The sequence below is a fragment of the Flavobacterium flabelliforme genome (assembly GCF_017948675.1).
In the GTDB taxonomy this organism is placed as follows: Bacteria; Bacteroidota; Bacteroidia; order Flavobacteriales; family Flavobacteriaceae; genus Flavobacterium; species Flavobacterium pygoscelis.
The window spans coordinates 83,298-140,968 of sequence record NZ_JAGFBU010000003.1; the positions used below are offsets into that span (position 1 = coordinate 83,298).

A 57,671-nucleotide genomic window follows, 5' to 3' on the forward strand; every position below is an offset into this window, starting at 1 on the left:
AAAACAAAACTCAGGTACATTTTTATAGGTATCCAAATCAGTTTGCCAATTGTGATAAGTCTCCGTTATTTCTGTAATGTTTTCTTCAGAAAATTGAGTAAATTTCTTTTCAAACGGAATTCCTTTTTCACGTAAGTCAAGAAATAAGATTTCGTTTTGACGGTCTCTGTAATTTTTTGAAGCATCAGGAAGCTGTACCGTTCTCGCTTTTTTATTTTTATTCAAAATCCAAAGCGTTACAGAAATATCGGTGGTATAAAACATAGATCTTGGTAAAATAACGATACTTTCCACCACATCATTTTCAATTAGTTTTCTGCGTATTTTATATTCTTCTCCACCACCTGAAAGTGCACCATTAGCCAAGATAAATCCAGCAACTCCATTTTCAGAAAGTTTGCTTACCATATTTAAAATCCAAGCATAGTTTGCGTTGCTTGTTGGCGGAACATCATAACCTCTCCAACGAGGATCATCCACTAATTCATCGCTTGCTCTCCAATCTTTTTGGTTAAAGGGAGGATTCGCCATAATAAAATCAGCTTTTAAGTCCGGATGTTGGTCACGCCCAAAAGTATCAGCAGGAACATCGCCTAAATTGGCTGAAATACCACGAATGGCCAAGTTCATTTTGGCAAGTTTATAAGTTGTAGCCGTATATTCCTGTCCGTAAATCGAAATTTCTTTTTTGTTTCCGTGGTGGTTTTCAATAAACTTTATGGATTGCACAAACATTCCACCAGAACCACAAGCAGGATCATAGATAACACCTTTGTAAGGTTCAATCATTTCGGCAATTAGGTTTACAATGCTTTTTGGTGTGTAGAATTCTCCTTTCCCTTTTCCCTCGGCAAGTGCAAACTTACTTAGGAAATATTCATACACACGACCAACAATGTCTTGTTGCTTGTCTTTTATAGTATCAATGTTGTTGATGGTATCTAATAAGGCGGCGAGTTTACTCACATCCATATTCAATCGAGAAAAATAATTGTCGGGTAATGCACCTTTTAGAGCAGGATTATTTTTCTCTACGGTATGTAAAGCGGTATCAATCTTTAAGGCAATATCGTTTTGTTTGGAATTTTGTATAATGAATGACCATCGCGATTCTTCAGGAAGAAAAAAGATGTTTTTCATGTTGTAAAACTCTTTCATTTCAAGGTATTTCTCTTTTCCTTCAGCAATTAATTCGCTTCGTCGTTCTTCAAATTTATCGCTTGCAAATTTTAGAAAGATTAAACCTAATACAACATGTTTGTATTCTGATGATTCTACCGTTCCACGAAGTTTATTTGCTGAATCCCAAAGGGTTTCTTCTATTGATTTTTCTTTTTTTGCTTTTACTTGTTTCGCCATTATGATATAAAATGCTTTCTACTTTTATTTTAATTTGTTTTACTGGTAAAAATAGGATTTTAAATACAATAAGATGTTTAAATACTGAACAGCTTTCTAATGTATTTATATAAAGCTCATGCAGAGATTAATAATCGGTTCATTATTGTAAAAAACAAAACTAAGCTGATAAATTTGTTTTTACTTACGGTTTTCCATAATATGAGCTAACAACAGTGTTTTTCTAATTTCTTTTGGTTTTTATAAGAGTATTTTGATTGCTCAATTGTAAATTAACAACCCTTTTATTGATTTAGCATTACGCACTTTTAGTGCTATTTTCTAGTGTTTAGATTAGATACCTACTTTTTTTTTAGCATTCCAATTAATTTTACAATTTTATTTTTGATTCTTTGATTACTGAAATTACCAAACTTACACTGATGATTACATCCACTATATTCCATAAGGATCTTCCTAATGCTATTTTGAAAAAGGGTTGAAATAGAAGCGCTAAGGCTATGTAGATAAATAGTTGGTTTTTCTTATTTTGCTCATTTGCTGAATACGCCAAATAGGCGAATCCTACCATTGCTGTAAAGCGTACGAATTGGTAAAAACCGTAGGGCATATTGATTAGGCAGAGAAGGAGTAGGTTAGCTAAGGCTAATTTAATAATTGAGTTATTCATTTTCTGATTATTTACATTTATATGTTCAAATTGAGGTGATAAAATGAATTTTAAATAATTATTTACTAATTCATCAATTTTACTTACCGTATCAATATCCTCCTTTTCTAAATACAATTCTAAAAATATCCTTGTTTTATATAACAGTATTTTTTAAATTTTCAATAAAACGTATTTCGGCTGGCTCAAATTCACCGTCTACCATAGCCATTTCATTTAGTCTTCCAATAATTTGATTTTCAATTTTATTACTTGAAAATTTCAAGTCCTTAGCTGTTAACTCTGGCAGAACTTTTGTGTCCATTAACTTAAATAATTCTTTCTTTTCAGTATTGGTAAAATCATCTAAATTTTTAATTATTTCCGATAAATAAATTTTTTCGGAATCTTCAATTTTCCCATCTGCTTTTGCTAAATAAATCATTAACTTGATTTCAATGAGTCTATCTGTTTTAAGTTTGAACTTTTTAGTTTTAAAAATTTTGGTTAAAAAACTTGTAGTTGTTTTTGCAGCATTTTTTAAATCCATTTTTAATTCTTCGGGATCAGAGTAAAGCTTGATTCGGGGTGCGGAATTATAGTCAATTATAACGCCACTGTGTATTTCATTAGATAAGATGTGTTTGTAATTAAACTCAATGCACGTAATGTGTTTGTAGGCTAGTTTTTCTGTCAAAACCTTAGGAAATGAGTTTTTATCTAAATTTAATTCTTGTTCTAAGATCTCACAATGTTTCTTTTCAAAATCAGAATAGTCATTTTTAACGACCATATTGTGCTGATAAAATAATTCTTTTTTGTCATTTAGCTGTGTAAAGTAATCTTCTATCGTACCAAGATCCAATTGTAATACTGGACCTTTAATTATAATTTTCTGGTGTTTTTTGTTCTCTATTTTTGATACAACAAAGTCTAATTCTCCAAACTCTCCTTTCCCATCGCAATTACGGCAATCTGTTAACCCATATCTTTTTCTGTCTTCATAACAATAATTGCAGGTAATGGTTCTTTTTCCCGAACATTTAGAGCAGGTAACTTTGCCTGTAACATTACAAGTCATGCATTTTACCTTTCCTTTTCCTGAGCAGGAAGAACAATTGACTAATTTTTCGGATGTTTTTCCACTAGCCAGACGTACTGTTTTTTTTACTTTTCCCGATCCTCCACATCCCATGAATAAGCCTCCACATCGATTCCAGCCTTCTCCACTACATTTAAGGCAGGAAACTTTTCCTTCTCCAATACATTCATCGCATTCCCAAGTATGATTCCCATTGCAATCAGAGGCATAACAGCTTACTAAGCCATCTCCGGAACATTCTTTGCAACTACAGGTCTTTACAGAATCTTGCAAGTAAAATCGTTGCTGTTTCTCCAAAAATCTATCGTTGTCGGTTTCAATTGGAAATTCCAAACGGATATCTTTTGGAGTACACTGTACTTTTTCACTTTTTATAGAATCACATTTATCCCTAATCAAGCTGTCTTTTAAAAAAGCCTTATTTCTAATTAAAGGGGTGTTGTTTTGTAATGAAATAAATGTTTTTTTTAAATTATCGCCAATAGGGAATTCAATATTGTGAATAACTCGGTCTATTGTTTTATATTCAAAATTGAGTAATAGATACTCACATTGTTTTAAATCATCCAATAGAATTATTTTATTGTAGAAATCGTTTTCAAGACTCTTTACTATATTTTTTACTTTTGTTAAATCCATTGTTGCATTTTTAATTTATTGTTCCTATTTGTCTTTTTTAAATAAGATGCTATTTGGTTTTTCTAGCTGGTTTATAGTATTCTATTGGTTCAGCCGTCCTTTTAATTCAACAAAATTTCTGCCCAGATTGGAATATGATCAGAAATGGTTCGTGCTTCTTTTAAAGAATTGAATTTTTGATAAAACGGAACTACTCCATAAATTTTAACTGTTACTCTTGCGGAATTATAATACATATTGTCATATTCTGAAGCTAGGCATTCATCCATTATGCAGTCCCTTTTCAATGAAGTTTTTTGATTAATTAATACTGGTTTGTAACCCATTTTTTTCAACGGATTGAACACCGTATGTGATTGAGGAGCATTGAAATCGCTAGCAAATATTAAGTTAATGTGGGGATAGTCATTGGTCAAAAACTTGAAGTATTTTATTTCTGTTTCAGGTTGTCTTTTTTTGGTGATAGCATGATAGTTAACCACAGTAAATTGTTTGTTGTTGTACTGAAACGTACAAAAGTAGGGTTCACGATCAATTTCTAAATGATATTTTTTTTCTAACCAAGGCCGTCCTATCTTCTTCACTTTACTTGTTTTCCATAGGAAAGCATAGCGTTCAGTTTTATGAGCACTACTGATGTAGGGTTGCTAATTACATAGCCCCATTTAGCCTCTTTTCGGTTTAATTCATCAGCTAGTCTTGCCACGGCTTGTGCGCCTCCATAACCCGCTACAACTTCCTGGATTGCAATTATATCGTAATCTCTTATTGTATTGGCAATGAAGGCTACTTCTTGATCCGATTTTGATTTGCCAATGTTTTCTATATTACAAGATAGGAGTTTAACTTGGGCTGATAAAACAGTAGAAAATAATGTTAAACAAATTAAAAGAAATAAAACCCTGCGGTCGTAATTATTCAAAAGTGATTTCATTTCTTTTATAATCAATTGATATTTTGCCAAATTCAGCCAATGCTGATTGACCAAATAATAAAGGAGCTTCGCTGTTATGGACTACAGAAGCTTCCACATTCTCTAGGGTTTTATTTCCAATCTTTACACTTTTTAGTCTAATTACTGTTCCTTCAGATATAGCTCCTGTAGCGTCTTGAAAATTTACATTGCCAATGAAATCCTCTTCTTTTAACGTACCTTGTTTGTATAAAAACATAGCTTCTGTGGCAGACATCGAGATGATACTGGCACCCGTATCAAAAATAAAATTCATATTACTCCCGTTTATCTCAACTGGTATTTTATAAATTCCATTTTCTTCTGACATTTTTACCATTGTTTTCCCGTGTCTACTTGATCCAGAAACCGAGTTGTATCTGGGCTTTGAATCTCTTGTACTGTTTCTTCCAGATCTTGAGCAATTTGTACAATCTACGAATAGCATTGACAAAGTAATTATTGCTATACCGTACGCTATTTTAATTGTCTTGATTTTCAATTTTACCTATTTTTGGAATAATTTGTATTAAAAATTGTTGATTCTTTGTTTCATCCTTTCCACTATAACGACCTACACCTCTTGTGCCACTACCAGCGACTTGAAGTTCGCAAAAATTGGGGTCAAAATGGATATTATTACTATCCCATAGCTTTAAAAGGGATAGTGCGCGTAAATAACTTAATTCATCATTATATTTATATTGATCTCTTGAAGCCATCCCTTCAATAATGATCATATATTTAATATCATTGTTTTTATATTCATTTTGTAATCTAACAATTAAACTTTCAATGTTTTTCCCTACATCTAACAGATAATCCTTATACTCTTCTTTAATCTCACTATTGGCCGGTTCAAACTGAATTTGTTTTTTTAGCGTGAATCTTTTGTATTCTTCTTGATAAGAAAAATATCTTGTATCCAATTCTTTTACTGAGTTTTGAATTTCTACTATTTTTTTCAATTGTTCAACAGTTGCTTTGGATTGTCTTTTCATCATAACAACAGTTAGTACAAATAATACTAACATTATAAAAAAGAGACTGGTCATCAAATCAGCATAACTGGCCCAGAAAAAATTTGTTTTTTTTGACATAATTACTTAAAAATAAATTCAAATATTTTCCACCCGCTAAAGACAACGCCAATGATAGCTCCTGAATAGACAAAAACATATCCTGCATACTTGATTGGTTTTGGGATTTCTATGCCTGTTTGTTGCTTTTGATTTAAAATAGCTTCAGATAATTTATCTATGGAATTATTTAGCGAGTCTAATTTTTTGTTTTGGGACTTGGCTTCCTGTTCCATATTGGACATACTGGTTTTTAATTCTCCTAATTTTTTTAATTCATTTAAATTACCTCTGTCTTCTTTCAATAGTTTTTCTAATAGATCTTCTTCTTTGATGGTTATATCTGTTATTGCTTTTATTTGAGTATCAATATGAATTTTTAACTGTTCTAAACTCTTACTTAAAACATTATCAACATCAATAACTGCATCTGAAACCATTTGCTTTCTGCTGCTTACTTCTCTTAATTCAGATTGCAGAATATCGATTATTTCTTTATTCATATCAATATTTGTACCTATAGAATCAGCAATTTTTTCCATAGAGTGGGTACGTTCTAATTGATTGTTAATACTGAAATTTAGCTTTTGAGCATTGTCAACAAAAGAGTTAACCTGGTGTAGGTAGGTATTGAATTTTTCAAATTCTTTCGTGCTCGTTCTAAGTTCTTGTAGCACATTTACATTTAATTTTGCTAATTGAGCAACGTCAACCTCTTTAAGATCATTCATCAACGTTGTTTGACCTTCAAAAGAATCTAATATGCGGTTCATTAGACCATTAAAATTATGAATGTTAGTTTCAAAAGTATCATTGAATTTAAGCAGATTAGCTTGCAGTGAGTAGATACTTGAGGAAATGTTTTGTGATAAAACTGGCAAAAGATGTGTTTGTATCCAGGTAAAGAAATCATTTTTAAACCCTTCAGCCTTAGTTTTTGCTCCTTTATACCTCCATCCAGAAAGCAAAACGGTTAATAATAGTCCCGTAAAACTTGCAATCATGGCTATTTTTACCCCGCCAATCAGGATATCAATAGCCTTTTCAAAATTGGCATCACTGATACTAGGCATTGCGAAAAGGCCAATAACGATTCCTAACATAGTTCCCATTAATCCTAAATATAAGGGTATAGGTAATAATGTATTTATCTCCTCATCAATTGCATCTGTATTTCGTTCAACTACATCTTTAATTAAATTAAAATCGCTAACGGCTCCTTTATTTCGTAGTAAATAAGTGTTTACTGAACTTAGTACTTTATCGAATACTACATTCGACTTGCCATTTGATTTTATTAATGTAATTTCAATATATTTTGATTCCATAGTGTTTTATTATTTTTAAACTTTAAGACTCGTAATTTTACTCATAGAGTAAAGACCATCCCATGTCTTGATAATGGTACAAACTACTTCTAGGGATTTTTTCCTCCAAAGTCCCGTTCATTACCCAAACTAAATCAGTATTGTCATGATTGGTTTCATCATCATCATCATCACCATCGTAAAAAGCAGTTGACTCAATTTCTCCATTTACATATTCGGGAATATTGATTAAGATCTTCTCACAAGTGCCTTCTTTTGGTAGGTTATCTGCTGAAGTTGAATTACTGTAAATAGAAAGATTATTTAAAATGTATTCCACAGTCACCGTTTTTATTTGATCTTCAGGAATAAAAACTTTTACTGATTCAAAACTATTAGCCTCCGGTACTATAGTTTTAAAAAGCGATATTTTTTTTGAAGTGGAAATTGCCACTAAGATTTGTGCCATTACAATAATTGCAATTAGACCTCCTATTAGTATATCATGCATATCTATTCGTATTTAATTTTTGCTTTAGTTATCACTACCCATCTATCATTTCTTTTTTCTGCGATTCCGGGTTTTGTGGTTGTAATTTTTTTCGCGTTTTGATTGTGTGCGTTTTGAGATTCACATACAGAATCTAGATATCTATGAGGAGCATTTACAGCTTCACTTATCCCTATTTCATCTGAATCAAAAACAAAAGTAGCTTTTGATTTATCCATATTATCAGCAGTGAATTTATATAAAGTTTGAGTTGGTCTAGGAATGCTAGATATACTGCGCATATCAAAAAACATATCATCAGGCGTGGCCATGTAAAAAACCTCTTGTAGTTTTTTTGGAGTAACTTCTAATTCAATATGATTTTTTATTTCAGGAATATCACTCTTCACAGAATTGTTATTATAATCTTGAACTGGACTCAAATCTCTTATTTGACTTTTAAGTTTTCTTATCTCGTCATCTAGTTTATTATAATTTATGTTAAAATCAATTTGATTTGTATTCGATTTTGATTCCTTACTTACTTTTTTTAAATGGTTTAAAGAGTCTTCAATTTTAAAGATTTTCTTAGTAAGAAAAAACAGAGCTATCATTATTATTAATATAAATACGCCTATCAGAATAACCCAAAATTTTAAATTGAAAAAAGATGAATTTTTACTTCTTCTGTTTTGGGACCCAAAATCATTGGTGTCATCACTTGCTGTTTCAGTACCTTTTACAATGTTTTCCGAGGTCATTGAATCACTACCTACTGTATCTGAAGTTATGACTTCTTGATCACTAACATTTTCTTTCCCCTCAATATAATTTAATATTTCAGTTTTTAATCGTACTATTTCTTCTCCTTTTCTCTTATCAGCAAAAGCATAAATTTTACCGAACCTTTTTTGGTCAGAGAAAATTTCCTCAGAAAAAAAATGAGAATAATCTTTAATATTAGGTTGTTTTTTTAATTTCTGGAATTCATTAAATAAATCAATGGTACTTGTATATGATTGTGGAATATCATTTATAGTTATTTGCTTATTTTCGTTAGTAACTTTTTCATTTTTAGAAAGTGTCGAATTAATACACACATAAGTGACGTAATCTACAGTTTCGTTTAAGTCATGACCTATGTTGCTTTGTGCTTTAAGCCCTGTGTTGGATATTATTAATAATATAATCAAAAAGATATTTTTCATGCTTCGTGGATTTTAAGTTCAGTATGGATGTTAAACGCTAGATGATTTATTCCCCCAATTAATGGGTAGAAAAATAATGTTTCATCTATATTTTCGTCTAGATCTCCTTTTAAGTCATTTTTTTTCTCTTGTAATCCTATTTTTAAATTATCTAAAGCATTTTCTTTTAGATAATCTTTATAGGCATTTAAATGCGCTTGATTGATTCCGAAATTATTATTAAAACTAATTTGCTTATTCAATGAAAAGAACCAATCAATAAAACCATTGTATTCAGTAACAACTTCATTTTCTATAGTTGAATTAATATCATTATATGATTTAGTTGTATTCGGAATTAAAATATCTTCTTTAGTTCCCAATAGGACAGTTTTCAGAACATCAATATCTACGTTTTGTGAGTTGCTAATCATTAAAGCTCCTTTACAGCTAATCTCTTTAGGGTTTTCATCTTGCTTTAGATCTATCTTAGGAATTGAATCAGCGTTAAAGATATTTTGAAAAATAATTTGTGTTAATTCTGATAGGCCTTTTAGTTTGTCACTTCCATCGGCGAGATTAATAATTTTAGATCCTGTACCACTAAAAGTAATGTAACGAGGTACATTCAGTGATTGTGCCTTCATCAATTTTGCAATATGATAGATAATTGAAGTGTAAAACATAAGGAAGACAATCTTAAAATCATCATTTTGCTGTAATTTTTTACTGAATGATATTGGTATATTATTGTCTTTAATTTTCTTGTTTTTTTCGATCGAAAAGAAAAAAGCAACTATATCTTCGGATTTTCCTTCAGTTATTACCTCTTCTAATACTTTTAGCAGATCATATTGCTTATTTAACTCTAGTAGAAATTTAATACGATCCAAGTATTTTAGGATAAATCCATTTATTTTAGAAGAACGACCAAATGCATCACCGAAAACGTTATTAGCTGCAAAACGGAAAGAAGTTAATAATTCTGAATTATTATTGGTATAGACCACAACATCTGTTGTACCACCTCCGATATCAATTGATACCACAGGATTTGCTAAAGCATTAACTCCTAACTGTGTATTGTAATAATAGAATGGAGCTATGGACTCCGAAATTTTCTCTGGAGCTATGGATTTATTTATATATTTTTTAAATAACTCATTCCATTTACTCTCCAGTTGGTTAATTCTATAAGTCGACATACTAGAAGGGTAAAGCCAAATTAATTTAGTTTTATTTAAATCACCTCCATTTAACAACACTTTGTTTCTGATTAAAAATAAAAGATTTTCAAAATAGGCATCTATTACTTTTGATTCATTTGGGTTATTGGTGTAATTGGACCATTTTAAATTTGTACGGATAAAAGAGTTTTTATGAATTGGATATTTCTCATAATCGAAAGGAATATTAAAATCAGACAAGGCATAGGTATCTCTATTTAAATCTAAATTCTTTTTTGAGTTTATAATTGTTCTCTGTGGAAAATGAAATTCAGAGTTCTTATTTAATTCTTCAGGGATTAATTCTTGAACTACTATATCAAATAAACGCGTTGCACTTACGGCATTGATTGACTTAATTGTTTCTGGGTTTTTAAGATTATACAAAGTAGCTGTTTGCATGTCATTTTGTACGATTTCAAATGGTTTTGGCTCTCCATTATCTTTACGATACTCGATATGCGTATTAGTGGTACCAAAGTCAACAGCAAAGGTAAAATTAGCAGCACCTTGAGTAAGCGTCTTAAACAGTGGCATAACAACTCCATTTGCCCAATTATTTTTCACAACAATATAGTCGAAGCCTTCTTCTAATACATAATATTCTGAAGAGATAAAATCGATTGACTTCTCACTTCTTTGTTTTACTGCTTTTTCAATAACCTTCTTATTCTCTTTATTCTTAAAAAAATCAAGACTGTATTTATTATTTTTATTGTGTTCTAGGATATCTCTATCCATAAAAGCAATCCTATAAAAATTTTGTGTATCCTCCTCTAATTTCAAAAATGGAAAAAGCGTTAATCCAAATTGGTTTTCAATAATAGATCCTCGATTTCTATTTAAATCAGGTTCTGTAATCTGGTAATCATTCATAGGTGGATAATACGTTCTTTCGTAGGTTACGTATTTTCTGTTTTTGATAGGAATACGAAGTATCACATTTACGCCACCAGTTGAAGATTGTTTGATTTCAATTGTTTTTTTTCCGTCAGAAGTAACTCCTTGTAAGTCTTCCACATTGAAATAATCAAAATATTCTTTTTTTACAGGTAATAAAAAGCCTTTAGAAATTTCTCCTGAGTTTACTGAAAAATTACCGTTGAAGAATTTTTCATTATCAATAGGATATATAGTTCTAATTATATAAGGTTCTAAGAAATCACTAATGGTTAGATAGGGGTATATTGAGTCATCATAGGGTAACGTTCTTTCTTTTAAAGGTCTGTCATCTGATATGTTTGCTCTATTGTTTTTATCCCAAATCGCAGTCGTGTAGACTATTTTATCTGAATAATCGTCAATAGGTAATACCAATGGTTTAATAGCCTCTTTACATTTATCAGAATGTATGACAAATCCACTATTGTCTTGGATTGCACTTGTGCTTTCAGTTTTTTTACGAAGTGGAAAGTCTAATATTTCAACAATACCATCACTACCTATCGTAAGTTTTTCAAATTCGGTATTAAAGTTATCTTCAGTATAATTATTTAAAATGGTTCTTTGCTCATGAGAAAGCATTTTATAATTCATTTCTAAATAATCATCTACTCCTTTAAAAAGAGGATTGAAATTAGGCATGAATTTACGTATCCCAAAAATAAATTTTTGGAAATTAAAATCCCTTTTATATAGTGGCTGATAATGATCATCAAAAACAATGTCAGTACCAAATTGAATATCAATATCCAGTTTATTGGCAGAGGTGAAAAATAATGTTGCTGGAGAAGTCCCTCCAATTATGTTTAATTCATTGTTTCCTTTCTTGTAATTAAGAAGATATAGTCTTTGAATTTTGTCAAAATTATAGGCTTTGGCATCTTGCTCTAAATACAATTTTAAAGTTTCTCCTAATAGTTTGTGTTTAGGATTAGAAGAGTGTAGTAATTTGTTTAAATCATTGGCTTTGTCCCAAATGATAATATTTATTTTTTCCTTTAATTTATCGCTATTAAAAAATATTTCTCCAACATCTAAACAGTCTGAAACCATTTTATGAAAAATAGTTTTACCATCCACCTGATTTAAATTTACCAAGCTTTCAAATGCTGTTTTTACTAGATCCATTCTCGCAAATGGACTTGGTATGGAGGTTATTTCTTTATTAGCAGATGAGCCATTAGGATCTTTTATTGCTTCAATGGCATTTTTACCATAAGCCGTTGATGTTTGCCAATCTTCTATATTATTACTACCATCATGGAAACGAAATACTTTTGCCATTTTCTTAGAATTTATATTTTTCTTTTACTAAAGATTCAGTTGTGCTATAAAACAAGTCCATAAATTGTTGCTCTGGTGAACCCGTCTTTATTATTTCTTTGTCGTGTTTAGAGAGTAAAAAATCATATCGACCATAATTTTTACCACCAGATTCCATCCAACCGATATGTGGTCTTACACCTTTAACCATTTCAAATAAATTAGTGTCGTTAACATTCAAATTTAGAGGGGAAAAACTTCGTTGATTGTACGCCATCTCATTTAGCCATTCTAAATAGTTCTGATTGAATTTTTTCAAATAATTACTATAAAATGGTTGTGTTAAGAGATTAGAAATATTCATGTTTTTTGCCCAATTTTGATCTGTGCTTGCTACAATCTTGTCTCTTAAATACACTAAAAATTTAGTGTACTGAGTTAATGGTTTTTTTAACTGTAATTGCGTACAATCTCCAAGGTTCTCAAATATTAAAGAATTGGAATTTGATTTAATACCAAATTCTTGATAGATAGGGTTTTCAGCTGTACCATCTATATTGACTAATTCGGTAGCATCTTTTTTTGCAAAATCTATTATTGAAAGTGCGGCTGCCATTTCAAGGAAATGCGCATCATTTTTTTGATTTGCTGCTCCTTCCACATTTGGATAGTCTTTTGTTATGTCATCACCCAGATAATAAAGCGCGTTTACAGAATTGTTGCCACTAATATTTTTTTCATAATAGGATAATGCTGCTTTTGTTTTTGAGATAAAAGTAGACTTGTCAATTTTACTTTCATCATCAGGGGCAACACCAAAATAGGGTAGCATAGTCACGGCTCCAATAGGAGCATCTTGAAGGTATTTCCAGGTTGATAAATTGTGATCCGCATTACGAATGTTTTTTACTAATAGTGGAAAGCCAGCAGCTCCAGTTCCTCCAAAAATGGAACTAATAATAAAAATGCGGTCTTCTTGACTAAAAGTAGATGCGAAATTTTTAAAATCATCGGATTGTTTGAATTGATTTAAAACGACACTTCCAATATTAGGGTTTCCTTTAAAACCTACTTCCATATCTGCATTTAAATTGTCTTCTGAAAACAATAAATTGATTAAGGCTTTGTTGTTTTCATCCAAACCACTATATTGGATGTAATCTTTAAATCGGTCGTTTTTGATATCATTTAAAACCAATCTGAAATTTTGATTCACATTAGATATTTTTGTTTTAAAAAACTGATTTTGATCAGCATTAGTAAAACTTAGTTTACCATGGATCTGCTGATAATTTTTTAGGATTTCAATAGTACGTGTAACATCTCCATTAGCCTCGTCAGGATCAATTATAATAGGAACAACTTCATGTTTATTGATGTCTATGCCTGATGCTAAAAGCATTGCTAGCGATTTTATTACTCTTGAACCGGTACCACCAATTCCAAATACATATAGTTTAGCCATGATTTTATTTTTTAGAAAGGTGTTTTACTTGCTCTAACGCTTTTATATTTTAATACTAGTGAAAATAGAAGAGAAAAAATTATTGCCCATAACACATTTACCATTGAAAAAGTAAAATGTTCCGTAAACGAATAGGGGCTTCCTGCAGTTGACGTATAATAAAAGCTTTGCATTGAGATTTCACTTATATAATAGCCTGAAAAAAAGTTGATGGTTCCAATTATTAACAACCAGATGAACCAATAAATTTTTTTATAAAAAACACCATAATTTGAAATGAAGTAGTAATAAACTAATATTAGAATAAGCGAAGTGATTAGCATTATGAGGCCAATATCCATATATGCGTTAGCTTCATACATATCATTTGAAAATCCATTTATATATATGATCTGCTCATATAGTGTTGCAAAAAAATCATTCATATAGTTATTTTTTAATATTTACTGTTAATTCTAAATAGTCATTGTTTTTGGATTCAGTTTCATAAGCTTCATTGATTCCTTCAATGAGATATTTTATTCCAAATGTCTTATTACTGTTTTGACTTAGGTTACTATCATCATTGCTGTTTGTTTCATAGACCCATGAAGGAATCTGTTTTTTTAATGTAAAATTCAGATTAGTAAAGTTTGGCGTTGTAGATTCAAAAACAATGTAATGCGTTGGTTTTGCATTTGCCTTTGCCAACATATTAACTGAATTTGGTTTTATGCCTTTTTCAGTAAAAGGATAAATTCCTTTAATTTTATAATTAGCATTTTTAATAGAGTAATTATCTTTATCACGTATATAACTCTCTTCAACTGGAATAGAGCTCATGTCTACAGCTACACTGAAAATTAAGTTAGAGGAATTTCGATCAGTAATCGATACATCTTCAATTCCCTTTATAGCACCATTATCTGAAAAATCTCTATCCGGTTTGAATCTACCTGAATCTTTGCTTGTATTGATAACAGAAAAATAAACTCCCTGTGAATAATTATTTAAAGTTAAATTGTATTTATTTTCAAATCCCTCCACTTTTCCTTTAACCAATTTAATGTTTTCATTAAAATTAGTCATTGCTTTATCAGTGGCTATTATGATTATATAATAAGGTCTTAGTTGACCAGATAGTTGCGTTTTTCTATTGTCTTTATCATAATAAGTCCCGTTAAACTCGGAGGTCAGTTTGATAATAGAAGTTGCTAGCCTTTCCTTGCTTTTGAATTTTGTTAAAAAAGCATCTTTGGTGAGGCTTTTTTGGTCACTTAATAAATCTTCTGTCTTACTTCCTTGGATCGAGTAAATACAATCAGATAAAAGAATTGACACGGTATCTTTAGCTGTTTTATTCAATATCTGATTGAAGATATTATTGAGATTACTTTCAACTGTATTTCCAATTTTGAATGTCTTTGTGTTTAAGGTATTTGAAAATGTAACGATATCTCCATGTAATTGGGTAGGATAAATATCAGAATTGATAAAATTGATATTTATATTTTTTTCACCGTAATAATATTTTAACATCACTAATAAATCTCGAATAGCTCCTTTGAATTGGGTATTTCCATTCACATAGCCATTCATACTACCCGAATTTTCGATATAGATATTAACAAAATAATTTTTTGGTGGCACAGATGGACTTTGATCATCTACTTTATAGCCTTTTTTTTCTAAAAATGTGATTAGTTTGGTTTTATCAAAACTAGCATTAGTAAAAAACTTTTTGAATTTTCTATCCGTTGCAAATAGTTTAATTTCTGCAATTAAATTATTAATTTCTAAGGACGTTATTTTGGAATCACTTTTGGAATATTCTTGAGCATTATCTTCAAAAGTACTATAATCACTTCCGCAACTTGTAAACAGCAGACAAAAGAGTAGGGTTAAGGGAAAGAGAACTTTATGCATGGCAGTTATTTAATTTTAATAATTATATTACCTTGAGTAACTTCGAGTACATTGATTCCATCAGCTATTTTTATAAATTCATCCACAAGATACTGGCTAGTATTATCATGCTTCACAGTTATACTCGCTGTTGATGTAATAATTTCATAACTTAAACTTTTTACGAAATTTAAACTTCGTAATTGTCGTAATACTTCCTGTAAATTGGAGTAGTTGACATTTCTAACTTCTAAATTAGTAGTGTTATCAACTAAAGGGAAGTTATCATGTACTACTCTTCTAGTTACTGTTTCTGTTACTTCAGCATTAGCTGTAGTATATTGTAATTTGGTTTGTGCTTTTGGATTTACACCATAGTCATTTGAATAATTTTGTCCCTCATCAAAAAGCATCCATAAACCATAAAATGGAATTATTTGCCACCAACCATTATTTCCCACGTCATGACATCTTTTTGCACCTTGCGCCCACAAAAACCATAATAAAGGAATAAAGGCAAGGCGTAAGACGGGAAAATTTCTAGATGAAGACATTGTAACAAAGTATAGCAAATAAAAAATAATTACACTGATTCCATATTCTAATCTTCTAATTCTGCCGTCAAATGAAAAAATATTATTAAACATATCTAAGGTTTATTGGTTAAATTGTTTTTGGTATAAATTATGGTGGTTTGTTAAATAAAATTAAAAAAGCATCGATTATTCATGATGAAATTTTGTTTTCTAGTTTAAACAGGAACTTTTTTGTAAACATACTTGTATAAATAATTTTTACTTTACGGTTTTCCTCATTTGATTAAAATAAATATTTGATGTGGAGGTTTTTTTAATTTGTTTTGCATCAACTTGTAATTTTTTTGTTGATTGATGGTAAATAAACAGCGCTTATGATGAAATTCAATGCCCACTTTTAATACTTTTTTTATTTTTAAAGAGCCTCTAAATACCATTGTAATTCATACAACTGAACTAAATCCTCTTCCTTATTTGTCGTTTGTGCTAACTGGACTAAAGTAATTTTTTGACTTAGTACTTTTTCACACAGTAACTCTTGTAAAATAACATAGATAGCTTGTTCCAATGTTTTAGTATCACAAAATAGGTTGTAGTTTTTGAGAAAGATCATAATATCCAATTTCACAATGTTTTCATTGTACAGAATTGGTTTGAATTTTAGTTCACTAATTTTTAAAGTAATGTCTTGTAAAATGTAATGCTCGCCTAAGCCTTTCATCAATTTATCTATTTCATTTGTTGGTTGAATAAAGGCTGTGAAGTTCCAGGTTCTCAGTCGTGGGGCATTGTCGATTAAAAGAGTAACTTGTTGGAAATAGTTAGAACTTCCATTTGCTGTAACAATGAATTCTGCTTTGCTATTTTCTTTTTTTGGAAAGACAATTATAAAGTCGATTTCTCTGCAGTAGTAGCTTAAGTTTTTGTTAATCCAAAATGCGATATGTTTTTGGTTTTCAGGGGTTTCGTTGATGAGGTTTTTGATGGTTTGGTTGTTGTCTTGGAACCAGTTCCAGAAGGTGTTAATTTTTTTCATAATGGTTTTTATTTAACCGCAAAGAGCGGAAAGGAGGCGTAAGGTTCGCAAAGTTTATTTATGTGTTAGGGGTGTTAATGATGCTGATTTTTTTAACCGCAAAGGAGGCGCAATGTTCACAAAGTTTTTTTATTTTTTTATTTGTTGATTATCTTTTGTCTTTAGCGGTTTTTTCAAAAGCGATAAGGTTCAGCATTTGCCTCATTCGAGAGCGAACCCGGTTGCCATACGTTTGTTCAATTTCGGAGGCCGATAGGTTGGTGGTGATGTGGGTTTGTAGTTTTTTGGAAGTGAATAAATCGTAGCGCGATAATAGGATTTCCGCCATGACGTTGCATTCGTTGCCAAAGTATTTAAGATTATTTTCTATGCCTAGGTCATCGAAACAATACCTGACAGCCACTGGCTGTCCACCTCTTAATCTCAAATCTTTACTGTATTTATGGATAATCTCATAGCCATCCTGGATGAATTCGAAGCTGATGTCTCGGCAGGGTTTCACTGAAAATTTGTGTTCGATAGGAGTGAGGTGTTTCATGATATTCATCAAAGAAGTTTTACCACAACCCACTGGGCCACTTAGCATAATTCCCTTGTTGAGGTTTATGTTTAATTGGAAACAAGTTTGCTCGTCCTTAAGGAAATAGGCAATGAGTTTGTAAATTATGGGATGGTCGGTTTCTAAGATTTTGAAATGATTTCCGTATAATTCAACGCCCTTTTTTTCTAGCCAAAGGATTATTTCTGAATAGTTGTAATGGGTTTTTATTTCTGTTTCCATAGTGTTTTTTTAACCGTAAAGAGCGCAAAGGTTTACGCAAGGTTCGCTAGAGTTACTTAAATGAGTTTAGAACCTGTCCCTCGACTGCGCTCGGGATGACAATTCAAAGAACCTGAAACAAGTTCAGGTTAAAGTGGTTCTGAATAGTCTTTGTCTGTTCCGGTGTTGAGTTGCCTTGATCGGTTTAATGGTGCTGTTTCAGTATTGTGTTTGAAATTAGGCGCGTTTAATATCCAGTTTTGTGCTGCAGCTTGCCAATCAATCATGGGTGTTTTTCCACCAACGAGCCAACCGTTGCTTGAGAAATAATTAAAAAACTTATTGGCTTCGATTTCCTGAAAATTGTTTTCGACGAAATAGGTTTTGACATCTTCGATTTTTGGCATCTCGTCCCTCGACTGCGCTCGGGATGACACGTTCGAAGTGACAAGATCCATTTTCTTTTTTTCGCGCAACTTTTTTTCTTCTTCTATTTTTTCTTTTGTGAATAAATTGTCAATTTGAAAATTTTGTGCTTGCTCGTCCAAGTTTACACTCTTTAAATCGTTTGAAATGTTTGGTATGTTTGTATTGTTTATATAAGATACCAGTGCTTGTTCAGTGGCAGTCCCACTACTAGTACAGGACTTGTTCACAGCTTGTTCATCGACTAGTTCAAAAATGGGTTCATTTTTTGGTACTGTTATTTTTTCGCTTTTTGGGATTGGTTTTAAATCGTCTGAGAAATTGAAGAGGTAGACGTGGCTTCCTTTGAATGGATTGTATGATGGTTCATAGTTTATATAGCCCAATGAATGTAAATTTTTAAGGCATTTATGGTAGGTCGCTTTTGAACTGATTTTGCTAATTCTCATTAATTCATCGCGAGAAATGCTGATTGGATTTTTGAATCGGTTGCAATTCCAGAATTGAAATAACGACATGTACAAACTTACGTGTGTTGGATTGAGTGCTTTATCTACAGCTACTTTTTCAAAAAATCCTGTTAGGTGTTTTATGTAGTTCATATTGAGGTATTAAGATTGGAGCATTAAGTATTAAGACTTTTACTTATATCATGAGATTTCCTTGTTCTTTGCGCTACCACTATTTGAAGAGCTTGGGTAGCGCATTTACTTTATTGCCGTTTAGTACTTTTTCAATGTCAGAATGATCGTAGTACACAATCCCACCAATTTTGGTGTATGTTAAGGTTCCATTGATACGGAGGTTTTGTAGCGTACCTGGAGAGATGTTAAGAAGCTTTCTGACTTCTGTAGATTTTAGCCACTTTTTGGCCTGCTGGTTCTTGCCTTTGAGTATTTCTTTAATATCTTCTAAAAGAGATTTGTGAAATTGATTTAGGTCTTCTTTTGTAAGGATTTCGATTGCCATAACTTGTGTTTTAAGTTGTTATAGTGCAAAAGTGTAGGTTTTGATTGTTTTTATTTCACAAGGGTTCACAAGTTGTGAAGGAAAAAATGAGTTTATATTTTGAATTGTCTGTGGTTATTGACTTTTTTTAATAAAATAACTATTTGGGTTTTATTAAATTTTTTCTTTTGCCTTGATGCATCCTTCGACTGCGCTCAGGAGGACGGAAACAAAAAATATTCATGAGTTAATATTGTTTTTTGGTATTCATGAATCTTCGATTTCAATCCTGAATATTTTTATACCAAAAAGCATCGGACAAATTTTCCCTATCGCGACCTCAGCCGCTCGTGTTTCACACTCGACTCCGGGATCACTCTCTACGGCCAACGCTTAAATTCTTACTGTGATTTTTTAGTCTAAAAATATAAGGGCGTTTTTACGAGTAGTAAGTAGTCAGTTTGAGTGATTTTTTTGGTGGAAAATTTTTTCGGGACCAAGATAATTTTGAATTAAAAACGGTTCTCGATACATTTTTGGCTACGTTTTACTTCACAAAAAAAACTACCAATCACGTTTTTTAAAGATAAGATATTTTGGTTTCCAGTAATTATAATTTTCTTTTTTGCTTGATCAAAAAAGAAACAAAAAAATATTCATGGTTTATTATTGTTTTTTGGTATTCATGAATCTTCGATTTCAAGTCTGCACACCCTCGTCGGTCAAATTAGTTTTCGAGTGCTAAAAGAGGCAGCACTCTCCGCCGCGGTGGATCAAACAGCTTTTCTTTTTACGCATTCTTCAAACATTTGACACTCGACTGCGGATGTTAATGACGTTTGGTTCTGGTAAATATTAGCGATTTTGCTAAACAGATTCAAAATCTTAAATGTTATTTTATATTGCTTTTTTTGGAATAGAATTGATACCTCGAACTGACGTTTTGAATAATAATACCCAACAGGTTATATGAGATAGCAGAGCTGATTTTTTCTAGTGTTTTTTGAGTGTATAAGAATCACAACAACAAAAATATTTTTAAGTGTTTACTGCTACTGATTTGTTTAATTCCGTACAGAAATAGCTAGGGGATATGCCTGTACGGGTTTTAAATGCTCTTGTGAAGTTTTGAGTAGAACCAAAGCCAGCTTCGTCTGCTAGAGATTTGTTTTTGTAAATGCGGTATTTATTGTCACTTTTAAGGAGTTCTATGATATGATCAATTTTAAGATCAGTGATATATTCAATGATTCCTTTGTTACGGTATTTTGTAATTATTTTTGAAGCATATTTGGTATTTGTATTTAATAAAGAAGCCATTTTTGCTAAAGTCATGTCTTTTTCGAGGTATTTTTTATTTCGCTCAAATTTTTCCAGATTTTTTAGAATTGCAGTAATTACTTCCGGGTTTATATCAAGTTCGGTTTCTTTACTGGTATTGTTTGAAGCCATTGATTGGATCGTTTCGGGTTTTCGATTCATCAGCTCTTGGAATAATTTTTTAGATCTAAAATGTCTGTAAACAAGGAATGAAATTATTGACATCAAGACTGCTGTGGTACTAATGCCAATAATAGTTATGGAATTATTGGAGTTTTCTAAGTTACGTTGCGTTTGCAGTAGTTTTTCCGTATCGTATACTTTAGTTATTTTTCCTGAAAGGTATTTGTAATTGTATTCTAATAATTGGTCGATTTTTAAGAGTTGATCTACGTAAAGTAAATGTGCTTTTTTATCATTTTTAATTAGAGAATAATCAATTAGCAATTCATATGCCTCCCTTAATTCTGGACTTATATAGTTTTGTTGTTGGAAAATTAGATCTACTTTTTTGAAATAGACTACCGCTTTTTCTTTTTGATTTTGAGACCAATAATTTTTACCAATATAAAAATAAGCAAGAGTTTCATTGGCAAAATCTTTATTACTCTTAAGATCTGGTAATGCCAATGATAATTTTTTTATAGCGTCGACATAGTTGTGTTTAAAAGATTGGTTTACACCTTCAGAAAATAGAAAGTATGATTTCATTCTGAAAATTTCAAATTGAATTGCCGCTTTTATTCCTATTTGATTTATTTGACTGCTTAATTGGTATTTATTAACTCTGCTATAGCATTGACCTAATGAATATAATGAATTGACAAAGGCGTGATCATTTTGCTCTTTAAAATAAGTAACGCACTCTTTGAATAAAGCTATTGCTTCGTGATAAAATCCAAGATAATATTTAGTCAGTGCTTTGCAGTATTTTAATTTATAAATAAGATAATCGTCGTTTGTTTTGGAAATATAATCCTCGGCGATGAGGTAATTATCCAGTGCTTTCATCATCTCTTTACGATCATAAAACACTATTCCTTTTGTCATGTACGCGGATCCAATCAATTCAGCACTGTTTGTTCTTTTAGCAGCAGTAACCGAACTGTCAGCATATAAGTGTCGGAGTTTTTTATCGAATTTATAGATTAAGGATTTATAGGCAAGAGCCATTTGCGTATCGTTTCTTTCGGATTTAGCTTTAGCTAACCAGGATTGTGCATATAAGCGTTCTTTTAAACTATCACTTTCCTTATAATTTATTTTTTCATTGAAGTAGTTACAATCTTTATTTGAGAGACTATCTGGAATTATAAATTTTTTTTGAGCTTTTAAGCTGATAAAAGAACAAAGTAATAGTAGGATTAAGTAGTTTTTTTTCATGTTCTGAAATGGGGATTATAGCGTTTTAAAAACAAAATAAAGCAATTAGGTCTGTATTTATCAGGAATAAATGTAGCTATAAAACTTCAATAATTAAGATAATTGCCCTGAGAGACCCTAAATGTATTTTTTGAAAGTTAAGTTGTTGTTTATGTATGAATTGTTTGTGAATTGACTGTTGTCAATTCGGGAATTACACCTATTAAATTCCCGAATTGAACAGTAGTTGCGTTGTGTGTTACGGACTACACATTTAGTTTTGTCCTGAATTCAATTGGTTTTGTTATGAGCAAAATCGCCACTGTTCCCATTACCCGGGTGAAAAGAACTGATGAAAAAAGTAATCAGTAACATTTAAAACATTTATAACAATGAAAAAAATATTTTTATTCCTAGTCCTTTTAATGTGTTATTCCATTTCGCTTATCCTGCAGTCTTGTAGTACAGATACCGAATTAAGTATTGAGAAGATACCCACTAGTTTTGAAAAGGCGAAACTTAATGCTACTAATAATTCTAAAAGTAGAGTAGAAATCCCAGCCAACAGCGCTAATCCCTTTGATGATGCAGGACAAGTACTTTATAACCAAAAGTCTTATAATATTATTCAAAGTCTAAAAAAAGGTAGCGTAATTAGGAGCGTGAAGAGTAGTGATACCAATTCTTTATCATCAGGCAAAGTATCGCCTATTCTTTCGGATAGTCTGTCTGAAATAATTGCTAATTGGGATGCAACAGTAGAAGCAAAATTAAGTTTTAGTCGGTTTCTTAATTCCTTGCTGTTTCTTTCAAAAACGGAAGAACACTATGAAGTTCTATATGATTTTATAGTCGCTTATGAAGCGAGTATTTTGATAAATAAGACATTTACGGAAAATGATAAAGAGGTTATTCTAACGAATTCATCTGTTGTTCGCTATGAAACTTATGAGGAGTCTATAACACCTCCAAAGAATAAAGATCCTGATTGGACTATACTTTTTAGAGAAGTAAGTTCATCAAAAAAGTATTAGCTGTTGATTTGTAATAGAAAATTTATTTTTAGATAAGTAGGTTTATAGGGCTGTCCAGATTGGGCAGCTTTTTTTGCATTTGACTCTTTTAATTTAAGTGCGGGTTTAAGGGTACTGAATGGCGAGTGGTTTCTTGAAGTTATTCTTTTCTTTTTTGCTTGATCAAAAAAGAAACAAAAAATTATTCATGGGTTAATATTTTTTTTGTATTCATGAATCTTCGATTTCACTGCCTGAAAATTCAAAACTTAAAAACTACCTCAAAACTTTGTTCCGCAGCCCGAGCCGTTCGCCTTTCAGGCTCAACTCGTGGACTGCTGCCACTCCGTTTTTTCATTTTTTTTTTACGTTTTTAATTTAAGGGCGGATCTAAACTGGTGATTTTAGAGATAAAAATAGTAGGGCGGGTGTAAAAACTTAGAAGAAGCTTTGATTTTAATTTTCATCTGCTTCGTCCATGCGGGTGATGAGTTTGTTTTTGAGGGTGTTCAGGAATTTAGTTCTTTCCGTTTTTCTGTTTCGGATTTCGAGAAAGACGCGGTGGAATTGCCCTAAATCAATATCCAAAGCGGATTCGAAGAAGCTTGTGATTTCTTTGAGTCCTGATGTCCCATTATTGAGAACTCCTTCTGTATGAAGTGCATAAATTAATTCAATAAGCTCCACTTTTGAGCCGGTCCATTTTTGGTTTTTTGATGAAAGGGGAGAGGGATGCACTTTCTCTGCATTATTTTCTAATTTTACAATTTCTGCTTCCAAGTAGGTTTTAATTAAATCGTTGGCCAGAATTTTTGCCAATTTGTAGTCATGTGAAGTAGAAAAACGAGGATCTGCCTGAAAGTAAAAACTATCCAGTGTGAGTTTAATGTCATATTTACCTCTTACAAAATACTTTTTGTCAAGGCATCGATTATTTGTACGGTGGTAGCGGTAAAATTCCTGATTTTCTTCGAAGAATGTTTTTAATTTTAATATTTCAGTGTTGTAGTATTTACGAAGTGTTTTTTTAGAACCGTAGGGTTTGTTGGTTTCAATAGTATAGATTTCATTGTAATAAATGAGCTTCGCCGCAAACGTAGGTTTGATATTCCGGAAAAATTCAATTTCCTCAGTTTTATCTTGGAATTTGTATTTTAGGCAATATGTTTTTAGTTTTTCTAAACCCGCAATCATGATTTTTATGGCCTCTTCGTAATAATGAACTGTATGTGTACATTCTACAGGTATCAATTCTAATTGGCGGTCTAATTCCGACTGGAGGGATTGAGAAAATAATTTCATTGCAGGTTTTTTAGATTTAGTATTCTTGATTGAATCAGAAACAAATCTATTGGGTGATTGTATTCGGTGCAAATTATGTAGTGTTTGATTCCCGAATTGAATAGTGAAATTCCCGAATTGCATAGTGATAATTTAACTAAAACAGTAGTCTAGGATGAGATACGATGCCTATACAGCTTATTGAAAAGTATAGTCGCTTTTGATGGCAATACTTAATCCGTAGCAATACCTAAACTGAAGTAAATAAGCCTCGCTGTAAACACCTTATATGCTTTTCAAAGTAGGTAGATACTCGTTGTAAACGAGCCAGAAGGAATAATTTTAAGCAAAAGACACCCTTTAAAACAGCTATGAAAGAAGACAAATACTTCTTAGGTATTGTTTTAACTCATTTTGATTAATTAAGTTGAAAATTCTCTTGAGATTATAGGCTGTAAAAATGAGTCCTAAAGCTGCTGAGGTGTGTTTTATATTTTTCTTTGTCATGAAATAATAAAAGTCCCATTGTGGTTTATTAATTTCTGGGAGCCATCAGGTTGATGTATTATAGTTTTCCAACCCATTTACTAATTTCAGCCAGCATTTCGTCAAAATTTGGTTGGCCATTATAATAAAGAGCCGCTGTTTTTTCATATCGCGACCTAAATCTATTTCTAAGTTCCTCATCAGTTAATAAGAATGCCTCATTTTCTACAATAGGTAAGTTATAGTCTACTTTTGGAAATCGTTCAATTTTGTGTGCTTTGTATTCATCTGTTCCGATAAATCCCTGTACTTTTTCGTTTTTCAAAAGACTAAATACATCATAATACTGACGCATTAAGTTTTGACGTTCTTCTCCCGATTGCTGCTCCTGTCTGAATTTTGTAGCAATCGTTTGTAATTTTTCTACAAAAGTATAACCAGGATGGTAACAAATAATTTCTATTGCCCGATTGTCGATGACATCAACTTTTTGTTGAACAGCCTTGTCGTATGCCCATGAAGAAATGTTGATTGTATTGTTTGGCGTTACTTTATCAAAACCAGCTTCTAGAAGAATGCCTTCTTTTATTCCCTTCATTGGTTCAGTGTAGCTGTTGTAATATAGCCTAATACCTCCACTTCGGTATGCTTCGGTATCATCAAAATCTGTATCTCTTTCTGTTGAACTTATCCCATTCATTTTTATAGTATCAGCAAGCCAATTATAAAATTTTTTTCTTGCTTCAATATTTCTTGGTTTGTTGTTTTTTGGATTTTCATTTATCCCCATTTCTGCTGGAGGGGTGATGTGGATGTCAATGTCTTCAGAAAATCGCTTAATTATTTTGTAGCCTTTAGAAAGTGATGTTCCTCCTTTGAGTTCAAAATTGAACCCCAGTTGTTTAAGGCCATATAAAACATGCATTATCCAGTAATCTTTTTCGACTAGGATTGGTTCAATATTCATTTCCTGTCCTACAATACGTAAGAGTGCTGAGAAGTCTTTATGGTTATGAAGGTAATCGGACATATTACGCCAGTAAGATTGATTCTAACCGTTTTTTAGCTCTGGTGCTCCCATATTCTCTGAGCGAATATTTTAGTTTTTTTGTATTCATGGCAGCAACCTTTAATCGTACTTTTTCGAGGACTTCTTTAGGGTCTTCTGCAAGCTGGTCAAGATTGTTAAGCAGGTCTACCAGTAAAAAATCGGTTGTGGCTTTAAGTGGGAAATGTGGTTTTACCCTGAAAGAATATGTTTTTCCCCCAAGGTTGAAATCGCCGTGTCGCTTGTGGTTGTATACTATTTTACGGTTGTAAAGTTGAGTGGTTCCTACGCCCAATGCATTATAAGCGTTAAATGAAGTTACTAAAAAACGTTTGTCTTTAAGAAACGTGCGCACTAAAACTTCCTCTTCCGGAGGTGCTGCTCCAAAAGCGGTTAATTCAGGATAGGAGTAAAGCCCTTGTGAGAGCTTCTGTAAAGTACCTTCCTTTACAAGCTCGTCAAGGTGGCGGTCTACCGATTTGGACCATTTGGACAAATCAGCTCTACGGTATACTTTTCCTCGTTTTAAATGTTTTTTTAGTTCCTGTAGCTTATTCATAACGCAAAGTTACTAAATAATATTTATTTGTGACTATTTTTATTGAAAATTCATGCAAAATAAATCTTTTGAATCAATACTATTCGGCCTATTATTAGAAAATAGTAAGTTGTTTTTCAGTGTCTTGTAAATAAAAATTCTCATAGACATTAATCAAATACTTTAGGGATTAAGAATGATTTGTTTGATAAGTAATCGTTTAAAGTTCAATGTTGAAAGAGCTTGAATTTTGTATAAGATAGGCCTAAAAAGCTATTAAACTGTTTGTATTGTTTAAAAAGGAGGATTAGTTTTTATTATGCGAAGTCAGGAGGTACATAAGCCGCGTTGCAAACGCTTTATATCGTTTTCAAAAGTAAGTTGGTACTCGCTGTAAACGGGTACCAGAGGAGTATTACCGCATAATTGTGGCGATTATTTTACTCATTGCCTCATCATTTTGTGTTTGCGGTAATAAAAGCTAATTGATTTTCTGATTGGGATATTAGATATTGTAAATACAAGTAATGTAATATTATTTGATATTAAAATTAGTCTAACGTGTTGTATGTAAATTAGCCTACTGTGCGAATATACTAAAAATTAAATGATAACTGATTAAATAGCTATTGCTTACTATAGTATTTCGTTAATGGTTTAAGGGATCTTAACTTAATTTTTTTTATAAAAAAAGTCTGAATTTAGGTAAAGAACGCAATTCCGTTCCATGTGCGCCTGCATTTATTGATAAAAATGTCAATTTTAATTGAGAAATATTTTATTTTCGCAATACTATACATAATGGCTAATAGCAGTTGCGAGCTTCGGAACCGTTTATTTTTTGTTAAATTAAAAATTTATTGCGAAACGCAAACATGAATTTACCACAAAATTCGCAATCTAGCCAAGCCTGTTAACTGCCGTTTCTTTAATTTTTTTATTAATGCTATTTATCGGGATTTTAGGCTTTTTATCGAAGAAATAATTTTAAAATATTAAATATTAGTAGTTTGGATAAAATTATTAAATAATTAGAAGATTATGAAAAATACAAAATCGATTTTAGCATTTTTATTTAGTATTATGTTATTGATTTCATCTTTAGATTTATCCGCTCAAAGAAAAAAATATTCGGGAAGTAAACATTCTTCAAGTCATGGCGGACATTACTCAAGAGGAAAAGGGAGTTCACATAAAGGCGGTAGTTATAAAAATAGTAGCACTAAAAATCATTATGGTAAGCACAGAAAATAGAAGTTAATTTGATTTTTGAGCTTCTATGGCAGTTAATGTCCCGGCGCTCAGCGAGGTTGCGAGCTTCGGAACCGTTTATTTTCTGTTAAATTAAAAATTTATTACGAAACGAAAACGTGAATTTACTACAAAATTCGCAATCTCGCCAAGCTATTGGCAGCAGGTAAATCAGAATCTAAAAACACATTTACCCTGTGCTCATCTATATCACATTTTGCAAGTATTTTTCCAATTAGTTGGTTCACTAATGGCAATCCCGAATGGTAGGATATTCCTGCCCCACAAAAAATTGCAGTTTCGCACTTATGTAAATCAGCTATTTCTTGATTTCTCGTCAAACTCAGCAAAAACATAATCAAGGAATTCCTTAACGTCTATGTTCCCACTCCGCAAAGTCCCTGCAGTTTTTTTAAAAGTTCTTAAAACTCGTTAGCATAACAAAAGGCTCCCGTCTTTTTGAGTAAACATCATTCTCGTTATAAGCATCCCAGTATTGTGGCGCAAAGTTGTGAGATATTTGAAGTATCCATACTATTTAAGGAACACTTAGGAGAACGGTACTTACGAAGTCGACATAAAAGGATTGACTTAGTGAATCTTTGATTTTAAGAATAAATTAAAAAGCGCAAAAGTTATGAGATATTTGCTGAGCATGGGCACATTTAAAGAAACTCTTCGGCGAGTGAGGAACAAATTCACTTTGATAGTTTTGACTTGTTTTCAATATTATAAAAACAATCAAAATTGTTTACAAAATAATTATATGTTAAGGATTATCTTTTTCTAAATAAACACATTTTATTTAAATTTGTATCTATACGATCAAGATGACTGAAATCAATTGGAATAATTTTCGCGCAAAATTTAATGGGAAAGAAACTGTAGAATTTGAAAACTTAGCATACCAACTTTTCTGCAATGAATTCAGCAGGCCATTTGGAATTTTTAGATTTAAAAACCAGACCGGCATTGAAACAGAACCAATAATACAGGATAAAAAGTGTACTGGATTTCAGGCAAAATATTACGAAACTAAAATTTCTGAAAATAAACAGGATATAATTGATTCAGTAAAAAAAGCTAAGGCAAAAAATCCCGAATTAGAGGTTGTATACCTTTACACGAATAAAGAGTTATCGGAAAGCAGTAAAAAAGCCGATAAGAATCCTCAATACAAAATTGATATTGAAAAAGAAACTCTTGAAATGGGGATCACTATCCAATGGCGAGTTCCAAGCCATTTTGAGATACAATTAGCGCAACCGCAAAACCAATACCTTGCACAATACTTCTTCAATCTTGGCAAAGATACAATTGATTTTATAAACTCCATTACTGAACATACTGCTAATTTGTTATTCCCAATTCAGGATTGTATTGCGTTTGTAGACAAAAACATCAAAGTTAATAGAACCGCATTTTTGGACAATATTCAGTCTTCAGCTAAATCAAAAATCATGATCATTAGTGGAGAAGGTGGTTGTGGTAAAACTGGTATGATAAAGAACTATTTCCAGCGTGTAAAGAACCTGATCCCTTTTTATACGTTCAAAGCAACAGAGTTCAATGTTACCGACATAAATCATTTTTTTAAAAGGTATGGTAATTATAATTTAAAAGATTTTCTTGAAATTCACAAAGACGAAAAAGAAAAAATTATCGTAATTGATTCAGCAGAAAATTTAGCAGAACTGCAAAATCAGGAGCCTTTTAAGGAACTGGTGTCCGCATTATTGCAGAATTCATGGAAAATAATATTTACCACTCGCCCAATTTATCTCGACGACTTAAAATTTCAGTTTATTGAGATTTATCGCCTGGGGTATGAACATTTAGCGATCACGAAATTGACTCTTCCCGAATTAAAAGCCTTAGCAGAAGAACACAATTTTGAACTTCCAACAGACGAATCGTTATTAACACTACTTACGAATCTATTTTATTTAGATGAATATCTACAGAATTATACGGATCGAAAAGAGGTTGTAAACTCAGGCCAATTTACAAAAAAACTTTGGCAGAGAAAAATCCAGAACTCCTCTTATACTATTAATAACCTTTACTTAGAGCGAGAAAATTGCTTTTTAGAAATTGCAAAATTAAGGTCAAGTTCAGGTAATTTTTTCGTTATACCAAAAAATCACTGTTCGCCAGAAGCTCTTAGATTACTTGAAAAAGATGAAATTATTAGTTTAGATACCGCATCGGGAGGTTACTTCATAACCCATGATATTTATGAAGAGTGGGCATTGGATATTTATATCGAAAGAACCTTTTTAAATTCCGCAGACTATGTTAATTTTTTCATAGAGATTGGGACCTCGTTACCAATAAGACGTGCCTTCCGAAAATGGCTTTCTATGAAACTTCGAACCAATTTGACAGATATTAAGCCACTTTTCAATCATGTTTTCTTTTCAAAAACAAACGAAGCATTTTGGAACGATGAAGTAATAATCTCCATTTTGTTGTCGGACTATTCTTCAGAATTTTTCCAGGAATATGAAAGTTTCATTCTGGATAATTACAAGTTGATTCTAAAGAAAATAAGTTTTCTGTTGCGCATAGCCTGTAAAGAGGTTGATGATATGATATACAAACTGCTTGGCGAAAAGAACCAAATCGATTTGGGATTTATTTTTACCAAACCTAAAGGTAACGGATGGAAAAATACGATTGATTTGATGTATGGTAAGATTGGCTCTTTTTCACATGATGACCTACCAATTTTTATTCCGTTATATCAGGATTGGACTGAGAAAAACAAACGAGGTGAAACTACACGAACAATTGGACTTATTGCACTACACTTTTATAAGGAAATGCAGTTTAACAAGGAAATTAGATCTAGTAATAAAAGCGAAGAAAGACTTATAAAAATTATTCTTAATGCCGCTCTCGAGCTAAAGGACGAACTCCAGTTAATATTTAATGAAGTTATAAAAAATAAGTGGACTAAGAACAACGATGCATATCACGACCTTTGTCTGTCAATCCTAAAGTCCCCGACAGAAAACCTTTCGGTTATAGTTGCTTTGCCGGAGGTAGTAATAAAAATAGCTGACCTTTTTTGGTTTAAAGGTAAAAAAAGATCAGACCCGTATCGTTCAGATTTTGGTACTGAGCAACACTACGGCCTAAGTAGTTCAGTAAAACATAATTTCGCGCCGGCAAGCGCACTGCAGACACCAACTTTTCTCTTGCTCCGATCTTCTTTTAGCGAAGCGATAGATTTTATATTGGAGTTTACCAATAAGTGTGTTAGCATATACGCAGATGCTGATTTTGATCTTGACTCAATTAATGAGATCGAATTGTATATTACACCAGAACTCACAAAAAAACAATTTGCCAGCCATGCGCTATATCAAATGTTTCGTGGTGTTAGCTCACCGGTTACACCTTATATTTTACAGTCGATGCACATGGCTTTGGAAAAAGATTTACTTGAACGAGCAAAAAATACTGATCCAGTAATAATGGAGTCATGGTTATTATACTTGCTTAAAAAATCTGATTCGATCTCAATAACAGCGGTTGTAGCCAGTATAGTACTTGCAAATCCTGATAAGTTTTTCAAGATAGCATCGATTTTATTTAAAACTTTAGATTTATATCATTACGACAATTATAGGTTACACAGTGAGCACCAATGTAAAGGATTATATTCGATAGGTTATGGCATGAACTACGAATCAAAAATTTTCGAAGATGAAAGAATTCAAACCTGCGAAGACAAACATAGACAGCTTTCACTCGAAAATTTAGTAGTTAATTATCAATTTTTTAAAAATAGTGACGTAACTGATGATGAGGTTGAAACAAGGCAACAACAAATATATAATACAATTGATGATGCAAAACTGAAATTAGAATCTGTAGATCAAAAGAAGGAAAAGTACAAGGTATTTAAGCTTTTTTTGGCCCGTATAGATCGTAGAAATATGAATCCAATTGTTACTCAGAAGGAAGATAAAATTTTGATTGATTTTAATCCTACAATCGAACCTGAATTAGAAGAGCACAGACAGGAAAAATTAAGCGAGAATTTTAATATGACTCGTTTCAGTGCGCTTAAATTTTGGTCAGAGAACAAGTTCAATCATGAGCGTAAATATGGTGATTATCCACAATACGAAAATAACCCACAGTTGATTTTTGACGAAACTAAAGAAGTCATAAAAATGCTTAATAATCCAAATGAAGACAGTTATCCTTCTTTTAACAGTGCTATCCCTTCATATACTTGTGCGGCATTAATACGTTTTTATTTTTCTGAGTTAAATGACGAACAAAAATCTTTCTGTAAGGAATACGTCCTTGGATATGCTACTCTTCCACTTCAAGAGAACTATGGATATCAAATCTCAGACGGTGTGGAAGTTGCCGTTAACGCCCTCCCTTACCTTATGGAAAAATTTCCCGAAGAGATTCCTCAAATAAAATTAATTCTATTATTTATCTTATTTGACAACTATCCACTTGGGGAATATAAACGTGTTTGTGATTATGCAATTGAAGCAATGTATCGAAAGCTTTGGTCGTTTTCTCTGGAGTTATCAAATGATATTTTAATTGGTTATTTAAAATTTGCACCGTTATATGAAAAAGTGAAGCAAGATTACAGGAAGAAAAACAGAAGTTTATACGATCAAAATTCAGGCGATGCTGTGAGAGAACAGTTTGCAAATAAATACAAAAAGGAATTGGAGAAATACCTTAGTAAAAGCTCCGATTTTGGTTCAATAGATTTAAAAAATATTTCAGCTACAATCCTGGAAACTGCTTTTAAAATAATACCATTCGACACAAAAAGCGTACAACATTTATCGTTAGTAAAATCAGTTCTTCCGATTCTTTTTGCGGAGTTTTTGCCTGAGCAAAGAAACAGGGATGCGGACTACAGACAAAACAGAAGATTTTATAAACGATATGCTAAATTCATATTACATCGAGAATTATCAGAAATCGATACATACCTGCAGCCTTTAATCGAAAACTTCACTAATTCAAGAGAAGTCAATTCACTATTGGTAGAGATTATTTCGGCTGAAGACCAATTAGCAAAGTATGATCAATTTTGGGTAATTTGGAATAACCTATTCCCTTCTTTTTCAAAACTATTTGATTCGGACAAACACTTTCACTATGAAAACGAAATTGTGCATTCTTATTTGTTAGCATGGCCGTACTGGTCCTCGACGGCAAAGAAATGGCACAGTTTAAAAAGTAAAGAAAAGCTTTTTTACAGCAAAATAATTTCCACAAATGGTGATCATCCTGCCGTTTTATATTCAACTGTAAAGCTATTAAATGAAATTGGAAGTGATTTTATTGATGACGGTATTATATGGATCAGCGATTTATTGGCAATGCGGACTTACAAGAATTTGGAAACCAATACGGTTTATTACATGGAGATAATCATACGAAAACACATTTACCTCAATCGTATGAAAATCAGGAAGAATATGAAAATTAAAAATAGAGTTCTGCAAATCTTAAATTTCCTGATTGAGAGGTCTTCGGTGAGCGCTTATTTATTAAGAGAGGATATATTATAATCTGTAAAAAGTAATGTTGACCTCCTTATATTTTTTTGAAATGATCACGTGGATTTGGTTTCTAGTAAGCGTTATGAAACATTTGCGTAATATGTACACATTTGATGGAATTATTCAGAGAGCGAGGGAAGAAAAAAAATATAGTTACTAGATCAATATTGTTTTTAGAATTGTACTACTGCAAATTGGCAAGGGCTATTAATATCGATTTTTTAACTAATGATGGAACCTAATTTGGTACTTACGAATGCCACGCGAAAGGATTCGGAAACCGGGGGTAAACACTGTATCTTGTTGCAGACTAATATGTTGATAACTTTATGATAAGTTTTATCTATTGATTTTATTATTTAAATTAATTATAAATAACTTTGAGGTTCATCTTAAATAAATGTATTATGAATTCAAAAAAGTCGTCACAGTCTGTGACAAAAATTGCATCAGAGGTTTTAAGAGACCCAAGTTCATCACAAATTTCTAAATCATTGGCGGGTTCAGTTTTATCACAAGCTAATACTCAAAATCAAACTAGTGATCAGATGGAACGAATTGCTTCTAAAGCATTACAAAGTGATAAGTACAATGAGACAACTAAAACATTAGCAGGTTCTGTTTTGTCTCAATCAAATGGTAAATAGTTTACTAGAAAAATTTGTAAAGCCTTCGTAAGAAGGCTTTTTTATAAAACTCCTGATAGGAGAAGTGTTCAATCTAAAATAGCTTTCTGGCTTTTTATTATTCCATTAATTCATAAATAGAATCTAAACATTCTTGAACATCTTTAAGCATATTGTAATCCGCTGATGCTCTACTCTCCCAATACCCCCAAGGTTCACTTAGCCCTTCAAGTTTTAATTTTATTATTTGAACTTCCTGCTTAATTTCTAAAGAGAAATTCTTAGATCTTAAAATAGCATTACAAATATTTAATGCACCACTGTGAATATGCCTATTATGGTAATAAGAAATTGATTCAATTTTTTTCTGTACTTCTGAACTTGTCATTGATTTTTTATTTTTAAATTAATAATGACTGCAAGGTCAGAATCAATAAATAAATAAAAAAGGACAGAAAAAATTACTTAATTTTCAACCTCTTTAAATCAATTTTTGGTGTTATTTTATTGTTTGAATTTTTCTTAATTTCTGTAATGTATATAATATATTTACCTTTATTTATTTCAATATCACATGGGATTCTGTAGAGACCAAAATCTAATTTTAACTTAGTCGAAATATATGGGTTTTGAATAGTTGGTAGTTTTTCTTTTTTAAACTCTTTGTAATGCTCATTAAAATATTGAATCCATGATAGCATTCCAATGCACTCATCTTCTGTAAATTCATGTTGTGTTACATCTTGAATAATAATATCATCAGGCAGTCTATCTTGAACTAGTTTTAAAAACACAGTCTTTTTCATTCTAAAATAATTTTATTTAATTAGTCTTGCTCGTAATTTCAGTTTCCCCCGCTAGCGCGAGCGTCCCGCTCGTGCCCACAATCTAATTCATATCAATTTCTAAAATTGTTTGGTCATTATTGCCATAATTTCTTGCGCTACTATATTTCCAATCTATAGGGTCAGTTACAAATCCCGATTCCACAGGATTATTGTGAATGTAGTCTAATTTTTGCTCAAAAACTTTTAATGACCAAATCTCGATTGGTTTATTATTTTGTTGCCAAAACTGCTTATTGGTAATATTACTATTCTTCTTACCGGCTCTCTCAAACATCCAAAGCATCCATTCTTTTCTACTTTCTTGAGGATTATCCTGAATTATTTTCAACATCTTTTTTGAAGTAAACCCTTTAAAATCCCTTATCAAACCCGAAGGGTCATTCAAAGAAGAACGAAAAATTAAGTGCACATGACTTGGCATAATGCAAAAACCATAAAGCTCCATTCCTTTATTCTTTCTGCAAAAATCTAACGACTCTATAATACACCAAAAATAAGCGTCTCTCGTAAATACATCGATCCAGTTTACCGTAGCAAAACTTATAAAATAAGCTCCTGATTTTTCTCCAAACTTATATTTTCTACTCATTGTTTTTTAAGTGAAAATAGATAAAAATAGTTTGCTTCTGCTTGCGGGTACGAGCGGGACGCTCGCACTAGCGTTTGGGAAATTTGTCCGTTATTGATTTCAGCAATGATGGAAAGTTTGAAATCAAAGCTTATTTTTTGATACTCTTTTTTTCGACAGGGTTGTTTTTTGCTTGTTTCCATAGGATACTAAAAGTGTTTAATTTTTAGTCAACCTATTTTAGGACGAGGCATTTTTTATAATGACGCACAACGTCTTGGCGCTTGGCGAGGTTGGGGACTTTAAAGCAGAGTATTTTCTGCCGAAACGAAGATATGATAAAAAACGCTAATTCCACTAAACTCCAGCTAGCTCAAAATGGCTGTTATGCGATGTTTTTAATTTTTAGAGAATGTATATCTTACCCCATTTTCCTCAAAAAACATTTCTTTATTGTTTGGTTTAAATTCAATTTTATTTCCTTCCCAAATATTTTCGAATTTATCTTTCTCAATTGGTTCAATTAAAAATTGAGTTTGATTATTTATTTGAGCAAATAACTTTGTATTGTCTTTTTCTATTTTTATTGTCTTTTGATATTTTGAACTCGAATACTCTCCAACATATTTTTCTAAATCCTCTACATTTGGTTTAAAAGGTTCAAATATGATTTTATAAGGTATATTAAAATAGTTGTTTAAAGTAGCAATCAAGATTTTTTTCTTGTCATACATTGCACCATTTGATGTTATGGCAATAGCAAGATTTTCATCTGGAAAGTAAGAAAGAACCGAAGAGAAACTATCGATTTGTCCTCGATGTACAAATCCTTTCTTTTCGTAAAAAGGAAGTTCAAAAATACCCATTCCGAATTTATCGTGAATTTGCGTCATAGTTTTTAGACTTTCTAGACTGATAATTTTTCCGTTAAATAGCTTTTCAATAAAAACGATCAAGTCACATGGATTTGAAACAATCCCCCCTGCGCCTAATGGAACTGAAGTATCTCCCTCTGATTCTTTTTCCCATTTATCTGAGAAATAATAAGAATAGCATTCGTTATTATTAACATTTATTTTACCTCCAAAATAAGTATTTTTTAATTTTAATGGTTTTATGATTTGTTCATCCAATAACTCTTGATATGATTTTGTATATATTTTTTCAAGAATTATACTTAATAAATAATAATTTGAATTGCTGTAAGCTGCTTTACTGTTGGGACTAAAATTATTTTCTAACTTACTGATAATTGCCATCATTTCTTCTTCTGATTTCGCTTCAGTGTAGCCATTTGAAAATTCATCTGCTGCTAAAAATTCGGCTATTCCGCTGCGGTGATTTAATAAATTTTCTATTGTTATTTTATTTGAATTTTCAATAGTTGGAAAAAACTTTTCAATAGTTTGATTTAGTGATATTTTTTTATTTTCAATTGCTTTTAACACTAATGCAGAAGTGAATATTTTTGTTGTTGAGCCAATGCGAAATTTTGTTTTAAACGACAAATTTGTATTAGTTTCAATATTGGCTTTACCAATTGATTTGGAGTAAATTAAGTTTCCATTTTTGGAAACAGCAATACTTCCCATAAACAGATTCTTTTCTTCTAGAGCTTCGAATAAACTGTCTAGTTTTATTATGTTAAGTTTTTGCGAATAAGAATTTAAAAATGTAATTCCAATAATTAATGTAACCCAAATTTTTTTTGTCATATTTTTTGTTTTCATATCTGTTTTTTTGGCAAAATATCGCATAACTAGTTTATAGGCGAAACAAACCTTCGTATATGCACCCTAATATAGGTGGATTAGCGAAGGTTCGTTTCGCTTTATCGATTCTCAAATATATAGTATTTTTTTATAAATTATCAACTAGTCCTAAAACTAAAAAAGACATCTCACAGCATCTTTCTATTTCTTCCTACTCCTCCAACTATCATTATGATGATAATTTTTTCTAAACTCACTGACCTTTATAGCTATAAAAACGCCAATTACATAAATCACAATTAGCCCTGTAATTTCATACCATTCCATATTTTGACTTTTTAGTTAAGATCAAAATAGGTGTTTAAATTTTTATATGATATGCATTTTGGAAAATTCAATATGCAATTTGGGTGCATTTCTAAAAGTAAAAAAGATGCCTAAGCATCTTTTTCTGTATTTTTAACATGGTCAAGTAAAAGATTATTCCCTTTTAGCTTTATATTTTTCCATATCAAAATGAAATAGTTCGTTAATAGTGATATTTAGCGCTTTAGAAATCATCAGTAATGTTTCAAATTTTGAATTAGTTACTCCTCTTTCTATTTCTCCTATTGTTTTTTTTGCAGTACCAGCCCTTAAACCTAATTCCTCTTGAGAAATAGGGTTATTACTGGAAGGATCAATAATTTTTAATCTAAGCTCTTGTACTCTGTTTCCTAGAGCTTTTTTTTCTAATGTGAAATCATCGTTATCCATAAAAGTAAAATTCATTTTTAAAAAAGAAAATAAAGGACACCTATAGGTTACTTTTAAAATAAATTTTATATATTTGTATTACGAATACATCATAAGATGTATTTTTGCGTTTCTTCATATAAAATATTTGAAGCATTCGCTTTGAATCTCGCGTCGAAAAACTGGTACTTTAAGCAACGAGATGATAAGTAAGATGCTCACGTCCCATGGCGTGGGCTCACTTATTGTTGCATGGTATACCAGTACCTTCGGCGCAGTAAGCTGAGTTCCATGCCATTTTTTATGGCTAAACCTCAGCTGATTTTCTTAGCCAATCTTCCTTCTTATTTAAAGTCTCGCAAGCAAATTAATTTGTTGAATTAGTTAGTTTGGAAATGCACTGCCTGCGTCAGGCTGCAACTGCCAACGGCAGTGTACTTTCCTTTTAAAAAAACTTTATAACCTAGTTGCCTATGCAATAAAAACACAATAAGAATAGCAATGTCAATAGCAATAGCAATGTCAATAGAATAGCCAACATTGGTCAGAGTGCAGATTGCAGCGATGAGACAACCCATAACATACAAAAATTGCAAAGATGAAATACTACAAACAAATACAAATTGCATTAATAGCAGCTTTACTAGCAATAATATGCCTGTGGTTATTTGGTTGCAACTGTTTTTAAAGATTTAAAAATAGCTACAGCTTATCTAACACCAACTCCTAACTCTAAAAAACGCCTATGATCAAATAAAAACTTTAAACCTTAGCCCTTCGTGGCACACACATAAAAAAAAGGCCCTCTCACCGTCTGGACAACTGTATAGAGGACCCATAGCTAACCAAAACATTCATTTACATTAACTAAACCAATATTATGAAAAATATTTCATTAAACAAGGGTAGGCGGGCATGGTATTTTACTATTTGCTGCTGCCTTTATTTCACTGTTTCTTTTGCTGAGGTAAGTAAGAAGGAAGAGAGTGGAGATTGCTCCGCCAATTCGCTAACGCTTGTGTCCTCCTTCGTCGGGATGACAAATCAACAACAACAAATTACGGGAACTGTTACTGATAATCAAGGGCAAATGTCGGGAGTGACCGTTTCTATTAAGGGAAAGAGTACAGCAGTCCTTACTGATTTTGATGGAAAATACACCATCGCTGCAGCCAATACAGATGTATTGATTTTTTCCTTTATGGGTTACAAGACTATAGAAATGCCCGTAAATAGTAAAACCGTAATTAACGTGGTCCTGCAAGAAGATGCCACCAACTTGCAAGAAGTAAAAGTCAACGCTGGTTATTACAGCGTAAAAGAAAGCGAACGCACGGGCAGTATTTCCAGAATAACTTCAAAGGATATTGAAACGCAACCAGTCACTAATGTGCTTGCAGCAATGCAGGGGAGGATGGCGGGGGTGAATATTACGCAGACTACGGGAATGCCAGGTGGGGGATTTGATATACAGATACGCGGACAAAATAGCCTGAGGTTTGATGGTAACAGCCCCATGTATATCGTGGATGGTGTGCCTTATGCTTCTGAACCCATTGGAAGCCTTTTTACGTCTGGACATTTGCCGCGAAGGACGAGTCCGTTAAATAGCATTAATCCGGGGGATATAGAAAGCATAGAAGTATTAAAAGATGCCGATGCAACCGCTATTTATGGTTCACGCGGTGCTAATGGTGTTGTGCTCATTAGCACCAAAAGAGGAAAAGCAGGCAAAACTAAATTCACGGGTAGTGTCGCTAGTGGTTCAGGCCATGTCACCCGATTTATGAAACTAATGAATACCGCGGAGTACCTCTCAATGCGACGTGAAGCGTATGCCAATGATGGTGTTACGGATTATCCGGCTAATGCCTATGACATTAACGGAACATGGGATCAAAAGCGATATACGAACTGGCAAAAAGAATTATTGGGAGGGAACTCCAGTATTAGTACTATGCAAACCTCATTGTCAGGCGGTTCAAAGCAAACGCAATTTGTATTAAGTGGTACTTATAATAAAGAGACTACTGTGTTTCCGGGTGACTATAAATACGAAAAAGGCAATGTTCACCTGAATCTTAATCATGAGTCAGAAGACCAACGGTTCAGGATTAATTTTACTACGGGGTATGTGGTACAAAACAATATTATGCCGACAGCTGACTTTACGGGGACAGCTCTAAGCTTAGCACCTAACGCACCTTCGCTTTATGATGCCGTAGGGAATTTAAATTGGGAAAATGGTACTTTTGAAAATCCACTACAATTACTTGCGACGGACTTTAAAGGGAGAGCTAATGACCTTATTGCTAACTCACTGCTCTCCTACAGTCTGTTTAAGGGATTCGAACTCAAATCGAGTTTTGGTTATAGCGATTTGCGTTACAAAGAATTAAATCTGTTGCCTTCAACAATGTATAACCCCGCATACGGTTTAGACAGTTCCTCATCGTTGGTTTTTGAGAATAATACCAGTCGTAATTCGTGGATTGTTGAGCCGCAGGCTAACTACCATTTGATGGCAGGTCAAGTCAAGATTGATCTGCTTGCCGGTAGCACTTTTCAACAGCAGATGGCTAACCAAGTTGTGCATATGGGCTATGGATTTTCGAGCAACGGTCTAATTGAAAATCCGGCATCGGCATCCTTCTTCTCCATTATGAACAGTGATGCAACGGTATACAAATACCAGGCTTTTTTCGGCAGGGCAAACTTCAACTGGAAAGGCCGCTATATTATCAATATGACGGGACGGAGGGATGGATCAAGCCGGTTTGGGATTGCTAACCGGTTTGCAAGCTTTGGGGCTGTAGGGGCATCATGGCTTTTCGGTGACGAACCGATTGTAAAAAAACATGCAGAATTCCTTAGTTTCGGTAAACTACGAGCCAGTTACGGTACCACCGGAAATGATCAGATAGGAGACTACCAGTATCTTGATACCTATAGTACATCTGGCAGCAATTATGAAGGCATAAGCGGCTTACAACCGACTAGATTATTCAATAAGGATTTTGGATGGGAAACCAACCGGAAACTTGAAGTAGCACTAGAAACAGGATTTTTGAAAGATCGTATTTTTTTGACTGCGGCTTGGTACCGAAATCGTTCAAGCAGTCAATTACTAGGTGTGCCTTTACCAGGAACTACCGGATTTAACTTGATACAGGCAAATCTTGACGCAGAAGTACAAAACAGTGGTTATGAATTGACCTTACGTACGCTGAACCTACAAGGCGATAAATTGAGTTGGACAACGAATTTCAATTTTACTAGTGCTAGGAATAAACTGCTCTCTTTTCCAGATCTGAAAGGTTCGTCTTACCAATCTCAATTTGTCATTGGTCAACCTTTGAATATTGTTAAGGTATTCCATTATATTGGTCTTGACCCGCAGACTGGTACTTATCAGTTTGAGGACTTAAACGGTGATGGTCTACTATCGGCTAATGACGACAGGGGTTTTGTAAAAGAACTGAATCCGAAGTTTTATGGGGGATTGCAAAACCAGTTGAAGTACGGAGCTGTGCAACTGGACTTTTTGTTTCAGTTTGTTAAGCAGGAAAACTATACTGAAGCATTTGGAACCGTTTTGCCGGGAACAATGTCTAACCAGCCGGCATCGTTCGTGTCTCACTGGCAAAATCCGGGGGATAGTGGTCCTAATCAGCTTTATAGTACAGGAATCAATCCTACTGCCCAGCGTGCAAACACTCTTTATTCCCAAAGTGATGCGGTTATAGCGGATGCTTCTTACATCAGGCTGAAGAATATTTCACTGACCTATGATTTGCCGAAACAATGGACAAAATTCTTTAGTTGCAAGCTGAGCGTGCAGGGTCAAAATGTACTTGTCCTCACTTCTTATAAGGGAGGGGATCCTGAATTTAAGACTGCAGGTTTCATGCCACCTTTACGCGTTTATACTTCTACATTACAAATCACTTTTTAACTGAAGCCATGAAAAATATACTATCAAAGAAAGCTATGTTACCTATTTTGATTCTAGGTATTGCTATACTGTTTACAAGCTGCGATAGCTTCACAGAAGTTGACCTTCCAGATTCACAGCTTACTGCTGATGCTGTTTTTGAAGACCATCTTACCGCTAATGCTGCGATGACTGATATTTACACAAAAATGCGCGACAATGGACTATTTACAGGCCTATTTACAGGATTGTCGAACCAGTTGGGGCTCTACAGTGATGAACTTAACTCTTATTATAATCCAGGTAGCTTATCATTTAATTTCGGTAATAGTGCTTTGCAAGCATCGGGAACGGAAATAGCTCAATTATGGAACAGTAGTTATAGCCAAATTTATGCTGCCAATGCCGTGATTGAGGGTGTAGATCATTCTGTTTCTCTGCCAGAACCTGACCGTAACCAATTGAAAGGAGAAGCTCTTTTTGTACGAGCACTGATTCATTTCTATTTGGTAAATTCCTTTGGTGGTGTGCCGTATATCAGCACTACCAATTATGCAGCCAATCGTATTGCGCATCGTACTGCTGAAAATGATGCACTACTCTTAGTTAAATCTGATCTTGAACAGGCTATTGCGCTTTTGCCCGAATCGTATAGTAGTCCAGAACGTGTGAGGCCAAACCGCTATGCGGCGTATGCGATGCTGGCGAGAGTTAATCTTTATCTCCATTTATGGGATGAGGCTTCTAATGCTGCTTCTGCTGTTCTGAACCAAACAGACGTTTATGTCTGGGAGAATGATCTTGATAAAGTTTTCCTCAAAGAAAGCACCACTACGATTTGGCAATTGATGCCTGCTATCATGGGAGACAATACAAAGGAAGCTAAAACATTTGTGTTTTTTAACGGACCGCCACCTTCATCATCACTCTCACCGACCATTCTTAATGCGTTTGAGGCTAATGATCAAAGAAAAGTGCACTGGACAAAAATGATTACAACGGGTGTTAATAGTTGGTCTCACGCTTATAAATATAAAGAGTATTCCAACACGGGGAGCTCTGTAGAATATTCGATTGTGCTCCGACTTGCTGAGCAGTATCTGATTCGTGCCGAAGCCAGAGCGCAGCAAGGTGATTTGATTGGCGCTAAAGAAGATTTGAATAAGATAAGGAATACAGCAGGTTTAGGGGATACACCAGCATCATCTAGTGCAGAAATTATCACTGCCGTGCTAAAGGAACGCCAAACTGAACTTTTTTGTGAATTTGGACATCGCTTCTTTGACCTAAAAAGAAATGGGTTATTGGATACTGCATTGTTTGCTGTAAAATCTGGTTGGAATACGACAGATAGATTTCTTCCGCTACCTCAAAAAGAATTGTTGTTAAACCCAAATCTTGCACCGCAAAATGATGGTTACTAGAATAGCTCAGACAAAGAAAAAACTTCGTTATTTTTTTTTCTACCGCTTAACTACATATTGTTTTTTGCTAGTGGGCTGCTCGGTAATAGGGCAGGTTTTACAAAAGAAAACGGTACCGGAAGAAGATTATCATTTATGGAGTGATATGCTATCGCACAGTATTTCTGATAGGGGAGGTTGGGCAAGTTACAGCCTGCAATACGATACAGCTGATACATTATTTGCTATATCAATGAAAAATAGGAAAAAATACCTGTTTCCTCGTGGTACAAATGGTGTGTTTAACGGTGAAAATTGGTTTGCTTGCAAGCAGAATGATACATTGGTTTTGCAAGACTTGACATCAGGAAAAGTGAATTACTTCCCGAAAATTAACAGCTATTCATTTTCGGGTAATGGTAAGCACTTACTACTAATTACTGATGATCAAAATGGCAACCAACGCTTAACTGTAAAAAACATGCGTGGCCAAACCGTGGCTAATGTAGAAAATATCAGTGAATGGATATGGAATACAAGCAAGGATGCGATTGCCTACGTTATTGGAAAAGAGAAAATAGAAGTACTTGAAATCTTTGATAATTTCACAAAAAAAGAGATACCGGTTTTAACATATGGCGCGATTAAAAACCTGAGTTGGCTTAACCAAACTATTGCCTTTATTCAAAATACTGGCTTGAGAGGCAAGCTGTATGCCTATCGGCTAGATACTGGGAATCTTTTGTCATTTGAGCCAGAAACCTGTTCCAATTTCCCTAATGATATGAGCATAGGCGCTAGTTTTGGTTCGATTAAGATTTCAAATGATGAAAGACGTATCTTTTTTATGTTGAAAGAACCTATATCAAATAAAGACACAACCGAAGTTGTTCAAGTGTGGAATGCAAATGACAAGCAAATCTATCCCCATTTAAAAATGTATGGAGACCTAAGCTTACAGGATAAGATCGCGGTATGGTTTGTAGATACTGGGCGGTTTTTGCAGATTAGCAATAGAGAAGAGCCGTCTATATTAATGGGTAGCGGCGGAGATTATGCATTAACTTGGAATGAATTCGAATCTGAGCCACATTTTGATGGTATAGGATTGAGAGATATTTATGTAACTGCAATTGAGACGGGTACAAAGCGATTATTGCTCAAAGGATATCCAGGGACGGGAATGGAGCCGGCATTTTCTCCCAAGGGCAATTACTTATCTTATTCAGTAAATGGTGACTGGTGGTTGTATGATTTCAAGAAGGATGAACACCGAAACATTACTCGAGATTTGGGCGTTCCGGTTCGTGATATCGATTATGATCGTGCGGGGCAAGTTCCTTTATATGGTATTGCGGGGTGGAGCATAGACGATAACTCTCTTTTCATTTATGACCAGTTTGATATTTGGATGATTAGTGCTGACGGAAAGACAAAGAAACGGTTAACCAAGGGGCGTGAAAATAAAACTACTTTTCGTTTTGCAACTGCCCAACGCAGGCTACCCTCTAAGTCCGATTATATGGATCGGACCAATGCTATCATCAATTATTCGACGCAGTGGATTTTATCTGCTCATAATACAGTAACCGGCTTCAGCGGATTTTACTCGTATGATTCAAAAACCGGTGCGAGCCCAATCGTTTGGGAATACAAAAGAACTGACCGTGTGGTAAAGGCGAAAAATAGTAACGCTTTTATTTATATCTCGCAGCATTTTGATGCGCCCCCAGAGTTGCTGTTAGTCGATGCTCTTGGGAAACAAAAAGAATTGTATCGCAGCAATCCGCAACACAAGAACTATTTATGGGCTAAGGCTGAGAAGGTTTCGTATGTAGTAGATGGAAAACCTTTGACCGGTGTTTTAATTTATCCTGCGGATTTTGATCCTGCGATCAAGTATCCTATGATTGTTAACATTTATGAAAGACAAGGAGGTAGTTTACATCGGTACGTTAACCCGACGCTATTGAACGAGAATGGGATTAACTTTTCGGTTTTTTCGTCAAAAGGTTATTTTGTTCTTTTACCAGATCTCGTTTACCAATTGGGTCAGCCGGGTGAATCAGCAAAAAAATGTGTATTGGCTGCAGTTGATGCGGTTCTTTTAAAATATAATGTTGACCCCAATAGAATTGGATTAACAGGGCACTCCTTTGGCGGATTTGAAACAGACTACATTATAGCAAAAACGGACCGATTTGCAGCCGCTGTATCCGGTGCTGCTATTACAGATTTGGTATCAAGTTATCTTTATTGTAACAGTAATTATGCGACTTCAGAATTTTTTCGATATGAAATTGATCAGGAACGTATAGGATTGTCTTTATTTGAAGGGATGTCAAGTTACCTCAACAATTCACCTGTGCTACTGGCTCAAAATGTAACAACACCTTTATTGGCATGGACAGGAGATGAAGACAAACAGGTGCATTATTTTCAAAGCATCGAGTTTTATTTTGCTTTGAGAAGGTTGAAGAAAGAACATATTCTACTTATTTATCCCAAGGAATCTCATACGATATCTGAAAGGGAGAAACAGGCTGATCTCACAAAACGAATTGAGGCCTGGTTTGCGAAATATTTAAAGCCTTAAATTGAAAAGCCGTCACATTTTTTTTGTGGCGGCTTTTCTTTAATATTTAAGGATTACTTCTAAACAACATCGTTGGACATTGGTTGTCGCTTATGCGACGATACAACTGCGAGTTATCAATGCTTGACTTACATAGCTGACCTTGAACGTTATCACACGATTCTACAGGTTGACAAGGTTGGGCAGCACCAATTACCTTTTTATAACCCGTTTCACTAGCTATTACGGTTGCCTTTTTTTCCATCGCATTTGAGGATAAAGCACCAACTAATCCGAGAGCAACAAATGCTACCGGCATACCGAATTTTAAAATTTTAGTTTTCATAATCGTAAAAATTAAAAGTTTTGATCTACTCTTTTTTACAGGTTTTCGATCTTGTCCTGCTATTTGGCCAATAGATTGCTTAGTCGGGTTTACGACCGACTCTGTTTTTTATAATTAGCTGTTATTATGGGCTGTAGTTTGTAGCTTATAAGGTGATTTCCCACTAGGGCGTAAAGCTTATCACCATGCACTATTATATCACGTAACTTTTGTTTGTCGACATCGTAGACATAGAAGCTTTCGAGATAGCTATTTGAAGAGATATTATAGCTATCTACAATACTGGCTAGTTTCCACATTTCTAAGCTTTCATATCGACCGGGGATATTACTATTTATAAAGAGTACATTACCATAAACAGCTGCATCTTTATTTACTAGTAACGGCTTTTTTGCAAATTTTCGCTCACCACGTTTTTCTAAATCTACTAATTCAATATTGGAATGGGCTATAGTATCAATTGTATTGCCTCTGAAATCAATATTTAATTGTGGACTGGCGACGATGAACTGGTTGCGATAGGCGTACAAGTAGATTATTCTGTTTATGCCATTACTATACATTAATGAACCATCGGTATCGAAAAGGCCATCAATCTGTTTTTGCAATAAATTATGATTTAATACTGTCTTTTCATTGGAGAGTAGATCAACTTTACCTAATACACTTTCACCACTACCACGTTTTTGTACGCGAACTGCCATAGACGTTGAGTCAATTGGTTCTGCAAAGCTAAAGTACTCAGAGCCACTTTTGTATAGCTTCGCCTTCCAGTCCGAAGTTTTGCCCCTGAATATGCAAGGAACCATTCCATCATAAATGTAAAAATAGGGTGCCTTTACTTTAATTGTCAGTGAACGAAATGGCAAGTCGATTTTGTCAAGAGTAATATTCTGTATCGTTGTTTTATTTAACGCTGTATCTACAACGGTCATTAATAATTGCGAGGTTGTATTTCCCAAATAAACTTGACCATCATCGGCACCTGCAAAATAGTATGACCTTAATTTGAGGTTATAATCCTTTATTTTTGTTACAGGAGCACTGGATAAACGCCGAACAAATTTGTTGTGATAACTGTGGATATTCTCTGAGATTAAAAATAAAACAACTACGATACTAATACTGGTTACTGCGGAACTGGACACCAGAATTAATTTCTTTTTTATGGTAATATAGGGTGTTGGTTGCAGCCAAATTCCAATCAGTGCCAAGAAAACAAATCCTATGTTGAAAATCAAATGCTCTTGCCAGTTCATCTTTTCTAAAATACCGCCACAGGAACAAGGAACAAATACACTGTGATTTAAAATAATGTAGATGTAAGCGGTAAACATCAGCATTAATGCAAAAGAGGATACTAAGGCTGCATACCTAAACTTTGGTAAGACCAAAAAGACGACAATTAAAAGTTCAATTGATGGAACCGCCCATGCTATTTGTTCAGCAAAAGAACTCAAGAGCGGTGATTGTCCCAGCTGTTGTTTGAAATTCTGGAAATCAAGAACTTTTGTGATCGCTGCATAAGTGAATAGCAAAATAAAGAGCCAACTTATTAAATTCACTATTGCACTTTTAATTTTTTCAGAAATTTTCATAATTTGCTTTTTTGGTCTTGTAAAATTCTATAATATAAAATTGTAAGATTATGCAAATCAGGCATTTCGTTATTCAAAAAATAAAAAAGTGGAAAAGTATTAGGGTAGAAGATCTTCTTCGGGTCTTGATAGATCACTTGGTTTGTAGCCAAATCTTTTTTTGAAGGCTTTATAGAAGTTAAGATAGCCCTTAAAGCCATTCAGATATGCAATTTCTTTTAAAGAAACGGATGTTTGACGGATCATTAGATTCGCTCTTTTTAAGCGTTCTTCTTGATAAAAGTTATAGACACTGGTTTTAAAAACGGTTCTAAAACCATTTTTTAATATGTGTTCTTCAATAGCAAACATTTGAGCCAAGTAATGTAAAGTGGGTAATGGTTCATCCAGATGACTTAAAATATAATCATGTAATTTTTGTACCGCAGTAACTTCATTCTGTCTACGGATTTTTGAACCAGAGAGACGGTCGTTAATGTTACGCATGTCTTCAAGTAGAGTTGATACTGAACTTACAATTATTTCATCGCTATATAATAATCTTGATATTGTGCAAAATGACGGCAGTAGGTGATTATCACCAGTAATGAAAATTAATTGCAAAGTAGTGATGTAATTGGAGTTTTTATTTAATTCATCAAGAATACCGTTCCAAATATCTTTCGATTGCTGGGAGATTAATTTACCAAAGTCGGTATTGATAATTGTATCTGGATTGTATTTAAGAGTGAGCGCCACTTCATTATTAAAACTCAATAAAACAAAATTATTATCTAATACAAATGTTAACTGAATTAGATTGTGGTATTGGTAGCAAGCGGTTATGTATCCTGATTCCTTATTTATTTTTTGGAGTTCTTCAGCAATTTTATTTAATGCTTCAGCAGTATTTTTTAATTCATCATTACTATTATCCTGGATGCGGAAGGTCATATTTCCAGTTGCCATTTCGAACAGCATTTTGTAAATACGTTTAATCCGGTCCTGATTAAATTGTTCTGACATATAATATAATTTGAAGTGATTTGCTGGAGGAAGAAATGGGAAAACCTGTGCAAACCTATCAAAATAAATTATTTGAAGCTAAAAGTATAGTGTTCAATTCGGGAATTGAATAGGGCAAATTAAGTTCGATTATGGTCTTAAATTAGTTTTAGGAGTATAATTTTAGGATTGTTTGAATTTGAATGCGATGGATTGAATTTGAATATACTGGTATATTTTATCTTGTTACTAATTAGAGATATACTTGTCATTTCGGGATCATTTGTTGTTGATTCGGGAGAGGAGTTGTCAATTCGGGATCATTTGTTGTCAATTCAGGAGAAAGAGTTGTCAATTCGGGAATATTTGTTGTCATATCGCAAGAGGACTTGTCAATTCGGGAGCATTTGTTGTCAATTTGGGAGAGGAGTTGTCAATTCGGGATCATTTGTTGTCATTTTGGGACTATTTGTTGTCAATTCGGGAATATTTGTTGTCAATTAGGGAGAGGAGTTGTCATTTTGGGAGATTTATTGTCGATTTGTGAGAGGAACGTGGAAGTCACTGTTGCAAATATTTTTTTTATTCAACAACACAATTTCAAATTGATTTATGGCAGATTATCATAATGAAATGTAATATTATAACAGACCTTTGCTGCTTCTTAAAATGACACTAAATCATCGATTTAGCCATTAAACCATCTTTAAATTTATCTCTCAAAATCATCATATCTTCACTTACTTTCTTATCTAGAACTTTTGCATAATGTTGAGTGGTTCTTAAGTTTTTGTGCCCAAGCATTTTGCTTACGCTTTCTATAGGAACCCCGTTAGTTAGTGTTACTGTGGTTGCAAAAGTATGTCGGGCAATGTGGAAAGTAAGATCTTTTTCAATTTCACAAACGCCAGCAATTTCTTTTAAATAGGCATTCATTTTCTGGTTTGAAAGAATAGGAAGTAGTTTGTTTTGATTATTGCATTCCGGATGGCCCTCGTATTTATCAATAATCATTTGGGTAATTGGAAGGATTGGAATCTTCGAAGCTGCTTCTGTTTTCTGACGGTGGGTAAAAATCCATTTCTCTCCGTCAATACCGATGCTTATATGGGATTTTGTTAAGTTTTTGACATCAATGTATGCCAAACCGGTAAAGCAGCTAAAAAGGAAAATATCGCGGACTAGTGATAGTCTTTCTGTTCTGAAATCTTTGTTGATGATATTCTGAATCTCTTCCTCCGATAAATATACCCGTTCCACTTCTCTGACTTTGGCTTTGTAGTTACTGAATGGGTTTCTGTCAATCCAATTGTTGGCCAAGCAGATCTTTATTATTTTGTTGAAATTCTTGATGTATTTCACTGCAGTGTTGTTAGCGCAATTCCGAACGCTGCGCAAATAGAATTCATAGTCGGTAACAAAGGCATGATTTATTTTATCAATTTCGATATCTGATATTTTGTATTTCCATTCGAGAAAATCTATCGTGTGTTTTAGAGAGGTCTTGTAACGTTCCAAAGTTCCTGGTGCATATTCTTTACCCACCAATTCTTTTATTTTATTGTTGTGGTCTTGGAAGATAGGTATAAGGGTGCGTTGTCGTTCTTCGATACCCAGTAATTTGTTTTTTAATGTTTCGGAATTTATAGGAATATCGGTTTTGATTAATTTTTTCTCAGCATCGTATATTTTGGATTTCAAATGTTCAAGATGTCCATTTATTGAACGAGCTTCTTCTGAGGTACCCCTCATTTTAGACACTTCGCTATGCCATTTGGCGGGGTCTATAAACTTTCCTGTACTATTATCAATGCGTTTGCCATTGATAGTTATTCTTTGAAAAATAGGAACTAACCCTTGTGCGTTGACTTTGGCTCTTTTTAAGTAAAAGAGGATTGAGATGTTTTCATTCATAGCTGGTGACCTTTAAGTTAATAGAAATTTAAAATTACTATCAACACAAAACAAGATGTCCATTTAATGAACTCCTTGCTATTACAAGGTTTACCATAGGTAGGGGCACAATGTTTTTGAATTTTGCAAGTGCCCCTAATAGTACCCCTTTTAATATGATAAACTATGAATAATTTGGAAGGGGTATAAAAGAAAAAACCCTCTAAATCATACGATTTAAAGGGTTTTAGTTGGCTTTTTGAATTAACCAGCGGAGAAAGAGGTTCCGTTGCCTTTAAATATTTCCTAGTGATTATAGGGGTTTACGATATACTATTTAAGAACAGGGACACCCATAGGGTTACTTCCAAAGTTTTGGATTTTTTTATAATGAATAAAGGTAATAAATTTTATTAAAAAAATGAACAAATATTCACTAACAGTGCAGTTTAAAGTGAATTTGGAAATGATATATTATAAATTATATTCTTTCTTGAATAGCTATTTTATTAGTAAATAACTATTATAAGATTTCATTTTGAAAACAAAAAAACATACAAACCACTGCACGAATATTTTAATTTATTCTATCTTCAAGTGCGAAACTAGGTCGTATAAGTATTTAGTAGACCATATCTCCAATTGTGTATTATCTTTTATAAATTGAATCACATCTGCTTTTACCTAGTAAAATTATTTATTCTCTCTAGTCGGTATTTAACCCATTTGATTCGATATAATACCTGAAACTTTCAATGTCATTTTTAACCATATTTTTAAAATAAGAATTAAATAATTGTGTTGCTTTATCCCCTAAAACGCCATATGGTGTTCGATACAAAATGGTGACGTCAATAGTAGTAGCCTGACCAACTGGTTTAAAAGAAACTTTTCCTACGTTCTCTATTGATGAATTATTGACTGATTTCCAGCTCAAAAATTTACCAGTTTCTTCTTTGGTTATTTTTGCTTTCCATCTTATTTTACCAACTCCCAGTGGGCCCGTAGCTGTCCACTCAGAAATTTCATGATCTAGATTTTGTACATTTTCTAAATGATTCATAAATTTAGGTAAATTTTCTAAATTTCTCCAGAAAGAATACACTTGTAAAATAGGTTTATTTACCGTTGTCCTTACTGTAATATTTACGTAATGTGGATCAGCATCACTAAAGGTTTCTGCAGCATGATATGCTGGACAATATCCTGAAAGTCCACGTAATAGCATCGCTCCACCAAAGGTGTTTTTTGCTGTGCTACTTTCCTTCTGGGAAAACGCTTTATAAAGAACATAAGCACCACCGGCAATCATTAATATCCTTTCAATTGTAGGAACATTTTTTTTAGGAAGTATATTGCTTAGTGCATACTGTTGGGATGAATTTTTATTTTCCATTTTTCGATATTTTTATGTTAGCTCCTATAAAATTTTATTTAATTGTTATAAGTGGCTCCACGACGATGAAAAATAATTTTAGATTGATAAATAAAACAATAATGTCAATTATACTTTTTTTACATTTCTAAACAAACAACCACTGTGGAGCCACTTATAATTTTCAAAATTTTAATGTTTAAAAATCCTTATAACTGTTTCACCATTGATAAACTTGAGCAGGAGCATAGATTTATAATTTCAAAATTATTAAGAATCACATATTTTTCTATTACAGAATTTTTTCAAATCCTTCTATTATTATGTTCTTCTTTTTAAACTAATAATTTTCATTTCTATTTGAACCGTCTCCTATTGGATCATTAGGATCAGCGCTATTTAAAAAGTGCTCGTTGTTCTGCGGAGTTTCGTCATCATTTGTATCATTGTCCGATTGTTCATCTATATCACTTTCGTCAATTTCGTCAATTTCATCAATGTCATCAATGTCATCAATGTCATCCATGTCATGCATGTCATCTATGTCGTCATCATTTTCCCCATTATTCAGGAAATCGTCATTATCTTCCTCTTCATTAAGTTCTTTATTTTCTTGATCACTTAATCTATTGTCATCATGGTCAGGAGAATTGTAGGTATCTCTTTCATTTGTGTGGTCAGTCACATTTTCATTAGTTATCATGTTTTCTACACTTTCTTTTGCTACCTCTTTGATGTCACTTGTTGTTTTACTTAAATTATCCATTTTGTTGAATGTTTGAATTAATAATAAATTAAAATTAGTGAAAGAATCACGTTATCATTTACATAATTAGATTTTATACTTTATTAATTATAAGATTACTGCGAATTGATTTAGCACATAAAAGGTAGGATTTGCATCATTCTAATAATTGCTTGCAATCAAATAAGAGATAAGAGAAATAACCATAATAAAAAGAATGACTGAAAATATTGTAACAAGTAAAGAGGAATATTTATACTCCCCTTTTTTAAGTAATTTGATTGTTTGAATGTATCGGAGATAAGCTAGTAAAATTATAAGTGCTCCGGCAATTAAGAAGCCAAAACCCATATTAACGGTATAGTCGCTAATATGTATTGGTATTTCTTGAATATTCTTAGTTGGAATATGTTTTAAGAACAGTGAAAACTTAACAGTAACAAAACCGAAAACGAGTATCCCTACAGCAGTACGAATCCACGATAGAAAAGTTCTTTCATTGGAAAGAAATTCATTTATAAAATACTTATCATCTTTATTTTCCATTATTCCATTATCAACAATTAATAATTGTAAAATTATTTTAAAGTTTTGGAAAGGTCTTATATGTTTCGTTTAAATTGTTCCAAAATCTTTATGTTGGTTTTTGTTTTACAAGACTTGTATTGAATGTAGTTTTAATATTCCTTTAAATAGTAAGGCGCAGCAGCAACAAAATACTACATACAATTTAATTAAATTGTATGTAGAATTTTGTATTAATTTTTTATTAGAATTAAAATAATATAAATTTCTTTTAAGATTCTGTAAGATGATAAGTGTGTGGATGATATAAATTTACAAAACAGAATTCAAGCTAATCTTTAATAATTAATTTTTACGTTGTAGAAACAAAAATGAAGAAAAAATTGAATTTTAGTTTAAGTCTAGCTTTAAGCTTTACATAAAAAATTGAATCGATGCTTGTTGCAAACGAAGGTCACGGGTAGTCAGGTTGTTGAAGTAGCTGTAACGGCGTATGTCCTTTCCACCCGTTCGGGCATACATAAAAAGCCTACGTCTCCATTGTTCAAGGGGAATTAGTAACACAACAATAGTCCAAGCATCGATCAATTTTTAAAAAAAAATTTCATAATGAATTTTAGTAAGATTCAGTTATTTTAATTTTTCATCTTCCATTGCATTTTAGGATAGTTTTAAGTTTTTCATGTGAATCGCATTTAGCTTTAAGCTACTTATTTTTTTAGTTTTGCTATTACAATTACTATTTATTTACAAGTAACAAAAAGTGATATTCAATCTAGATGGTACGTTTTTTTTAATACTTAATTCAAGATTTTCATTAAAATTAAAACTTGAATTCGATTGTGGTATAAAAAGTGATAGGATCAGAGGGGATAATTCCTGGACCTGGATAACCAGTAGCTCTTCTTGTAAAATAGGTATTATTGGTAAAATTTGTTAATCCCGTTTCTAGCTTAAATTGCTTACATTTATAAGAAAGAGATATATCGCCCACATAGTAACATGGGATTTGCCCTGAAGTACCATTGCTTATTGCATTAGCACCAACCTTTGAATTAGTAGCATCAGTAAATTGAGAGGAAACGTACGAAAATTGAATACTCGCCATAAAGTTTTTATATCCTACACCAGATCCTATCTTTAAATTTAACATTGGTACAAATTCTACTTCCTTTCCTTCAATTCCTTTTTGCTCTGATCTTAAATAATCTGAACCTGTAAAAGCTGCATTTGTAAAAACATTCCACAAAAAATCATCTGACTTCACAAAGAATGTTTCAGCGATATTCCAATTTAGTAAAGTCTCAAAGCCATAAGTCAATGCCGTTCCAATATTGTCACGATAACGATAGAAAAGCCCACCTATTTCAGTATTATATTCTCCTATTTTGTCATTGTAATACAATGCGTAAACACTCGAATCGAAACTTAATTTATTTCTAAAATTTCCACGAATACCAATATCTGAAGTATATCCTTTTTCGTCAGAAATGCCAGGTGCGATTGCTTGATTAGAATTTACAGTTCGGATGTCATTGAATGTTACAGATCGGTAATTCTGAGAAATATTTCCATATACTTCTAAGCTATTTTTGGGTTTAAAACTTAGTCCGACACCAAATAAAACAAAATTTCTATCCTTGACATTCTCTTCAAAAATAGTTTCATCTAATATTATGTTTCCTGCTAAATCTCGATTAATCTTTCTGTAGGAACCATTTGCCTCTGTTCTAATTTTTTCAATTCGAAATCCAGGAGTGATAGAAAATTTAGAACTAATCTTAAAAATATTCTCACCGAATAGGGAAAAATTTAGATTTGGATAATGATAATCAGATTGGTTTTCGAAAAAAGGAAATTCATTTGTAGATAAATTAAAATCAGCATTGCTTCTTGAACTTCCTGGTCCTTGAATGCCAGTATTATTAGATTGGTAATATTTACCTCCTATCAAAAAAGCACTTAAATTATCATTAATGCTATACCTCTTAAGGTATCTCGCTTCTGCTCCCCAGTTAACAAAATCTCCAGTAATCAAATCTCGTACGGTGTCGACCTCATCCGGAATAGAAACTCTATTAGGACGGAAACCAACTGTTTTTCGGCTTGCATCTAAACCAAAAAATTGTAAAGAAAAATCAGCGTTATGTTCAAAATGATGTTTGAATCGCAGCGCATATAAATTCCAATTTACACCAAACCAATTTCGTTCACGATTGCTTTGATTTGAATTAGAATTAAACATTTCATCTGTTAAACCTCCTGCTTGATGTGCTAAGTAATTAAAATAAGTGTAGTCAAAGTGTAAAGAAGTATTTTTAGTGAATTGATAATTTAAGTTTATAAAATAATTTTTACTTTCAAAATCAGAGTTTGGTCTAAAACCATCTCCTTTTTTATAGTTTATAAAAGTATAGTAACTGAATTTTTTTGAAGTTCCACTTAAACTGCTAAAATTAGTGTACAACCCATGAGACCCAATTGTATTTCTCGTCAAAAACTCAATAGGTTTATCAACTGGTTTTCTTATTTTAAAATTTACTAATCCACCAAACTGTGTTCCATATTGAAGGGAAGCTGCACCACGAATAACTTGTATTTCTTCCAAAGCTTCAGTTGGAGTAGCGTAGTAACTTTCCGGGTATCCTAATACATCTGCACTAATATCATAATCATTTTGACGCGTATTAAAATTAGAGGTTCTATTAGGATTTAAACCTCTTCCTCCTATGCTTAATTGCAAACCTCCGTCCGAGCTTTCATTGATTGTAAGCCCTACTACTTGTGCATAAATTTGCCTTGCATTATTTGTTGCTTTATTAGCCAAAAGGTTAGAAACTGCTATAACCTCCGTTTTTTTACCAGCATAGATAGCTGTTTCCTCAATATCCTTTAGTTTATTTAATGTAAATACCTTAGCGCGTTCCTTACTTACTATCACCTCTGAAAGTGAATTCATTGCACGCAAAGTAATTACTAAATTATTGGTAGGTGCGACAATCATTTCATCTGTAATAGCATAATTATCTTTATAAAATAGAAAATTGTAAGATCCTTCATTTGTAACGATCATTTCAAAATAGCCATTAGCATCGGTAGTACCTTTTTGATTGGTACTGCTATTAATGACTTCTACCGCTACTATTTTTTTACCCATCGCGTCGTGCACAAAACCAGAAATTTTATTTTGTGAAAATACCGAGGTGGAAAATAAAAAAATTGTAAAAAATTTAAAAACCTTTGATAGTGTCATTAAATGGAAGAATCCATGATTTGTGTTGGAAAGATTCATATTCTTTAGCTAAATTTATGGAGGGATTTATATATGTTTTACTCAGTCTACCGTTTAGTGCAACGTAACTAGCGACATACACTTCAGGATTATTGACTCCTGCTTTTTTGTAATAATTATGTAAAAAATGTGCGTATTCTAAAATAAAATCAGGTTGAAAAGCCATTTGTTTTTCCTGAAAAGCAGATAGAAATTGATGATTGATTACCAAAATCTCTTGCTTTGTACGAGCATCAACAACTTTGAATTCTGTATATCCAGCTTTCTCCATTAACATTACCCGCCAAGAGAAACGAAAACCTTCCTCAGTCCAAAATAATTCACCTGGATAGGCTAAGTATCGAAAAGGGAACACTAATTGAAAAACTAAAAACAGTCCCAAAATCACACGCTTTATTAGACTAAATGAATTTAAATTTTCGACTAACACTTTTGAATTTTGAAACATTGCTATGTTAAAGTTCAATGCTTTGGTAATTCTTCTCAATATTTTTAAATGGAATGAAGATTCAAAAAACACTAAACTACTTACAATCATTATGTATGGGAATACCCCAATTGGAAATAATATTTTTGTTATTAAATGGAAAATAACAACTAATACAAATGCAAACCAGCGCGTTCGTTTGTACAGTAATAAAAAAGGAATGCTTAAGTCATAAATCATTCCACTCCAACTAAACGCATAATGAACCCAACTCTCGTTTAATAAATCTCCTAGAAAGGGCAAATTTGAATTGGTAGGCAACCAAATTTTTAAGGGCATTGCCTTAAAAAGCCAATCGGAATTAATCTTAGCTAACCCTGCATAGAAATAGACAATACTTAATAATAATTTTAAAACATCTGTCGTCCAGCGTGGAATATACTCAAATCTTTTCTGGGCATTTCGATAAGCATCTATTGAAAAAAATGCGCTAGCCGGTAAAAAAATAAGAACAAAACTAATTACCGAAATAAAATAATAATGATTAAGGTAAGTGGTTTTATCCATCAATTCAATATACGTAAAACTCAGAAAAAAAATTAAGGCTGAGAATCGATATTTATATCCTAGTGCGATTCCTAGTGCTGCGATAAATGCAATGAAAAATATTAAGTAGGTGTAAATTCCAATAGGACGAACCCATTCAAATCCATAATAAGTAAAATGAAATAAGGGTTCAATGTAAAATTTGTCAACCCATCCGTAACTAACAAATCGAAGTAAACTCAAACACATCATTAAACCAAAAGCCAGCCTAAAAAAAGCTAACGTTCCGGCTGATGACTGTTTACTTAGATAATCTTTGATTGCTTTGTTCATAATTAATCTCCATCTCCATCAACATAGTCAATAGAAATATTTAATGCTTGCATCATATCTAGCTTAGTATATATAACTAATTTCTGCATAGCATCATAA

General features: G+C 32.8%; 44 protein-coding genes (2 of these 44 cut by a window edge). 7 read left to right on the top strand and 37 right to left on the bottom strand.

Annotation, left to right across the window (positions count from 1 at the left end):
• The 19 genes from J3S90_RS09130 to J3S90_RS09215 all read right to left on the bottom strand — a co-directional run.
• Nucleotides 1-1,359, bottom strand: the 5' portion of a protein-coding gene (locus tag J3S90_RS09130) for a type I restriction-modification system subunit M (RefSeq protein ID WP_210645936.1). Its footprint begins 210 nt before the window's first position; only the first 1,359 of its 1,569 coding nucleotides appear in the window; its start codon is at nucleotides 1,357-1,359; its stop codon lies beyond the left edge, outside the window.
• A gap of 370 nt (nucleotides 1,360-1,729) precedes the next feature.
• Entirely contained in the window at nucleotides 1,730-2,146 is a 417-nt protein-coding gene (locus tag J3S90_RS16105; protein ID WP_317192533.1) for a DUF6804 family protein, read from the bottom strand.
• Nucleotides 2,147-2,165: 19 nt separating this feature from the next.
• Nucleotides 2,166-3,749 (bottom strand): TerB family tellurite resistance protein, encoded by a 1,584-nt coding sequence (locus J3S90_RS09140; RefSeq protein ID WP_210645937.1) that lies wholly within the window; start codon nucleotides 3,747-3,749, stop codon nucleotides 2,166-2,168.
• A gap of 101 nt (nucleotides 3,750-3,850) precedes the next feature.
• Nucleotides 3,851-4,333 carry an exonuclease/endonuclease/phosphatase family protein gene (locus J3S90_RS16110; protein WP_317192534.1) on the bottom strand — a complete coding sequence of 161 codons (483 nt, stop codon included), beginning with the start codon at nucleotides 4,331-4,333 and terminating at the stop codon, nucleotides 3,851-3,853.
• Nucleotides 4,330-4,683: an exonuclease/endonuclease/phosphatase family protein gene (locus J3S90_RS16115; RefSeq protein WP_317192535.1), complete on the bottom strand. Its 354-nt coding sequence runs from the start codon at nucleotides 4,681-4,683 to the stop codon at nucleotides 4,330-4,332. The genes J3S90_RS16110 and J3S90_RS16115 overlap by 4 nt, the downstream gene beginning before the upstream one ends.
• On the bottom strand, nucleotides 4,664-5,203 hold the full coding sequence (locus tag J3S90_RS09150) for a retropepsin-like aspartic protease family protein (protein WP_210645938.1): 540 nt from the start codon (nucleotides 5,201-5,203) through the stop codon (nucleotides 4,664-4,666). Before J3S90_RS09150 ends, J3S90_RS16115 begins: the two co-directional genes overlap by 20 nt.
• A complete protein-coding gene (locus J3S90_RS09155) occupies nucleotides 5,184-5,801 on the bottom strand; it encodes an OmpA family protein (protein ID WP_210645939.1) in 618 nt (205 codons plus the stop codon). The genes J3S90_RS09150 and J3S90_RS09155 overlap by 20 nt, the downstream gene beginning before the upstream one ends.
• A 2-nt stretch (nucleotides 5,802-5,803) precedes the next feature.
• On the bottom strand, nucleotides 5,804-7,108 hold the full coding sequence (locus J3S90_RS09160; protein WP_210645940.1) for a coiled-coil domain-containing protein: 1,305 nt from the start codon (nucleotides 7,106-7,108) through the stop codon (nucleotides 5,804-5,806).
• Between the two features lie 37 nt (nucleotides 7,109-7,145).
• Complete coding sequence (locus J3S90_RS09165) at nucleotides 7,146-7,598, bottom strand: hypothetical protein (protein WP_210645941.1); 453 nt, start codon at nucleotides 7,596-7,598, stop codon at nucleotides 7,146-7,148.
• Nucleotides 7,599-7,600: 2 nt separating this feature from the next.
• On the bottom strand, nucleotides 7,601-8,785 hold the full coding sequence (locus tag J3S90_RS09170) for a PIN domain-containing protein (protein ID WP_210645942.1): 1,185 nt from the start codon (nucleotides 8,783-8,785) through the stop codon (nucleotides 7,601-7,603).
• Nucleotides 8,782-12,216 (bottom strand): cell division protein FtsA, encoded by a 3,435-nt coding sequence (locus J3S90_RS09175; RefSeq protein ID WP_210645943.1) that lies wholly within the window; start codon nucleotides 12,214-12,216, stop codon nucleotides 8,782-8,784. Before J3S90_RS09175 ends, J3S90_RS09170 begins: the two co-directional genes overlap by 4 nt.
• 4 nt (nucleotides 12,217-12,220) lie before the next feature.
• Nucleotides 12,221-13,660 (bottom strand): hypothetical protein, encoded by a 1,440-nt coding sequence (locus tag J3S90_RS09180; RefSeq protein ID WP_210645944.1) that lies wholly within the window; start codon nucleotides 13,658-13,660, stop codon nucleotides 12,221-12,223.
• Nucleotides 13,661-14,089: 429 nt separating this feature from the next.
• Nucleotides 14,090-15,565: a hypothetical protein gene (locus J3S90_RS09185; RefSeq protein ID WP_210645945.1), complete on the bottom strand. Its 1,476-nt coding sequence runs from the start codon at nucleotides 15,563-15,565 to the stop codon at nucleotides 14,090-14,092.
• A gap of 5 nt (nucleotides 15,566-15,570) precedes the next feature.
• Nucleotides 15,571-16,191: a DUF805 domain-containing protein gene (locus J3S90_RS09190; RefSeq protein WP_210645946.1), complete on the bottom strand. Its 621-nt coding sequence runs from the start codon at nucleotides 16,189-16,191 to the stop codon at nucleotides 15,571-15,573.
• A 304-nt stretch (nucleotides 16,192-16,495) separates the two neighbouring features.
• On the bottom strand, nucleotides 16,496-17,116 hold the full coding sequence (locus tag J3S90_RS09195; protein WP_210645947.1) for a hypothetical protein: 621 nt from the start codon (nucleotides 17,114-17,116) through the stop codon (nucleotides 16,496-16,498).
• A gap of 148 nt (nucleotides 17,117-17,264) precedes the next feature.
• The gene (locus tag J3S90_RS09200; protein ID WP_210645948.1) at nucleotides 17,265-17,897 is read right to left on the bottom strand and encodes a P-loop NTPase family protein; all 633 of its coding nucleotides are present in this window, start codon (nucleotides 17,895-17,897) and stop codon (nucleotides 17,265-17,267) included.
• Nucleotides 17,898-18,025: 128 nt separating this feature from the next.
• Entirely contained in the window at nucleotides 18,026-18,904 is an 879-nt protein-coding gene (locus tag J3S90_RS09205; RefSeq protein ID WP_210645949.1) for a transcriptional regulator, read from the bottom strand.
• Nucleotides 18,905-18,983: 79 nt separating this feature from the next.
• The gene (locus tag J3S90_RS09210) at nucleotides 18,984-19,271 is read right to left on the bottom strand and encodes a helix-turn-helix domain-containing protein (protein ID WP_210645950.1); all 288 of its coding nucleotides are present in this window, start codon (nucleotides 19,269-19,271) and stop codon (nucleotides 18,984-18,986) included.
• A gap of 1,017 nt (nucleotides 19,272-20,288) precedes the next feature.
• Nucleotides 20,289-21,953 carry a helix-turn-helix domain-containing protein gene (locus tag J3S90_RS09215; protein ID WP_210645951.1) on the bottom strand — a complete coding sequence of 555 codons (1,665 nt, stop codon included), beginning with the start codon at nucleotides 21,951-21,953 and terminating at the stop codon, nucleotides 20,289-20,291.
• A gap of 371 nt (nucleotides 21,954-22,324) precedes the next feature.
• On the opposite strand from J3S90_RS09215, the gene J3S90_RS09220 reads away from it, so the two are divergent.
• Complete coding sequence (locus J3S90_RS09220; protein WP_210645952.1) at nucleotides 22,325-22,966, top strand: hypothetical protein; 642 nt, start codon at nucleotides 22,325-22,327, stop codon at nucleotides 22,964-22,966.
• A 435-nt stretch (nucleotides 22,967-23,401) separates the two neighbouring features.
• Here J3S90_RS09220 and J3S90_RS09225 read toward each other — a convergent pair whose 3' ends face one another.
• From J3S90_RS09225 to J3S90_RS09235, 3 genes are all read right to left on the bottom strand, one after another.
• Complete coding sequence (locus J3S90_RS09225; protein ID WP_210645953.1) at nucleotides 23,402-24,247, bottom strand: RteC domain-containing protein; 846 nt, start codon at nucleotides 24,245-24,247, stop codon at nucleotides 23,402-23,404.
• Between the two features lie 544 nt (nucleotides 24,248-24,791).
• Entirely contained in the window at nucleotides 24,792-25,742 is a 951-nt protein-coding gene (locus J3S90_RS09230; RefSeq protein ID WP_210645954.1) for a nucleotidyl transferase AbiEii/AbiGii toxin family protein, read from the bottom strand.
• Nucleotide 25,743: 1 nt separating this feature from the next.
• Nucleotides 25,744-26,319, bottom strand: a complete 576-nt coding sequence (locus J3S90_RS09235; RefSeq protein WP_236023919.1) for a DUF6088 family protein — start codon at nucleotides 26,317-26,319, stop codon at nucleotides 25,744-25,746.
• 1,020 nt (nucleotides 26,320-27,339) lie between these two features.
• Here J3S90_RS09235 and J3S90_RS09240 point away from each other — a divergent pair.
• The 3 genes from J3S90_RS09240 to J3S90_RS09250 all read left to right on the top strand — a co-directional run bounded on the left by J3S90_RS09240 (nucleotide 27,340) and on the right by J3S90_RS09250 (nucleotide 33,754).
• A complete protein-coding gene (locus tag J3S90_RS09240) occupies nucleotides 27,340-27,552 on the top strand; it encodes a hypothetical protein (protein WP_210645955.1) in 213 nt (70 codons plus the stop codon).
• An 827-nt stretch (nucleotides 27,553-28,379) separates the two neighbouring features.
• Nucleotides 28,380-33,116, top strand: a complete 4,737-nt coding sequence (gene avs4 / locus J3S90_RS09245; protein ID WP_210645956.1) for an AVAST type 4 anti-phage nuclease Avs4 — start codon at nucleotides 28,380-28,382, stop codon at nucleotides 33,114-33,116.
• A 398-nt stretch (nucleotides 33,117-33,514) separates the two neighbouring features.
• The gene (locus J3S90_RS09250; RefSeq protein WP_210645957.1) at nucleotides 33,515-33,754 is read left to right on the top strand and encodes a hypothetical protein; all 240 of its coding nucleotides are present in this window, start codon (nucleotides 33,515-33,517) and stop codon (nucleotides 33,752-33,754) included.
• A 97-nt stretch (nucleotides 33,755-33,851) separates the two neighbouring features.
• On the opposite strand, the gene J3S90_RS09255 is transcribed toward J3S90_RS09250, so the two are convergent.
• From J3S90_RS09255 to J3S90_RS09275, 5 genes are all read right to left on the bottom strand, one after another.
• Nucleotides 33,852-34,121 carry a hypothetical protein gene (locus tag J3S90_RS09255; RefSeq protein ID WP_210645959.1) on the bottom strand — a complete coding sequence of 90 codons (270 nt, stop codon included), beginning with the start codon at nucleotides 34,119-34,121 and terminating at the stop codon, nucleotides 33,852-33,854.
• A gap of 73 nt (nucleotides 34,122-34,194) precedes the next feature.
• Complete coding sequence (locus J3S90_RS09260) at nucleotides 34,195-34,539, bottom strand: hypothetical protein (protein ID WP_210645961.1); 345 nt, start codon at nucleotides 34,537-34,539, stop codon at nucleotides 34,195-34,197.
• An 82-nt stretch (nucleotides 34,540-34,621) separates the two neighbouring features.
• Nucleotides 34,622-35,170 (bottom strand): REP-associated tyrosine transposase, encoded by a 549-nt coding sequence (locus tag J3S90_RS09265; RefSeq protein ID WP_210645962.1) that lies wholly within the window; start codon nucleotides 35,168-35,170, stop codon nucleotides 34,622-34,624.
• A 377-nt stretch (nucleotides 35,171-35,547) separates the two neighbouring features.
• Nucleotides 35,548-36,879, bottom strand: coding sequence for a serine hydrolase domain-containing protein (locus tag J3S90_RS09270; protein WP_210645963.1), 1,332 nt, complete (start codon nucleotides 36,877-36,879; stop codon nucleotides 35,548-35,550).
• Nucleotides 36,880-37,341: 462 nt separating this feature from the next.
• Nucleotides 37,342-37,632, bottom strand: a complete 291-nt coding sequence (locus tag J3S90_RS09275; RefSeq protein WP_236023920.1) for a helix-turn-helix transcriptional regulator — start codon at nucleotides 37,630-37,632, stop codon at nucleotides 37,342-37,344.
• Between the two features lie 844 nt (nucleotides 37,633-38,476).
• On the opposite strand from J3S90_RS09275, the gene J3S90_RS09280 reads away from it, so the two are divergent.
• Genes J3S90_RS09280 through J3S90_RS09290 form a run of 3 tightly spaced genes read left to right on the top strand, consistent with a single transcriptional unit; the run spans nucleotide 38,477 to nucleotide 45,529 of the window.
• Complete coding sequence (locus tag J3S90_RS09280) at nucleotides 38,477-41,551, top strand: SusC/RagA family TonB-linked outer membrane protein (RefSeq protein WP_210645964.1); 3,075 nt, start codon at nucleotides 38,477-38,479, stop codon at nucleotides 41,549-41,551.
• A gap of 8 nt (nucleotides 41,552-41,559) precedes the next feature.
• Nucleotides 41,560-42,954 carry a RagB/SusD family nutrient uptake outer membrane protein gene (locus J3S90_RS09285; RefSeq protein ID WP_236023921.1) on the top strand — a complete coding sequence of 465 codons (1,395 nt, stop codon included), beginning with the start codon at nucleotides 41,560-41,562 and terminating at the stop codon, nucleotides 42,952-42,954.
• Entirely contained in the window at nucleotides 42,941-45,529 is a 2,589-nt protein-coding gene (locus tag J3S90_RS09290) for a S9 family peptidase (RefSeq protein ID WP_210645965.1), read from the top strand. The genes J3S90_RS09285 and J3S90_RS09290 overlap by 14 nt, the downstream gene beginning before the upstream one ends.
• 46 nt (nucleotides 45,530-45,575) lie before the next feature.
• Here J3S90_RS09290 and J3S90_RS09295 read toward each other — a convergent pair whose 3' ends face one another.
• The 10 genes from J3S90_RS09295 to J3S90_RS09340 all read right to left on the bottom strand — a co-directional run.
• On the bottom strand, nucleotides 45,576-45,827 hold the full coding sequence (locus J3S90_RS09295; RefSeq protein WP_210645966.1) for a hypothetical protein: 252 nt from the start codon (nucleotides 45,825-45,827) through the stop codon (nucleotides 45,576-45,578).
• A 116-nt stretch (nucleotides 45,828-45,943) separates the two neighbouring features.
• On the bottom strand, nucleotides 45,944-47,452 hold the full coding sequence (locus J3S90_RS09300) for a MauE/DoxX family redox-associated membrane protein (protein ID WP_210645967.1): 1,509 nt from the start codon (nucleotides 47,450-47,452) through the stop codon (nucleotides 45,944-45,946).
• A gap of 99 nt (nucleotides 47,453-47,551) precedes the next feature.
• On the bottom strand, nucleotides 47,552-48,457 hold the full coding sequence (locus J3S90_RS09305) for a helix-turn-helix domain-containing protein (protein ID WP_210645968.1): 906 nt from the start codon (nucleotides 48,455-48,457) through the stop codon (nucleotides 47,552-47,554).
• Between the two features lie 654 nt (nucleotides 48,458-49,111).
• Complete coding sequence (locus J3S90_RS09310) at nucleotides 49,112-50,350, bottom strand: site-specific integrase (RefSeq protein WP_210645969.1); 1,239 nt, start codon at nucleotides 50,348-50,350, stop codon at nucleotides 49,112-49,114.
• A 685-nt stretch (nucleotides 50,351-51,035) separates the two neighbouring features.
• Nucleotides 51,036-51,725, bottom strand: coding sequence for an SRPBCC family protein (locus J3S90_RS09315; RefSeq protein WP_210645970.1), 690 nt, complete (start codon nucleotides 51,723-51,725; stop codon nucleotides 51,036-51,038).
• 319 nt (nucleotides 51,726-52,044) lie between these two features.
• Entirely contained in the window at nucleotides 52,045-52,470 is a 426-nt protein-coding gene (locus tag J3S90_RS09320; RefSeq protein WP_210645971.1) for a hypothetical protein, read from the bottom strand.
• Nucleotides 52,471-52,611: 141 nt separating this feature from the next.
• Nucleotides 52,612-52,995 carry a YidH family protein gene (locus J3S90_RS09325; protein WP_210645972.1) on the bottom strand — a complete coding sequence of 128 codons (384 nt, stop codon included), beginning with the start codon at nucleotides 52,993-52,995 and terminating at the stop codon, nucleotides 52,612-52,614.
• Between the two features lie 802 nt (nucleotides 52,996-53,797).
• Nucleotides 53,798-56,143: a TonB-dependent receptor family protein gene (locus J3S90_RS09330; RefSeq protein WP_317192536.1), complete on the bottom strand. Its 2,346-nt coding sequence runs from the start codon at nucleotides 56,141-56,143 to the stop codon at nucleotides 53,798-53,800.
• A 61-nt stretch (nucleotides 56,144-56,204) separates the two neighbouring features.
• A complete protein-coding gene (locus J3S90_RS09335; RefSeq protein WP_210645973.1) occupies nucleotides 56,205-57,572 on the bottom strand; it encodes an HTTM domain-containing protein in 1,368 nt (455 codons plus the stop codon).
• A 2-nt stretch (nucleotides 57,573-57,574) separates the two neighbouring features.
• A protein-coding gene (locus J3S90_RS09340) for an imelysin family protein (protein WP_210645974.1) crosses the window boundary here: on the bottom strand, nucleotides 57,575-57,671 show its final stretch. It continues 1,025 nt past the right edge of the window; 97 of the gene's 1,122 nt are visible here — the last part of the coding sequence; its start codon lies beyond the right edge, outside the window; its stop codon occupies nucleotides 57,575-57,577.

Bases quoted from the DNA above. Each gene is read 5' to 3' on its own strand.
- J3S90_RS09295 (WP_210645966.1), bottom strand. From the start codon at position 45,827: ATGCCGGTAGCATTTGTTGCTCTCGGATTAGTTGGTGCTTTATCCTCA.
- J3S90_RS09265 (WP_210645962.1), bottom strand. From the start codon at position 35,170: ATGAGTAGAAAATATAAGTTTGGAGAAAAATCAGGAGCTTATTTTATA.
- J3S90_RS09290 (WP_210645965.1), top strand. From the start codon at position 42,941: ATGATGGTTACTAGAATAGCTCAGACAAAGAAAAAACTTCGTTATTTT.
- J3S90_RS09310 (WP_210645969.1), bottom strand. From the start codon at position 50,350: ATGAATGAAAACATCTCAATCCTCTTTTACTTAAAAAGAGCCAAAGTC.
- J3S90_RS09210 (WP_210645950.1), bottom strand. From the start codon at position 19,271: ATGGCAATCGAAATCCTTACAAAAGAAGACCTAAATCAATTTCACAAA.
- J3S90_RS09255 (WP_210645959.1), bottom strand. From the start codon at position 34,121: ATGACAAGTTCAGAAGTACAGAAAAAAATTGAATCAATTTCTTATTAC.
- J3S90_RS09175 (WP_210645943.1), bottom strand. From the start codon at position 12,216: ATGGCAAAAGTATTTCGTTTCCATGATGGTAGTAATAATATAGAAGAT.
- J3S90_RS09205 (WP_210645949.1), bottom strand. From the start codon at position 18,904: ATGAACTACATAAAACACCTAACAGGATTTTTTGAAAAAGTAGCTGTA.
- J3S90_RS09250 (WP_210645957.1), top strand. From the start codon at position 33,515: ATGAATTCAAAAAAGTCGTCACAGTCTGTGACAAAAATTGCATCAGAG.
- J3S90_RS09140 (WP_210645937.1), bottom strand. From the start codon at position 3,749: ATGGATTTAACAAAAGTAAAAAATATAGTAAAGAGTCTTGAAAACGAT.
- J3S90_RS09215 (WP_210645951.1), bottom strand. From the start codon at position 21,953: ATGAAAAAAAACTACTTAATCCTACTATTACTTTGTTCTTTTATCAGC.
- J3S90_RS09225 (WP_210645953.1), bottom strand. From the start codon at position 24,247: ATGAAATTATTTTCTCAATCCCTCCAGTCGGAATTAGACCGCCAATTA.
- J3S90_RS09280 (WP_210645964.1), top strand. From the start codon at position 38,477: ATGAAAAATATTTCATTAAACAAGGGTAGGCGGGCATGGTATTTTACT.
- J3S90_RS09270 (WP_210645963.1), bottom strand. From the start codon at position 36,879: ATGAAAACAAAAAATATGACAAAAAAAATTTGGGTTACATTAATTATT.
- J3S90_RS09335 (WP_210645973.1), bottom strand. From the start codon at position 57,572: ATGAACAAAGCAATCAAAGATTATCTAAGTAAACAGTCATCAGCCGGA.
- J3S90_RS09200 (WP_210645948.1), bottom strand. From the start codon at position 17,897: ATGGAAACAGAAATAAAAACCCATTACAACTATTCAGAAATAATCCTT.
- J3S90_RS09155 (WP_210645939.1), bottom strand. From the start codon at position 5,801: ATGTCAAAAAAAACAAATTTTTTCTGGGCCAGTTATGCTGATTTGATG.
- J3S90_RS09325 (WP_210645972.1), bottom strand. From the start codon at position 52,995: ATGGAAAATAAAGATGATAAGTATTTTATAAATGAATTTCTTTCCAAT.
- J3S90_RS09315 (WP_210645970.1), bottom strand. From the start codon at position 51,725: ATGGAAAATAAAAATTCATCCCAACAGTATGCACTAAGCAATATACTT.
- J3S90_RS09165 (WP_210645941.1), bottom strand. From the start codon at position 7,598: ATGCATGATATACTAATAGGAGGTCTAATTGCAATTATTGTAATGGCA.
- J3S90_RS09195 (WP_210645947.1), bottom strand. From the start codon at position 17,116: ATGAAAAAAATTAACACCTTCTGGAACTGGTTCCAAGACAACAACCAA.
- J3S90_RS09160 (WP_210645940.1), bottom strand. From the start codon at position 7,108: ATGGAATCAAAATATATTGAAATTACATTAATAAAATCAAATGGCAAG.
- avs4 (WP_210645956.1), top strand. From the start codon at position 28,380: ATGACTGAAATCAATTGGAATAATTTTCGCGCAAAATTTAATGGGAAA.
- J3S90_RS09180 (WP_210645944.1), bottom strand. From the start codon at position 13,660: ATGGCTAAACTATATGTATTTGGAATTGGTGGTACCGGTTCAAGAGTA.
- J3S90_RS09190 (WP_210645946.1), bottom strand. From the start codon at position 16,191: ATGTTTAATAATATTTTTTCATTTGACGGCAGAATTAGAAGATTAGAA.
- J3S90_RS09320 (WP_210645971.1), bottom strand. From the start codon at position 52,470: ATGGATAATTTAAGTAAAACAACAAGTGACATCAAAGAGGTAGCAAAA.
- J3S90_RS09285 (WP_236023921.1), top strand. From the start codon at position 41,560: ATGAAAAATATACTATCAAAGAAAGCTATGTTACCTATTTTGATTCTA.
- J3S90_RS09275 (WP_236023920.1), bottom strand. From the start codon at position 37,632: ATGAATTTTACTTTTATGGATAACGATGATTTCACATTAGAAAAAAAA.
- J3S90_RS09300 (WP_210645967.1), bottom strand. From the start codon at position 47,452: ATGAAAATTTCTGAAAAAATTAAAAGTGCAATAGTGAATTTAATAAGT.
- J3S90_RS09220 (WP_210645952.1), top strand. From the start codon at position 22,325: ATGAAAAAAATATTTTTATTCCTAGTCCTTTTAATGTGTTATTCCATT.
- J3S90_RS09240 (WP_210645955.1), top strand. From the start codon at position 27,340: ATGAAAAATACAAAATCGATTTTAGCATTTTTATTTAGTATTATGTTA.
- J3S90_RS09235 (WP_236023919.1), bottom strand. From the start codon at position 26,319: ATGAATAAGCTACAGGAACTAAAAAAACATTTAAAACGAGGAAAAGTA.
- J3S90_RS09185 (WP_210645945.1), bottom strand. From the start codon at position 15,565: ATGCATAAAGTTCTCTTTCCCTTAACCCTACTCTTTTGTCTGCTGTTT.
- J3S90_RS09170 (WP_210645942.1), bottom strand. From the start codon at position 8,785: ATGAAAAATATCTTTTTGATTATATTATTAATAATATCCAACACAGGG.
- J3S90_RS16115 (WP_317192535.1), bottom strand. From the start codon at position 4,683: ATGAAATCACTTTTGAATAATTACGACCGCAGGGTTTTATTTCTTTTA.
- J3S90_RS09305 (WP_210645968.1), bottom strand. From the start codon at position 48,457: ATGTCAGAACAATTTAATCAGGACCGGATTAAACGTATTTACAAAATG.
- J3S90_RS09230 (WP_210645954.1), bottom strand. From the start codon at position 25,742: ATGTCCGATTACCTTCATAACCATAAAGACTTCTCAGCACTCTTACGT.
- J3S90_RS09260 (WP_210645961.1), bottom strand. From the start codon at position 34,539: ATGAAAAAGACTGTGTTTTTAAAACTAGTTCAAGATAGACTGCCTGAT.